Consider the following 57671-nt stretch of genomic DNA (forward strand, 5'->3'; position numbering starts at 1 on the left):
AACACCATCTACGCCGCCAAGCCCTCCGGCTGGGGCGACCTGTACGCGTACGTGTACACGGGTGACGGCGCCACCGCGGTGAACAACGCGGCTTGGCCCGGCGTGAAGATGACCGCCACGACCGCCACGGATGGTTGCCATCAGTCCAACGCGTACAAGTACGTGGTACCGACCAACCTGGCCAAGGACGCGAAGGTGATCTTCAACGACGGCGGATCCCAGCAGCTGCCGGGGTCTCGCGAACCGGGCATCACCTACAACGGCGGCATCGTCAAGTGGGACGGCGCTACTGCCGCTCTGCCCGCACTTGACTGCCCGACTGATGTCCCGGTGACGTCGGTGTCGGTCTCCGGCTCCGGCGTGAGCGGCGGGAAGCTGAGCCTGAAGAAGGGCGCGTCCGCGCAGCTGTCGGCGACGGTGAGCCCGTCGAACGCGACGGACAGGACCGTGGCGTGGTCCAGCTCGAACGCGGCCGTGGCGAGCGTGGACAAGTCCGGCAAGGTCACCGGCGTGAAGGCCGGCACCGCGAAGGTCACCGCGAAGGCGGGCGGCAGGACCGCGGTCGTCGAGGTCACGGTCGAGGACGTGCCGTCCCCGGCCCGGCCGATGACGGTGTACTACAAGGCCCCGTCCTCGTGGAAGAGCGTGAAGGCGAACTACAGGGTGTTCTCGAGCCCGCAGCAGGCCGCGTCCGGCGCGAAGCTGGAGCAGTACTGCGACGGCTGGTGGAGGCTCACGATCGCCGACACGAAGGGCGCGAAGGTCAAGGTCGCGTTCACGGACGGCAGGTCGTGGGACGACAACTCCGGCAAGTACTACTACGCGTCCGGCTCCGTGATGGCGGTGTCCGGCGGCGAGGTGTCCTCGTCCGCCCCGTCCTGCCAGTCGTCGGAGAAGCAGCCGATGACGGTGTGGTACAAGGCCCCGTCCTCGTGGTCCACGGTGAAGGCGAACTGGCGCGTGTACTCCAGCCCGCAGCAGTCCGGCTCGAAGGCCCAGCTGACGCGGGCGTGCGACGGCTGGTGGAGGCTCACGATCGCCGACACGAAGGGCGCGAAGGTCAAGGTCGCGTTCACGGACGGCAGGTCGTGGGACGACAACGGCGGCAAGTACTACTACGCGACCGGGTCGAGCATGGCCGTGGCCGGCGGACAATTCATCGGCGGCATCATGCCGAACTGCGCGGTGACTTCCAAGAAGTAGATGCTACGCAGTCTGCAAGGGCCTGACTCCTCATGTGAAGAGTTGGGCCCTTGCCCATATCAACAACCAAACACTATAACCAAGGAAGAGAATGAAACAATCAGCGACGCTTGCTCATCTCAGCAAGAAGGCCGTAGCCTTTGCCGCAGCCGCGACGACGCTGCTCGCCGGGCTCACGCTGGGCACGGCGGTCACGCCGGAAGCCCAAGCCTCCACTGCGACACGAGACAGCTATTCCGATACCGTAGGCAATCCGACCTTCGAAGCCGCGCGTAAGAAGTACGGTCTGCCCAAGGACATGAAGGACGGCGCCACCCTGCATGCCTTCGAATGGTCGTTCAAGACCATCATGGAGAACATTCCGGATATCGCCAAGGCCGGCTACACCTCCATCCAGACCGAGCCGATCGTCAAGATCAAGGACAACCGCAAGCTCGGCACCGGTAACTGGTATCTCAACTGGTACTACGTGTACCAGCCCACCGACATGTCCATCGGCAACTATGTGGTCGGTTCGGAAGACGAGTTCAAGGAAATGTGCAAGATGGCCCACCAGTATGGTCTGCGCATCATCGTCGATTCCGTGTCCAACCACTTCACGTCCGATTTCGACGTGATCGCCAAGAAGTGGCAGAACAAGAGCTACTTCCATGAAGACAAGCAGATCTCCGATTACAACAACCGTGAGGATTGCACCCAGCACAAGCTTTCCGGCCTGTGGGATCTGAACACCCAGGACGACACCGTCACCCAGGGCATGGCCGACCTGCTCAAGCAGACCGTGGCCGATGGCGCCGATGGCTTCCGTTATGATGCGGCCAAGCACATCGAACTCTCCGATGAGGTGTTTGGCGGCAAGCAATCCCATTATTGGGACACCATTTTGAAGAACGGCGCCCAGTACCAGTACGGCGAAGTGCTTGAGGACGCCAACGTCCGCGAAGCCGACTATGCAAACCTGTTCAACAGCAGCTCTGTTGGCGGAGGCGGCATCACCGATTCCAGCTACGGCCATGAAGTGCGCAACGCCGTGCAGTTCAAGAACCTCGGCGCAAGTCACTTCACTTCCCATAGCAAGGTGACCGAAGATAAGTCCGTGAATTGGGTCGAATCGCACGATAACTTCGCCAATGGCGAAGCCAATATCCCACAGGAACTGTCTGATGAGTGGATCAAGTACGGCTGGGCCGGCGTGACCGCACAGAAGAACGGCATGAGCCTGTTCTTCGACCGTCCGTACAAGGACGGTGGCACCTACGGCACCGGCGGTAAGGGCACTTATGCCGACGGCAGCGGTCCGTTCACCGAGAATTCCAAGCTCGGCGACGCCGGCTCCGACCTGTGGAAGGATCCGGAGGTCGTTGCGGTGAATCACTTCCGCAACGCCATGGTGGGCGAAGCCTCCAACGTCTCCAACTGCGGTGACGACAACTGCCTGATGGTGGAACGCTATGCCGGTTCCTCCGCACAGGACGGTATGGTCGTGGCCAACGCGAACGGCGCGGAGAAGAACCTTGCCGGGCAGTCCACCAAGCTCGCCAACGGCACCTACACCGATGAGGTCACCGGCTCCACCATCACCGTGTCCGGCGGCAAAGTCGCTTCCGGCTCCGTGAAGGCGAAGTCCATCGCCGCATTCTCCAACAAGACCCGTTCCGGCAAGGTCTCCACCGCCGAGGCATACCCGAACAAGGGCACCATTCCTGGAGAATCCAAGCTGATTACGCTGCGTTCCTACCAAGCCTCCGACACCACCTACACCACGTCCGATGGGCAGTCCGGCTCCTACAAGGACGGCGACACCATCAAGATCGGTGCCAAGGCCAAGTCCGACGAAGTAGTGACGGTCACAGTGAAGGGCACCGGCGCTGACGGCGAAGCCATCAAGCACACGTATTCCTACACCAAGTACGGCGACCCGACCTATGATCCGAACGACGGCACCGAAAGCCCGTGTGACAAGGATTGCCAAGCATGGTTCAAGAAGAACAAACTGGATCCGGACTGCTACATCAACTCCAAGGAACCTTGCCATTGGAGGAATATCAATGTCACCGGAGTCAAGGTTTCCGGAGCGACATCCATGGATCTCTCCACCACACAGAGCGTCCAGCTGGCTGCCGATGTGACTACTGATCCAGCAGGCAAGCGCACCAACGTGACTTGGAGCTCTTCCGACACTTCTGTCGCCACAGTCGATTCCACTGGCAAGGTCACAGGTCTCAAGGCCGGAACCGTGAAGATCACCGCCAAGGCGGGCGATAAGAGCGATACCATCACGTTGACGCTGACTGGCGTCGCACCTGTGGCGAAGAACGTCATCTACGCTACGAAGCCCTCCGGCTGGAGCAAGATGTACGCGTACGTCTACACCGGCGACGGTGCAAGCGCGAAGAACAACGCGGCTTGGCCCGGCGTGGCCATGACGGCTATCTCTGGCACCGATACCTGTGGTCAGAGCGGCTACAAGTATGAGATCCCCGAAGGTTTTACCTCGAACGCGAAGGTGATCTTCACCGATGGCGGATCCAACCAGTATCCGGGAGCGCAGCAGGCTGGCATCACCTACAACGGCGGCACGGTGCGCTGGGACGGCAGTTCGTCCTCTTTGGCATCGGTTACCTGTGAATCGGCCAACATTCCGGTGACGTCGGTGTCGGTCTCCGGCTCCGGCGTGAGCGGCGGGAAGCTGAGCCTGAAGAAGGGCGCGTCCGCGCAGCTGTCGGCGACGGTGAGCCCGAGCAACGCGACGGACAGGACCGTGGCGTGGTCCAGCTCGAACGCGGCCGTGGCGAGCGTGGACAAGTCCGGCAAGGTCACCGGCGTGAAGGCCGGCACCGCGAAGGTCACCGCGAAGGCGGGCGGCAGGACCGCGGTCGTCGAGGTCACGGTCGAGGACGTGCCGTCCCCGGCCCGGCCGATGACGGTGTACTACAAGGCCCCGTCCTCGTGGAAGAGCGTGAAGGCGAACTACAGGGTGTTCTCGAGCCCGCAGCAGGCCGCGTCCGGCGCGAAGCTGGAGCAGTACTGCGACGGCTGGTGGAGGCTCACGATCGCCGACACGAAGGGCGCGAAGGTCAAGGTCGCGTTCACGGACGGCAGGTCGTGGGACGACAACTCCGGCAAGTACTACTACGCGTCCGGCTCCGTGATGGCGGTGTCCGGCGGCGAGGTGTCCTCGTCCGCCCCGTCCTGCCAGTCGTCGGAGAAGCAGCCGATGACGGTGTGGTACAAGGCCCCGTCCTCGTGGTCCACGGTGAAGGCGAACTGGCGCGTGTACTCCAGCCCGCAGCAGTCCGGCTCGAAGGCCCAGCTGACGCGGGCGTGCGACGGCTGGTGGAGGCTCACGATCGCCGACACGAAGGGCGCGAAGGTCAAGGTCGCGTTCACGGACGGCAGGTCGTGGGACGACAACGGCGGCAAGTACTACTACGCGACCGGGTCGAGCATGGCCGTGGCCGGCGGACAATTCATCGGCGACGTGATTCCCAACTGCGCTGTCGAAAATTAATGAATCAATGAATTGCGGGCGAGACTTCAGCGTGTAAAGGCTGGAATCTCGCCCGTTTTTTTAATTACCCATTATGCGCTATGAGCTATTTGCCATAACATAATTTGTCTTATTGGTAGAAAATGGTGTTAAATAAACATGAAAAAAGTTTTTTACATATTGTAATGAGAATTGTTTGTTGAACGCCTTTGGCTGAAAAACGCAATTTTCAAAAGAAAAGGAAAGCTATGGCACTGCTTCAAGGATTTGAAGAGATCAATATGTCCGTTCCGACCGGGAAAGCGGTAATGACGGTCACCGATTCCGTTGTCCGGTTCAACAAGGCGACGGCCGCAGATCTGGGTTACCCCGCTTACGTCAAGATTCTCATCAACGACAAGACCCGTCAGATCGCGTTGCAGGCGTGCAATGCGAAAAGCTCCAATGCGGTGAAGTTCAGCAAGCCGGAAGGCAAGCAGTCCACTTCCGTGAACATCAAAGAAGCCGCAGTGCTTGAGGCTCTGCACAAGTATTTCGAACTTCCGCAGGCTCCGGAAGGTGAAGTCGCCTACAAGTCCGTCTCCGGCACAGTTCACGCCGAAGAAAAGGTCATTGTTTTCAACATCGACGCTGCGATCTCCGGCACCATGAAGAAGCGCGGCCGTAAGAAGAACGCCTGATTGTTCCGACAGCAATGCCCTCAAGCCCTATTGGTTTGAGGGCATTGTTACACTTTGAGCGAGGAAGACAGGGAAGGAACGCTGTGGCTGAAGAGAACGAAAAACAGGAAACCGAACAGAACGATTCGGTCGGCAGGTCTTCAGGCATTACATTTGCGGATCTGTTCGCAATCATTCGCAAGCATATCGTCACGGCTGTGATCTGCTTTGTGGCTGTGGTCGCTGTTGCCGGAGGCTATGCTTTTCTTGCCTCTCCCCAGTACTCTGCTACAGCTCAGATAATCGCCACATATAATTCCTCGCAGGACAGCGGGAATGCCGGCGATATCAACCAGCAGAATACTGGCGGTACCTATGTATCAAATCAGATCAAGTCCTACCCGACCCTGGCTACTACGGAAACGGTGTTGAAGCCGGTCATTGCGAAGCTGAATCTCGATATGTCCGTAAAAGAATTGGGAAGTCGACTATCTGTAACGAATCCCTCGAATACGGCATTTGTGAATATTACAGCGACTGCCGGTGCCGCGGATCAGTCAGCAACTATAGCCAATGCGGTGGCGGATTCGTTGAGTGACATCGTTGAGCATGATCTGTATGCCAAAGGCGTCGCCTCCCCCATTACATTGACGGTGGTGCAGCGGGCCGTCGTGCCGCAGGAGCCCAGCGCTCCCAATAAAAAGCTGTGCATTGCGGCAGGCTTGGTTCTCGGTTTGATTATCGGTATCTTTGCCGCCTTGGTGAAGGATCTCTTGAGCACCAAGGTCGAGGAGACCTCCGATGTGCGAAGCATTGTCCATGCTTCGGCGCTGGGATCCATTCCTAAGAATGATGTTTTGGAGGGTACGCGCCCAATCATCATCGCTGAGCCCAATGGCCCTATAACCGAGGAATACCGTCGCATTCGGTCGAATATCAAATTCCTGCAGGTCAACCAGGAGGAGGGAAGGGGCCAGCTGCTGGTCATCTCCTCCACTTCCGCCAGCGAAGGCAAGACCACTACAGCCGTCAATACCGCGGCGGTCCTGGCGGAGAATGGTGCGAGGGTGCTGCTTATCGATGCCGATTTGCGTCATCCCTCCGTGGCTCACCACTTGGGCATTGAAGGCAATGTCGGCCTGGCGCACGTGCTGTCCGGACAGATGACCCCGGTGGATGTGGTGCAGAACTATTGGAAACCCAACCTGCACATCCTCCCGGCGGGCAAGCGCCCGGCCAACGCCAGCCTGCTGCTGAATTCCGACATGATGAAGATGCTGGTCGATCAGGCGCTGCTGCAATACGACTATGTGATTATCGACACCGCGCCGCTCACCGTTTCCAACGATGCCGTCGTGTTCGGCAGCTGGACCAACGGCGTGATTCTCGTCACCGCACGTGGCATCTGCAGGAAGAAGAGCCTAGACGAGATCGCCGAATCGCTGCGTACGGCCAAGGTGCCGGTGCTGGGCTTTGTATTCAACTTCGCCAATCCGAAGAAGGAACATAAGGGCGCGTACTACTACTATTACGACGACAGTCCTCGCCGCAGCTCCAGACGCGGCAGGAAGCACTGAACCTGATATCGCAGGCAAATGTAGCGGGGTGGCATCCATCGCAAGGTGGGTGCCACTTTGTTATATGCGAACGGCGGTGATGTTCTCATGCCGACAACAAATATTGCGGTATGTGAACAGAAACGATATGGGTTGGGTATGCTTCCTCGTATTCGACTAAAGTAACTTGTAAAGCGTGCCTGGTGGCAAAATGAGAAAAGAGCGTAAGGCGAGTACATGGACGAGCAGAAATTCACGGGAGAGCCCCTGAATCTCAGTTTTCCGGCGGTACAGAAGCAGCAGAAGACGAACGGACAGGATAAGCATGTTGCATCGCCTGCCGTATCGGGCGATATAGTCGATACTTCCTGGGATTTCCAGCCACTCACATTCCCGAGTTTCGCCGATGAGATCGATCAGAAGGGGCCGCGTCACGCGGCACCGAAGCGCGGTGTGCGGGGATCGAAGAGCAGCAATGAAGAACCTGCCGACGAATCATCCTCAACACAGGACGACGCAACCGGCAGCGTGCCGGGGCAGGCGGTGCCCAATGCGGTGTTCCTGCCGTCCGTGCCATCTGAAACAGTGCAGCATGATGAACGTAATGGACGCAATGGTCAGGTGTCCGGCAACGACGCACAGCAGACCGCTGTATTGACTTCCCGTCAGTCCCTTGTCGGCGCGGATGCTGGTCAGACGGCGAAGAAAACCTCTGCTGCAGCGGCCGGTACAGATTCGGACGAGAAAACTTCGCGCCGTTCCCGTCAATCCTCCAAGTCTTCCAAGTCAGGCAATTCCCATGGCAGCAAGGGCAAGGGCCGTACGGTCGCCGTCGTGCTGATTGCCATCGTGGTGGTGATCGCGATAGTGGCAGGTGCTGTCGTATTGTGGCGTGCCGGCCAGTCCTCGCGTCACGAAGCGGCGGTGAGCGATTGTGTCAAGGCCGCCGAGCAGTACAACAGTGCGAAGAAAGACCTGGACAAAGCCCTGGCCAGTGCCAAGAACCTGCAGTCCGTCAGCGAATCGCAGGTCGGCGACAGCAAGACAATCAAACAGCTGAAGCAGCAGCTGGATCTTGCCAAGCAGTTCTCCTCGGCACCGAGTTGTGCCGCGAAACAGTCCACGTCGGTGTTGCAGACCAATGCGAAGGCGATGAACGAACAGATCGGCGACATGACCGACAGCACCAAGTCGCTGCGCAAAGCCGTGAACGCGGTATCGTCCAGCAAGGCGGTCAAGGATCTGCAGACGCTGAAGGATACGGTCGCCGCCGCCCAGAAGCTGATGGATAGCAGCCAGGGCATGGTGAGCGACGAATCCACCCGTACCGCGTTGCAAAAGGCGATCGACGCCGCGAACGCATTGATCTCGAAAAACAGCTCCGATGATGCCGCCATCACCGACGCCATCTCCGCGCTGAACTCCGCAAGCGACGAGGTGAATGATTCCATGAGCTCCGCGACATCGCAAAGCCAGAGCAATAACGGTTACGATACGGATTCCTCGACGTCCGGCACCTACGGCTACAACACCTACGGGTATGGCTACGGGAACGGCACGTACGACAATAGCCAGTACCAGTACTACAACGACAATACCGGCGGCCAGCAATCCGGAACGCAGTCGGGCCAGCAAGGCGCCGGAACCACCGGAGGCGATACTTCCGGTTCCGATACCAAGACTGACGGCGGCAAGGGGACTGGCAGCTCCCAGGGCGGCAGCCAGAATGACAATGGTAACGGCAACGGAAACAGCTCTGGCAGCAGCACTGGAACAAACTCAAGCAACACCGGAACTGGTACCACCGGCGGCCAGAGCAGTGGCAAGAACCAGTAAACGCGGCTGAACTCGCCAGTAGCGCGAAGCACAAAACAACAAACGTGTGCCCTGCGGCATCGGATATCACCGATGCCGCAGGGCACACGCAATATAGAGGAGAGATAGGGGATTAGGGCCAAGCAGCCGGCAGGCTCAGCGCTTACCGCCATAGAGATCGCGGTCGATCACCTCGGCGAACACGCGGTTCACCGCCGGGCGCACGATCTTCAGACTCGGCGTCAGGCACTTGTTCTCCTGCGTGAACTGCGTATCGAGCACCACGAACTTACGCACCGATTCGGCGCGGGACACCGTGGCGTTCGCCGTATCCACATACTTCTGGATCTCGTCATGCACCGCGGCGTTCAGCGCCACACGATCCAACGGCGTATCGGCGGACAGATTATGCTTCGGCAGCCACTGCGCCAGCGCATCCGGATCAAGCGTGATCAACGCGCCGATGAACGGCCTCTGATCGCCTACCACCACGGCATGCTCCACGATCGGGCACTTGCTGATCTCCTCCTCCAGCGGGATGGGGGAGACGTTCTTGCCGCCCGCGGTAATGATGATGTCCTTCTTGCGCCCCGTGATGGCGATACGGCCGGCATCGTCGATGCTTGCCAGGTCGCCGGTGCGCAGCCAGCCGTCCTCGGTGAACACCTCGGCCGTCTTCTCCGGCAGATTATGGTAGCCACGGAACACGTTCGGGCCCTTGACCTGCAATTCGCCGTCTTCGCTGATACGCACGGAGGAACCGGGGGCGGGCTGACCGACCGTACCGATCACATTGTCGTCGACACGGGTGGCGGCGAACGGTGCCGCGGTTTCGGTCATGCCATAGCCCTGGATCATCGGCAGACCGATGCCGTTGTAGAAATGCGCCAGATCAAGGGAGAGCGGAGCGCCGCCGCACGCCACATAGCGAATATTCGGGCCAAGGGCGCTACGCACGGTGTGATACACCAGCGCCTCGTACTTGGCATGTTCCGCGATCTCGCCGAGGGTATGCGATTCGCCGGCCTGCTCCTTGCGGCTCCACACGCGTGCGGCCTCGGCCGCCTTGAGGAACAGCCGGCCCTTGAAACCCATGCCCGCCTTGTGCGAGGCAGCGTTGTATACCTTCTCGAACACGCGCGGCACGCCCAGCAGATAGGTCGGGCCGAAGCTACGCAGATCCGGCAGCAGCGACTTCGTATCCGGCAGATAGCCGACCACGCCGTCATCGGAAGCGATCGAAGCGTACTGGATGAAGCGGGCGAAGCAGTGCGCCAATGGCAGGAACAGCAGCAGGCGCGGGTGGTCATCGAGAATCATCTCATGCAGGGCCTGGCTGGCGGCGAGGGTGATGCTTACGAAATTGCGGTGCGTGAGCTCGACACCCTTCGGCAAGCCGGTGGAACCGGATGTGTACACGATGGTCGCCAAATCATCGATATGCACCGAAGCGGCCCGTTCGGCAAGCTCCTCGTCGGAGACCGCCACGCCAAGACCCTCCAACGCACCCAAGGCGTTGCCGTCGATCATGAGGATCTGCTTCAACGCCGGGCAGTTGTCCTTGACGGAATCGAGGCGGTCGTAGCGCTCGCGGTTGTCGGCGATGGCGAGCTTGACCGCGGAATCGTTCATGATGCGCTGGGCCTGGGATGCGGAGTCGGTGTCGTAGATCGGCACGCTTACCGCGCCCACGGCGGCCAGGGCGAAGTCGAGGATGCCCCATTCGAGACGGGTCGCGGAGAAGATCGTCACCGCGTCGCCCTTGGCGATGCCGAGCGCGATCAGGCCCTTCGCCGCGGAGATGACGGATGCATGGAATTCGCCGGTGGTGATGTTCTGCCAGCGGCCGGGACCGAGCTTCTTTGCCGCGATCACCGTGTCTTCGCCGGTACGTTCGATGCGCTGTGTGAGCAGCGAGTAGATGGTCTGGTTGTCGTCCAGTTCGATTGATGCGCCGGGCGTGGTGTATTCGGAGAGCATAGCTGTCTGCACTTTCTTTGTGTCCGTGGCGGTTGTGCCGCACTTCCTTCCAAGGTTACGCTTGCGTAGGTTGCCGTGCATTGTGGGGCGCTCCAAAAACCTGGCGGGTGTTTTGTGCGGTACGGAATGGACGGGTGCGCAACCGATGGATGGTGCTGCTTGGTCTGATTGGTGGGAGCGCGTAACACAACGGTGCCTTTGCACATTACAATGTGGTCGTAATGCGTGCTGGGAGGCTTGTTTCCCCTAGCATGAGGAAGGACAGCCATTTCAGGAAATCGAAGGGAACGATTGTGGCCGAGAACCGTAACGAACTGAACAAGAACCTTGCCCAGATGCTCAAGGGTGGCGTGATCATGGATGTCACGACCCCGGAGCAGGCACATATCGCCGAAGATGCCGGTGCCTGCGCGGTCATGGCGCTGGAGCGCATCCCCGCCGACATCCGTGCCGCCGGCGGCGTGAGCCGTATGAGCGACCCGGCGATGATCCGCGGCATCCAGGAAGCCGTGTCCATCCCGGTGATGGCCAAGGTCCGCATCGGCCATATCGCCGAAGCCCGCATCCTGCAGGCCATTGACATCGATTACATCGACGAGTCCGAGGTGCTGAGCCCGGCCGACGACGTGTACCACATCGACAAGAACCAGTTCGACGTGCCGTTCGTGTGCGGTGCCAAGAACCTGGGCGAGGCCTTGCGTCGTATCGCCGAAGGCGCCGCGATGATCCGTACCAAGGGCGAGCCGGGCACCGGTGATGTGATCCAGGCCGTGCGTCACATGCGTACCATGAACAAGCAGATCCACGAGCTCGTCTCCCTGCGCGACGACGAGGTGTACGAGGCCGCCAAGCAGCTGGCCGTTCCGTACGATCTGGCCAAGTACGTGCACGACAATGGCCGTCTGCCCGTCGTGAACTTCGCCGCCGGTGGCGTGGCCACCCCGGCCGATGCCGCCCTGATGATGGAACTCGGCGCCGAAGGCGTGTTCGTCGGCTCCGGCATCTTCAAGTCCGGCGATCCGGCTAAGCGCGCAGCCGCCATCGTCAAGGCGACCGCCAACTGGCAGGACGCCGATCTGCTGGCCGAGCTCTCCGCCAACCTGGGCGAGGCCATGGTCGGCATCAACGAGGACGAAATCGAAACCATCATGGCCGCTCGCGGCGAATGATCCATCGTCCATAGTCATTCTTGCGAGGACGGGCAGCGGAGACGCTGCCCGCTCGCGTACGCAAGCGATATTAGGGAAACGCATATGGTCGTAGCTGTTGAATATATCTCCAAAGAAGAATCCGAAGACGTGGAATCCGTCAAGCATGGCGTGACCGGCATTCTGGCGGTGCAAGGCGCATTCGCCGAGCACGCCGCCATGCTCGACAAGCTCGGTGCGCCGTGGAAGCTGCTGCGTGCGGCAGAAGACTTCGACGAGTCCATCGATCGCGTGATTCTGCCCGGCGGCGAAAGCACCACGCAGGGCAAGCTGCTGCACTCCGCCGGCCTGTTCGAACCGATCGCCAGGCACATCGCCGCGGGCAAGCCGACGTTCGGCACCTGCGCGGGCATGATTCTGCTGGCGAAGAAGCTCGACAACGACAGCAATGTCTACTTCGGTGCGCTCGACGCCGTGGTGCGTCGCAACGCGTACGGCCGTCAGCTGGGTTCCTTCGCGGCCACCGCTGACTTCGGCGACATCAAGGACTTCCCGCTGGTGTTCATCCGTGGGCCGTTCGTGGTGTCCGTCGGCGATAAGGCGACCGTCGAGACCGAGGTCGACGGCAATGTGGTCGGTCTGCGTCAGGGCAAGATCCTCGCCACCGCGTTCCATCCGGAACTCACCGATGACACCCGCATCCACGAGCTGTTCCTGAGCTTGTAAGATGCTTGTGAATCCGACAGCGGATTGTTGCTCGTGACGCCCGTCTTCATTACAGTGAAGACGGGCGTTAGCATTTCCATGCCGAAACGGCCGCGGCTGCCGCTATGGCCGTCGATATGACAGAAATGGGTAGATATGTTCGATAAGCGGTTGTTCCGACTGGTCCCGGGGGTCACCAGGCTCATCGTCGGCAAGGTCATCTGCCAGTGGCTTGGCCTGTTGGCCGACATTGTATTCATGGTCACGGCCGTGGCGTTGTTCGGCGATGTACTTGCACCGTGGTTGCAGGGCACCGACAATCCGCCGTTCGCATGGATCCTGACTTCCTGCGTCGTCGTGCGCTATCTTGCCACGGTCACTGCGGCGCATCTGGGCACCGAGGCGGCGGAACGCGTCAAACTCGCCCTGCGAAGCAAGTTGTACCGGAAGATGCTTGCGCTCGGTCCCTCGTATTCCACGCGCGTGAACACGTCGGACATCGTGCAGTCCGCCGGCGAGGGAGTGGAACAAATACAGAGCTTTTTCGAATTGTTCGTGCCACAGGTGTTCTATGCGGTGCTGGCGCCGATCACGCTGTTCACGGTGGTCGCGCCGCTGAACATGCCCACTGCGTTGACGCTGCTGGTGTGTGCGCCGCTGATCGTGCTGATCGTAGGCCTGGTGGCGATGAGCGCATCCCGTGCGTTCAAACAGTATTGGGGCCGGTACACCGATATGGGCGCGGCGTTCCTTGACGATCTTCAGGGCCTTGAGACGTTGAAGGCCTTCGATGCCGATGGCCGTGCGGCCCGCGATTTGGACGAGAAGGCCGAGCGGTTCCGCGTGATGACCATGAAGGTGCTGCAGATCCAGCTGCGGTCGCTCTCCGCCATGGATCTGGTGGCGTACGGCGGTACCGCCGCGGGCATCGGCGTGGCGCTTTGGCAGTTCGCCACGACCAAGACGCTGAGCGTGGCCTCGGTGGTGCTCATCGTGCTGCTGTCCGCCGACTTCTTCATCCCGCTGCGGCAGCTGGGATCGTACTTCCATGTGGCCATGAACGGCATGACGTCGAGCAAGCGCATCTTCGTATTGCTCGATGCCCCGGAGTCCAAGCGCGGCGAGGGCACGTTGGCCGGTGTAGGCAAGTCCATCGTCGCCATCGCCTTCGATTCCGTAAGCTACGCCTATGAGTCCGGCAAGCGTCACAAGCCCGCACTCGACGACGCGTCCTTCTATGCGGCCCCGGGCCAGCTCACCGCCATCGTCGGCGTATCGGGCTCCGGCAAGTCCACTGCCGCGGCATTGCTGGCCGGCATGCGTTCCGGGTATGCCGGGTCGATTATCGTCAACGGCACCGAACTTTCCGGCCTTTCGCCGGAAACATTGTCGCGAACGGTCACGTTGGTGGGCGCCCACAGCCACCTGTTCGCGGGCACCCTGCGCGAGAACATGCTGCTGGCCAATCCGAAGGCCAGCGAGAAGGCGATGTGGAACGCGCTGATCGAGGCGCGCGTCGCCGGGTTCGTCCACAGCCAGCCGGGTGAGCTCGACATGGTGATCGAACCGGATGCGGCGAATCTTTCGGGCGGCCAGCGCCAGCGCATCGCCATCGCACGCGCATTGCTGCACGACAGCCCGGTATACGTGTTTGATGAGGCGACCAGCAGCGTGGATGTGGAAAGCGAGAACCTGATTCTGCAGACCATCCATGATCTGGCCCATCGCAAGCATCGTACGGTGATCATGATCACGCATCGCATGGCGAACGCGGAACGTGCCGACCATGTGGTGGTGCTCGATCATGGTCATGTGGTGGAAACCGGCTCGCATGTCGGACTGATGGCTACCGGTGGCGCCTATGCGAAGCTGTATGACGCGCAGCGCGAGGTGGAGCGGTTCGCGGATGTGAGTTCGGGGACGGACGATTCCGCCTTCGCGTTCTCCGATTTCACCGATGCCGGTTCTGGAGCGCGCTCTTCGAACGGTTCGCAGACGAAGGGGAAGAACGGCGATTCGCCGCATTACTCCACCTTCCAGGTCGTGTCCCGTCTACTGGGCGAGGCGAAGCCTCTTGCCGGGCTGATGACGGCCGCATCCGTGGCCGGAACGGTCGGGCATCTTGCGGCGATGTTCCTACCGGTGTTCGGTGTGGCCGCATTGTTCGCTCTGGCCGGCAAACCGGTGTGGGGCATGCCGGTGGCGTTGGCGGTGACGCTGATGGCGGTATGCGCGGTGACACGCGGCGTGCTCAGGTATGTCGAACAGTACCTCAATCACAACGTCGCCTTCCGACTGCTGGCGCTGTTCCGTTCCAAGGCGTTCGCCGCCCTGCGCCGCTTGGCTCCGGCGAAGCTCGCCGGGCATGGCAAGGGCGACCTCATCGCCATGCTCACCACGGATGTGGAACTGCTGGAGATCTTCTTTGCGCACACCATCTCGCCGGTGGTGATCGCGGTGGTCACCACGGTGGTCGCGGTGGTGGTCGCCCTGACGCTGAGCCCCTGGATGGCATTGCTGCTGTTTGCGGCGCATCTGGTCATCGGCGTCATCGTACCGAAGGTCTTCTCCGTGAGCGTGCGTGGGCTTGGTCCGGGCATCCGCGGGCAGGCGAGCGAGCTTGACAACGTGATGATGGACGATATGCGCGGTCTCGGCGAGATCATCCGCTTCGGCCGTGGCGAAGACCGCGCCGAACGCATCGAGAAGCGCACCAGGAGCCTATGGCGCGAACATGCGAAGCTCAGCAGGCGCAATGCGTTGTTCTCCGGCATCGGCGGCATGCTGGTCATGCTGTTCACCCTGGGCGGGGCAGGTGTGGCCTTGGCCATGATCGCCCAAGGTGGTTCCATCGGTTCGTTGATGACAGCATTCGTGCTTATTGCCAGCTCTTTCGGCCCCACGCTGGCACTCGCCGCATTGCCGGCGAACCTCAGTCAGACCTTCGCCTCCGCACGCCGCCTGTTCTCGTTGATGGACGAGACGCCGGCCGTGAAGGAGGAAGGCCATGCCAGGCCGCGGTACAAGGGCATGGCGATGGATCACGTCACGTTCTCGTACTCGCCCGACGCCGCGCCGGTGCTCAACGACTTCTCGCTTACCGTGCCCAAGCATGGCATTCTCGGTGTGCAGGGGCCATCCGGCAGGGGCAAGTCGACGACGATCAAGCTGCTCATGCGCTATTGGGACCCGCAGTCCGGCGAGGTGCGTCTGTCCAATCAGCCGCTGCCGAAGATCGACGCACATCATCGCCGCCGGGTGCAGACGTTGATGGGGCAGGAGACACATCTGTTCGACGGCACGATTCGGGACAACCTGATGCTGGCTATTGCCGATGCCGGAACGTTGACCGATGCGGCCAACGGTGCGGAGGAACGGGCGAAGCGGTCGAAGCAAGACGGTGCTCTTGAGGAACGCTTGCGTGAGGCGTGCCGCAAGGCCTCCGCGCTTGAGCTCATCGAATCGCTGCCCGAAGGCTTCGATACGCCGGTGGGGGAGTTGGGCGACAGGCTTTCCGAAGGCGAACGCCAGCGTATCGGCCTGGCGCGGGTGTTCCTGCGCGACGCTGATCTGGTGCTGTTCGACGAGCCCACCAGCCGGCTCGATGCCTTGAATGAGGCGATCATCCTCTGCTCCATCGACGCGCTGGTGCATGGGGATGAGCATGATCGCAAGCATTCCGGTCACGGCTCCGGGCGTGGTTCCGGGCATAATTCCGGCCATGGCGGCAGGGCCGTGGTGCTGGTGTCCCATCGCGCCTCCGCCATGCGGATCGCCGATCAGGTGATCAGTCTGTAGCCGAATGGACTGTACGGGCGATGCATTGTGTGTCGCCCGTAACCACTATGAACGCCGACCCGATTGGTACGGGTCGGCGCTTTTGCGTTAAGAGGTGTGTGCGGTCATCATCGTTTGACAGCAGGTGGTACAACCGTGTACCATAGCACTTGATACACAGTTGTACCACTTGGACGCAATGAGATTGCAAAGGAACGGACTCATGGCACATCGCAGAACATTCCGCTGGCCGTCGCTGCTGACCGAATCAGGTCGTGGCATTGCATTCGGCGGTGACTACAACCCCGACCAGTGGTCGGAAGACGTGTGGGACGACGACATCCGGCTGATGAAACAGGCCGGCGTCAACACCGTCGCCCTCGCCATCTTCAGCTGGGACCGCATCCAGCCGGAAGAACACCGCTGGGAATTCGGCTGGCTCGACCGCATCATCGACAAGCTCGGCAAGGCCGGCATCGCCGTCGATCTGGCCTCCGCCACCGCCACCGCGCCGCTGTGGCTGTACGAGCAGCACCCCGAGGTCCTGCCGCACGACAAATTCGGTCACCCCGTCAACGCCGGCTCACGCCAGTCGTGGAGCCCCACCAGCCCGGTATTCAAGGAATATGCGCTCACGCTGTGCCGCAAACTGGCCGAACGCTACGGCGAGAACCCCTACGTCACCGCATGGCATATGGGCAACGAATACGGTTGGAACAACCGCTACGACTACTGCGACAACGCGCTGCACGCCTTCCGCGCATGGTGCGAGCGCAAGTACGGCACCATCGACGCCCTCAACGCCGCCTGGGGCACCACGTTCTGGGGGCAGGAGATGAACGGCTTCGACGAAGTGCTCATCCCGCGCTTCATGGGTGCCGACTCCATGGTGAACCCCGGTCAGAAGCTCGACTTCGAACGGTTCGGCAACGATATGCTGCTCGACTTCTACAAGGCCGAACGCGACGCCATCGCCGAGATTTGCCCCAGCAAGCCGTTCACCACGAACTTCATGGTCTCCACCGACCAGTGCTGCATGGATTACGCCGACTGGGCCGGTGAGGTCGATTTCGTGTCCAACGATCACTATTTCCACGAGGGCGAATCGCATATCGACGAGCTGTTCTGCTCCGATGCGCTGATGGACTCCCTGGCATTGGGCAAGCCGTGGTATGTGATGGAGCATTCCACGTCGGCCGTGCAGTGGAAGGACCTCAATGTGCGCAAGCGCAAGGGCGAGACCGTGCGCGATTCCGTGGCGCATGTGGCCATGGGCGCGGACGCCATCAACTTCTTCCAGTGGCGCGCCTCCGCATTCGGCGCCGAGTCCTTCCATTCCGCGATGGTGCCCCATGCCGGCGAGAACACGAAGCTGTACCGCAACGTGTGCGAGCTGGGTGCCGCGCTCAGGACGCTTGGCGATGCCGGTGTGCAGGGCACCGAGCTGGTGGCCGCCGATACGGCGATCCTGTTCAGCGCCGAATCCGAGTGGGCCACACGCAGCGAGACGCTGCCGAGCAAGAAGCTCAACCATTGGCACGACGTGCGCGACTGGTACCGTGCGTTCCTCGACGCCGGAACACGTGCCGACATCGTGCCGCTGAAATACGACTGGAGCGGCTACACGACGGTGGTGTTGCCCACCGTGCTCATGCTGAGCGCCGACGACACCGCGCGTCTGGAACGTTTCGTGCGCGACGGCGGCACCGTGGTGGTCGGCTATGCGACCGGTCTGATCGATGAGAACTTCCACACCTGGCTGGGCGGCTACCCGGGTGCCGGTGACGGCGTGCTGCGCGGCATGCTGGGCATTCGCGGCGAGGAATTCAACATTCTCGGTGCCGAGGCTGCGGGCGAGCCCAGTGAGATCCGCCTGTCCAACGGCATGGTCACGCGCCTGTGGCAGAACGACATCGACGTGGACGGCACCGACGTGGAGGTGCTGGCCACCTACGCCGGCGAACAGGCCGACGAATGGGAGCTGGACGGCACCGCCGCGATCACGCGCAACCCGTACGGCAAGGGCACGGCCTATTTCGTCGGCTGCGATCTGAACGTCGCCGATATCGCCGCGTTCATCGGTAGCCAGCTGATTGACGGTTCTGCGGCAACTGGTGACGGCCCCAGCTACGATCCGGTCACGACACTGCACACCGAGCGCGCCAATGCCGAAGCGGTCTTCGATTTCTATCTGCCGCGCGGCAAGCACGAGACCACCGTGACCGGCGTCGACGGCGAGGTCGTATACCGTTTCCAGTGCGACGAGGGCGCGGAGCCGGAAAGCTACGTCATCCACCGCAACGGCGTGCTCGTGGTGAAACGATACAATCGGCAGTAGCGAGCCGGGCGGCACAGGCCCGGCGCACCCGGTGGCCCGAACGAGGCCAATGACATGGAGGCGGTATTGAGCGAGATGGAATCCGGCAGAAAGCGCGTCACGTTGCGTGATGTGGCGCAGGAGGCCGGCGTCTCGCTCAAAACCGCCTCCAACGTCATCAACGACGCCGGGCGCATGTCCAACGAAACCAGGGCGCGCGTGCAGGAGGTCATCCGCCGGCTCGGGTACCGCGTCAACGTGTCGGCGCGAAACCTGAACCGCAACAGCACCGGTGTCATCACACTCGCGGTGCCGATGCTCACGCCGCCGTATCTCGCGGAACTCGCCAACCGGGTCATCGAACAGGCCAGAACGGACGGCTATCTGGTGTACGTCGTCACCTACGGAGGGGAGAACGCCCGGGGCGCGCGCGAGCTGCTGCGTGATTTCAACACCACGGTGTCCGACGGGTTGATTCTGTCGATGTCGGAGGACGAGGACCTGACGGCTCGTGATCTGAGCGTGGACTACCCGCTGGTCACGGTCGGTGCACGTGACGTGCGGGGCGTATGCGACCACGTGGCCTGCGACGATGTGCAAGCCTCGCGTACGGCCGCCTCCTACCTCTTCGAACGCGGCGCACGGCGACTGGCCGTGGTTGGCAGCCGTGGAACATACGACGAACAGGCCGCGCTCACCGCCACCGACGGCAATGCCGGTCTGCGACTGCGCGGCGTGATCGAAGCCTGCCATGAGCATGGCGCGCAACTTGACCCGGAACTGGTGGTCGACGGCGGCGATTGGGCCATCGGCTGCGGATACAAGGCCGTGCAGCAGCTGCTTGATGCGGGCAGGGAATTCGACGGCGTGGTGGCGTTCAACGATCAGCTGGCCATCGGCGTGCTGTCGGCATTGGCCGCGAACGGCATCAGCGTGCCCGGCCAGGTGCAGGTAATCGGATTCGACAACATCGAGGAGGCGGCGTATCTGCAACCGCCGCTGACCACCATGGACCCCCGATTCGACGTGATCGTGCCGAAGGTCGGCGAGCGCATGCTGATGCGCATCGCCGGACGTGAGGTCGCCCCGGAACATATCAGCATCCCCTCGCGCGTGATCGCCCGCGCCACCACGCGTTGAACGCGGTTCGGTCTGCGCATCCTCCCGGCTGTGGCATAGACTGCACTGCAGAGCCGCATATCAGGAAAGCCGGCGGAACGAGACGGTCGCGTATGAGCGGAAGCGCGGGCCCGGTGCCAGCCGGGCCGTTCCATACCGAAATGAAGGAGCAACGATGACGAACCAGCATCCCAATCCCAACGAAGTCCCCGACATCACGTTGAGCGACGGCAACGCCATCCCGCAGATCGGCCTTGGCGTACTGCGCATCGACGATGACGGCGTGACCCCGGTGGTTGAAAGCGCGTTGGAGGCGGGCTACCGTCATATCGACGGTGCCGCTGGCTACAACAACGAGGGCGGTGTGGGCCGTGCGCTCGCCGCCGCAGGATACACCACCGGCGAGAAGCGCCGGAGCCTGTGGGTCACCACCAAGCTGCGTGATTCCGAACAGGGGTATGATTCCGCGCGCAAGGCGTTCGACCGTCAGCTTGGCCTGCTGCAGCTGGATTATGTGGACATGTACATGCTGCATTGGCCGACCCCGTTCGACTGGCGCAGCGGCGAGACATGGAAGGCGTTCGACGAATTCCGTGCCGAAGGCCGTGTGAAGACGCTCGGCGTGTGCAACTTCCTGCCGGAACATCTGGAGCGTCTGCACAAGGAGACCGGCGAATACCCGGCCGTGAACCAGATCGAGCTGCACCCCACGTGGCAGCAGCGCGAGGTGGTCGCCTACTGCAAGGAGCATGGCATCGCCGTCGAGGCGTATTCGCCCATGGCCCGTGGCGCCGATCTCAACGCCGGCAACGGCACCATCGAACGCATCGCCGCCGCGCACGGCGTCTCTCCGGCACAGGTGATCCTGCGCTGGCATATCGAGAACGGCACGATCATCATCCCCAAGTCCGTGCACGTTGAACGTCAGAAGGAGAACCTCGATCTGTTCGGCTTCGCCCTCACCGCCGACGAGCATGCCGCGATCGACGCCCTGGATGGCCCGACCCGTGCCGGCCACGATCCGATGACCTTCACCTACGCCTGATCGCCCGATACTTCCGCACGCCCGATGCGCCTGATGCGCGTGATATGCCCGATATGCCGGACATATCGGGCGCACAACCGGATTTGCAAAGGATGCCATGAGCCGACGTTCGCGTTTTCCACGCCGCCTGATCGACACCTCCGCCAGCTGGTTCCGTACGCTGGTGATGCTTCTTGCCGCCATCATCATCGGCAGCTGCGCCGCGATCCTGCTGACCAAGCTCAGCCCGCAGGTGGCCGAGATCACCGGCGAGCATACGGCCAGCGGTCCGGCGGCGGATGCGCTGGATGCGCTGAAGGTCGATGATGGCGCGAAACCTGCTGGCTACGACCGCGACCTGTTCGGCTTCCGCAAAACCGACGCGAACAACGACGGCTGCGATGTGCGCGAGGACATCCTCGCCCGCGACCTGACGGACGTGACGTACAAATACCGCGGGTCGTGCATCGTGGCTGGCGGCGTGCTGCACGACCCCTACACCGGCAAGACCATCCGATTCACCCGTGGCGTGAGGACCAGCTCGGCCGTGCAGATCGACCATGTGGTGGCATTGGAGAACGCATGGCGTTCCGGTGCCTTTGCATGGGATGCCAGCAAACGGTACGCGTTCGCGAACGACCCCTACAATCTGCTCGCCGTGGACGGTCCCGCCAACCAGGCGAAAGGCTCCGCCTCGGCCGCCTACTGGCTGCCTACCAACAGCGCCTACCGCTGCGAGTACGTGGCGCGGCAGATCGGTGTGAAGGCGAAATACTCGCTCAGTGTCACCTCCAACGAGAAAACCGCCATGCAGGCCGTACTGCACACCTGCCCGGCGCAGGAGATCCCGCAGTCCTGAAATAGCCGGGCGAACGTTCGAATCCGCTTTCCGCACAGGTAACATGACCGCTAACATGGCCGCGCTATACCGTAACCGGTTATGAAGAGAGGGCGGTATGGAACGAGAGAGCGAATATCCGCAAGACAATGCCATAACGGGTGATGGCACAGCGGACGGTATAACGAAAACAGTGGAAACGCAGACGGATCGCACGGGCGACGCATCCGAAGGAACGCAGGGCGGCGGAAAGCACCATGGGCATGCGCTCGCCGGCATTCTCGGCCCGGCGTTCGTGGCTGCGGTGGCCTACGTCGACCCAGGCAATGTGGCGGCGAACATCACCTCCGGCGCACGCTACGGCTACCTGCTGGTGTGGGTGCTGGTGGTGGCCAATGTCATGAGCGTGTTCATCCAATACCAGTCGGCCAAACTTGGCGTGGTCACCGGCAAATCCCTGCCCGAGCTGCTGGGCGAGCGCATGAGCGACGCCGGGCGTTTCATGTTCTTCATGCAGGCCGAGGTGATCGCCATCGCCACCGATCTGGCCGAGCTCATCGGCGGTGCTATCGCGCTGAACCTGCTGTTCGGCCTGCCGCTGTTCGTCGGCGGCCTGATCATCGGCGCGGTCTCGACGGTGCTGCTGATGTTCGAAGGCGGCAGCACGCAGCGCCTGTTCGAGAAGATCGTGATCGCGCTGCTGCTGGTGATCACGTTCGGATTCATTGCCGGCCTGTTCATCGATCCTCCGAATCCGGTCGATGTCGCGAAAGGACTGGTGCCGCGGTTCACCAACCGTGATTCGGTGATGATGGCCACCTCCATGCTGGGCGCGACGGTCATGCCGCACGCGATCTACCTGCACTCCACGCTGGTGAACGACCATTATGCGGGCGGTCAGAAGAAGCCGTCCGTCCCGCGCCTGCTGCACGGCGCGAAAATCGATGTGGCGTGGGCGCTGCTGCTGGCAGGCACGGTGAACTTGTGCCTGCTGATCCTTGCGGCGAACTCCCTGTACGGCATGAAGGGCACCGATTCGATCGACGGCGCGCAGCACGCCATCGTCAGCGTGCTCGGGCCGGGCATCGGCACCATCTTCTCCATTGGTCTGCTGGCCTCCTCGCTCAGCTCCACATCCGTGGGCACCTATGCCGGTTCCGAGATCATGCACGGCCTGCTGCGCATCAAGGCGCCGATGTGGGCGTGCCGCGTGGTCACGCTGGTGCCCGGACTGGTGGTGCTGTGGTTCGCGCCGAATCCCACCGAGGCGCTGGTGATCGGGCAGGTGATCCTGTCCATCGGCATTCCGTTCGCCATCATTCCGCTGATGCGCTACACGCATAGTTCCTCGCTGATGGGGCGGTGGGTCGACGGGCCGGTCTGCCACGCGTTCTTCCTGCTGATCGTCGTGCTGGTCATCGCATTGAACGCCTTGCTGGTCGTGCTGGAGCTGTGCGGCCAGGTGTGACGCCGGTCGGAAGTTGGCTGGCATTCGGATGACGGACGGGTACCGTGGCAGGTTGCGCCGGGGAGCATTCGCCATCGGCGGATGACCGTCAGCTCGGGGTTCGGCTATTCTTTGTGTGAGCGAAGATTTCGAGGAGGCATGTGATGCAGCAGCAGGATGGGACGTCGTTGGCGTTGAGCGCCGGCGGCGTGGCCAAGCCATTGAATCGGCCGGAGGAGATGCGTGCGATCCGGCAGGCCATGGACGAGGGCAAGAACCCGTTGACGGCCACCGACGTGCCGCGCTGGGAGGATCAGGTCGGTGTCAGCAGGATCGTGAACCGCCGTGTGCTGGAATTCGAGGTGCTGCCCACGCCGGCCCAAGTGCTGTCCGACCAGCCGCTAAGCGAGCAGGCGCAGGAGCTCGTCGCCCGTTCACGCGACGAGATCAGGGCATGCCTGTACGGCCAGGACGACCGCCTACTGGTCATCGTCGGCCCGTGTTCGGTGCACGACCCGAAGGCCGCACTGGATTACGCCCGTCGTCTTGCCGCACTGAAGAACGAACTGGACGATCATCTGCTGATCGTCATGCGCGTGTACTTCGAGAAGCCGCGCACCACCGTCGGTTGGAAGGGCCTGATCAACGACCCGGACATCGACGGCAGCTGCAACATTCGCAAGGGGCTGCTGCTTGCACGCCGCACGTTGCTGGACGTGCTGGGCGAGGGTCTCGCCTGTGCCACCGAGTTCCTGGAGCCGACCAGCCCGCAGTACATCTCCGACGCGGTCAGCTGGGGTGCCATCGGCGCACGCAACACCGAAAGCCAGGTGCACAGGCAGCTCGCATCCGGCCTGTCCATGCCGATCGGCTTCAAGAACGCCACCGACGGTTCCGTCAAGGCCCCGACCGACTCCTGCTTCGCCTCCGCCCAACAGCACACGTTCTTCGGCATCGACCATCTTGGCCGCGCGGCCGTGGTCAAGACGCTCGGCAACCCCGACTGCCATGTGGTGCTGCGCGGGTCGAGCAGCGGGCCGAACTACGATGCGGCGTCGATCGCGCAGACCATGAGCACCATCCGCGCCGAAATGCCCGCCGATTCCGCAGCGGCGCACGGTGTGATCGTGGACTGCTCGCACGGCAACTCCGGCAAGGACGAGCACAGGCAGGCCGAGGTCGTGCGCAACATCGCCTCGCGCATCGCTGCGGGGGAACAGGGCATCACCGGCATCATGATGGAAAGCTTCATCGAAGGCGGCAACCAGCCGGCCGCCCCGCTCGACCAGTTGGTGTATGGCAAGTCGATCACCGACCGTTGCCTGAGCTGGAAAGACACCGAACAGCTGCTGCGCGAACTCGCACAGGCAGTAGCCACACGCCGTTGGAACTGACGGCGGCGCACAAACACGATACGAAAGGAACACCCATGACCCGAACCATCGCCATCATCGGCGCACTGAACGAGGAAGTCGCGCACATCGCCGAAACACTTGGCAACCCCACGCACACCAAGGAGGCAAGCCTTGACGTGACCTACGGCACGCTCACCACCAACGCCGGCGAGGAACTCGGCGTCGCGGCCACCGTGGGCGGCATGGGACTCGTCGCGGCGGCGGCCACCGCCCAGCATCTCATCGACGTCTACCACCCCGAAGCCATCATCTTCTCCGGCATCGCGGGCAACCTCAACAAGAAGCTGCACATCAACGATGTGGTGCTCGGCGGAACCCTGCGCTACCTCGACACCGACATGCGCCTCGTGGGCCAGTGGAAGCCCGGCACCGAAGAGAAGCCCATCGAGGAATTCCACAGCGACGCCCACCTACTGGACATCGCGGGCGAGGCGCTGAGCGACGCCGGCATCACGCACATCACCGGCATCATCGCCTCCGGCAACTACTTCGTGGACGATCCGGCCAAGGTCGAAGAGGTCATCAGTGCCACCGGTGCCGATGCGGTGGAGATGGAAGGCACCGCGGTGGCTCAGGTCGCCGCACGCAACGACGTCCCCTCGCTGGTGATCCGCGCGCTGTCCGACAACGCCGACACCGACTACGAGGAGTTCAAGGGCTTCGACATCAGCGAATACGCGAACACCGCCGCCGGGATCGCCGTGGACATCCTCAAGCGTCTGTAGGTGAACAATAGCTGAACTTCAGGCGTATTACGCATGATCGCCGCCATCGCTTCGCTACTGTGGTAAAGCGAAGATGCCCTTTGGGCAAACCCCGATAGTCGAAAAGGCAACAAGCAGCGAATGCAATGGTGGCAGATTCTCCTGATGATCGCGGCGGTGGCGGCAGCCGCCCTCGCCGCGTATTGGGCAGGCAAGGAACGCGGCGAGCGCATCGCCGGCGAAGAACATGACGGCGGCAGGAAGACCGTAGGCGGCGAATCGCTGCTCGGCTCCGGCGAGTCGAAGCGGAGCGTCGAAGAGGCGTTCATGCGCGCGTTGCCCCAGGCCGTGGCGCTGACGGACGGCAACGGTGCCATCCGGTATGCGCGTGACGACATCGAACAGTACGGCTGCGTGGCGTCCGGTCATATCCGCAACGACGATATGCTCGACATGCTCGCCCAGGTGGAGCATGACGGGGTGAGCCGTGAACGCGAGCTTGAGGTGACTCGCCCGGCTGCCGATCTTGAACGTGGATCTTCGGGCAGGGGAGTGCGGGCCGGCCAGGCCGCGCCCTCGCGCGAACGGTATCTGAGCGTGCGGGTGAGCGGCATAGGCGATGGCCTGTTCGCGCTGTTCATCACGGATGTGAGCGAACGCAGGCATTTCGAGGAGATGCGCCGCGAGTTCATGACGAATGTGGCGCATGAGCTGAAAACGCCTGCGGGCGCGATCTCGCTGCTGGCCGAGACCATTTCCGACGCGTCCGACGATCCTGACGCGGTGCGGTATTTCTCCGGTCGTGTGAGCAAGGAATCCGCGCGACTGACCGAATTGGTGCAGAAACTCATCGACCTGCAGAAGATGCAGGATGCCGGGCATGGCCTTCAGCCGAAACGGCTGTCCGCATTGGCCGTGGCCCGCGCCGCGATCGACGCGAATCGCGTGCAGGCCGACCGGCGTCACATCGACCTGGTGCTGGCGTACGGCGGCACGCAGCTGGGGCTGGAACCGGCTGGCGACGACCCCGACGTGTGGATCGAATGCGACGAGAACGCGATCGTCACCGCGGTGAAGAACCTGGTGGAGAACGCCATCCACTATTCGCCCGAACACACCACGGTTCGTGTGGTGGTGAGCGAGGATGCGGGCAACGTGCACATCCGCGTGATCGACCAGGGCATCGGCATTCCGGAAGCATCCATCGGCCATATCTTCGAACGCTTCTACCGCGTCGACCCGGCACGCTCCCGCCAGACGGGCGGCACCGGCCTGGGCCTTGCCATCACCAAGCACTGCGTGGAGGACTGCGGCGGCACGATTTCCGTATGGTCGCACGAATCCGAGGGGTCCACGTTCACCATCGAACTGCCGTGCGCCGGCGATGCTGGCAGTGTAGCTAACGCCAGCAGCGCCAACGATGCGGACAGCACCAACGATGCGGACAACACCGGCGATGCCGCAACCGGCCAGACGGCATAGCGGAACAGATGACCGGCAGAGAAGCTTGAATACAGAGAAATGAGGAAACAGCATGACACGCATACTGATCGTGGAAGATGAGGAGTCCTACCGGGAACCGCTGGTGTACCAGCTCACCCGCGAAGGCTACGAGGTCTCCGCCGCGGCCACCGGCGAGGAAGGGCTCGAACTGTTCACCCACGGCGGCATCGACCTGGTGCTGCTCGACCTGATGCTCCCCGGCATCGACGGAACCGCGCTGTGCCGCCGCATCCGCGAGCAGAGCCGCGTGCCGATCATCATGCTGACCGCGAAAAGCACGGAGATTGACAAGGTGGTCGGTCTGGAGATCGGCGCCGACGACTATGTGACCAAGCCGTACTCCTTCCGCGAACTGCTGGCACGCATCCGCGCCGTCATGCGCCGCAACCAGAACGCCCAACAGCAGGGCGTGGCGGGCGACGACGACGTGCCGCTGGTCTGTGGCGACATCGTGATGCACGTGGGTCAGCATCAGGTCACCGTGCGCGGCGAATCGGTATTCTTCCCGCTGAAGGAATTCGAACTGCTCGAATACCTGATGCAGAACAAGGGACGCGTGCTCACCCGCCACCAGCTCATCGACCGCATCTGGGGCGCGGATTACGTGGGAGACACCAAGACGCTCGACGTGCACGTCAAGCGCGTGCGCGCCAAGATCGAGGAAGTGCCGAGCCACCCGAAATACCTGAGCACCGTGCGCGGACTGGGCTACAAGATCGACGAACCCTCCGACTGACGGTCGCTTGCGGCCCGACTGCCGACTGATAGGCCTGTCGGTTGCTCGATAGCCCAGTCGCAAATGACGGGAACTGTTCATCTTCCGTTCACCTATTTTGGTTCGGGGCACCCGCCGGATTCCCTAGGCTTGTAAGTGTCCTAAGCGACGGGCGGCCACGGCCCCCGTCCAGACAGATGACATGAGGAATAAGAAGATAATGAACAAGAATCTCATCGTTCGTTCACTGGCCGCCGTCTCCGGCCTGGCCATGCTGGCCTCCCTCGCCGCCTGCGGCGACAACACCGCGGCCACCACTGATTCGACTTCCACCAAGAACTCCAGCACGCAGATCTCCGGCGACTACGCCGGCGCAGGCGCCTCCTCCCAGCAGGCCGCCGTCGAAGCCTGGATCGCCGGATTCAAGAACACCAACCCGGACGCCAAGATCGCCTACAATCCCTCCGGCTCCGGCGCCGGCGTGACCACCTTCCTGCAGGGTGCCACCGCATGGGCAGGCTCCGACAAGGCGCTCGCCGACGACGAGGTCGAGCAGTCCAAGAACGTGTGCGCCAAGGGCACCGCCTTCGACGTGCCGGTGTACGTCTCCCCGATCGCGGTCGTGTTCAACCTCAAGGGCGTGTCCGACCAGGGCAAGCACGTCAACATGGATGCCTCCACCATCGCCAAGATCTTCGACGGCAAGATCACCAAGTGGAACGACGACGCCATCAAGTCCCAGAACCCGAAGCTCGACCTGCCCGACACCGACATCACCGTCGTGCACCGTTCCGATAAGTCCGGCACCACCCAGAACTTCGTGAGCTACTTCAAGGATGTGGCCCCGAACGACTGGACCTACGACCTGTCCGAGAACTGGCCGAACGAGGTCGGCCAGGGCGCCAAGGGCACCTCCGGCGTGATCAACACCGTCAAGCAGGCCGACGGCACCATCGGCTACGCCGACTTTTCCCAGATCGGCGAGCTGGGCACCGTGGCCGTCAAGGTCGGCTCCAAGTACACCGAGATCTCCGCCGACGCCGGTTCCAAGGTCATCGAGGATTCCAAGATCGCCGACGTCAAGGGCGACCACCGCGTCGTGGTGAACATCAACCACAAGACCGAGGCCGACGGCGCCTACCCGATCGTGCTGGTCTCCTACGACATCGTCTGCCCGGCATACAAGGACACCAAGACCGCCGAGTTCGCCAAGTCCTGGCTGAGCTACGTCACCAGCGACGAAGGCCAGAAGACCGCCCAGCAGGCCGCCGGCACCGCGCCGCTGCCGAGCACGCTGACCGCCAAGATCGCCGAATCCATCAAGGCGATCTCCACCAAGTGACAAGTCGCTGACTTGCCGTTCCGAGCGAAGTCGGAGCCCCCGATTCCCATGTAGGATGAGAGGAATCCGACTTCGCTCAAACTGCTGAGTACACCAAATACGTTCCGAAATACGTTCCAAGGAGAACTTGTGAGTTCGCAAGACAACACGGCCGAACGCCATGGCAGCGGCAAAACCGCCGACAAGGTATTCAAAGGCGTCGCCTATGGCTGTGGCATCCTCATTCTGGTGGTGCTTGCCGCCGTCGCCCTGTTCCTGCTGTTCCGCGCATGGCCGCTGATCGGCGGCGACCAGAAGGCCAACAGCGCCACGATTTCCAGCTTCACCGGCGGCAAGGCCACCAACTTCTGGCAGTACGTCGGGCCGCTGCTGTTCGGCACCGTGCTGGTTTCGGCCCTCGCACTGCTGATTTCCTTCTTCGTCTCGGTGGGCATCGCGCTGTTCATCTCGCACTACGCGCCGAAGAAGCTCGCCACCGTGCTGAGCTACGTGGTCGATCTGCTGGCCGCCATCCCGTCCGTCATCTACGGCCTGTGGGGTGGCCTGGTGCTCGTCCCGGCCATCTACCCGTTCTGGAACTGGCTGTCGAAGACGTTCGGCTGGATCCCGATCTTCGCCGGCCCGGCCGCCAACCCCTCCCGTACCGTCGCCACCGTGTCCGTGGTGCTCGCGGTCATGATCCTGCCGATCATCACCTCCATGTCGCGCGACATCTTCCTGCAGACCCCGCGCCTGCAGGAAGAGGCGGCTCTGGCGCTCGGCGCGACCAGATGGGAGATGGTCAAGCTCGCCGTGCTGCCGTTCGGCAAGTCCGGCGTCGTGTCCGCCTCCATGCTCGGCCTGGGTCGCGCACTCGGCGAGACCATGGCCGTGCTGATGATCCTGTCCCCGGGTCTCAACTATTCGTTCAAACTGCTGCAGGCCTCCCAGAACCAGACCATCGCGGCCAACATCGCGGCGCAGTACCCGGAAGCGAATTCGCTGGGCGTCTCCGCGCTGATCGGCACCGGCCTGGTCCTGTTCCTCATTACCTTCGTGGTGAACTTCACCGCACGTAAGATCACCGAGAAAGCGAGCGCATGATGTCCGCAACCGAAGAATCCCCCATGAACGGCGCGCCCGTCATCGACTTCGACAAGTTCAAACCCACCCGTTCCTTCATCGCGGCCCGCAAGCGCAAGGACGCGGCCATGCGCATGCTGATCTCGCTGGCGTTCATCGTCGCGCTCGTGCCGTTGATCTCCGTGCTGTGGACCACCATCGCCAACGGCGTCAAGAGGCTCAACCTCAACTTCCTGAGCTATAACATGACAGGCGTGGTCGGCGGCAACCCGACGCCCTCCGGCGGCTACGGCGGCGTGCAGCACGCCATCATCGGCACGCTGGAGATCACGCTCGGTGCCATGGTCATCTCCATCCCGATCGGCCTGATGTGCGCCGTGTACCTGGTCGAGTACTCCAACCGCGGCAAGCTGTCGCGCGCCATCACCCTGCTGGTGGACGTGATGAGCGGCATCCCGTCCATCGTGGCCGGCCTGTTCGCCTTCTCGATGTTCACCATCCTGCTCGGCCCCGGCACCATCAACGGCTTCGAAGGCTCCGTGGCGCTGTCGCTGCTCATGTTGCCCACCGTGGTCAAGTCCAGTGAGGAAATGCTCAAGATCGTGCCGAACGATCTGCGCGAGGCCTCGTATGCGCTGGGTGTGACCAAGCAGCGCACCATCACCAAGATCGTGCTGCGCACCGCACTGCCGGGCATCGTGTCCGGCTGCATTCTGGCCATCGCGCGAGTGATCGGCGAGACCGCGCCGCTGCTCATGACCGCCGGCTACATCGCCTCCACCAACGTGAACCTGTTCTCCGGCCAGATGACCACCCTGCCGGTGTACGTCTACCAGGAATACTCCAAGCTGAACGCCAACTGCCCGGTCGGCGCGGACGCCTCCTGCGTGACCACCATCCCGATGGAACGCGCCTGGGCCGCGGCTCTCGTGCTCATCGTGCTCGTGCTCATCCTCAACCTCATCGGACGTCTGGTGGCGAAGCTGTTCGCCGTCAAGACCGAACGCTGATCCGTGCAGTCGTAACCAACCAATTCATAAGGAAAATCACATGGGACAACGTATTGATGTCAACCATCTGAACATCTACTACGGCAACTTCCTGGCCGTGGAGGATGTGAACCTCAACATCGAGGCGAACAAGGTCACCGCATTCATCGGACCTTCCGGCTGCGGCAAGTCCACGGTGCTGCGCACGCTCGACCGCATGCACGAGATCATCCCCGGCGCGCACTGCGAGGGCGAGGTGCTGCTGGAAGGCAAGAACCTGTATGCCAAGGACGTAGACCCGGTGGCCGTGCGCCGCGACGTGGGCATGGTGTTCCAGCGTCCGAACCCGTTCCCGACCATGTCTATCCGCGAGAACGTGCTCGCCGGCGTGAAGCTCAACAACCGCAAGATCGCGAAGTCCGATGCGGACGATCTGGTCGAGTGGGCGCTGCGTGGCGCGAACCTGTGGAACGAGGTCAAGGATCGTCTGGATAATCCGGGCGTCGGCCTGTCCGGCGGCCAGCAGCAGAGGCTGTGCATCGCGCGCGCCGTGGCCGTGCATCCGCAGGTGCTGCTCATGGACGAGCCGTGCTCCGCGCTCGACCCGATCTCGACGCTGGCCGTGGAGGATCTGATCAACGAGCTGAAGAACGACTACACCATCGTGATCGTGACGCATAACATGCAGCAGGCCGCGCGTATCGCCGACTACACGGGCTTCTTCAACCTGAAGGCCGTGGGGCAGCCGGGCCACCTGGAGTACTTCACCGACACCACCACCATGTTCAATAATCCTCAGAACGAAGAGGCCGAGCGCTACGTGTCCGGCCGCTTCGGCTGATCGATGAGGTCGATCCGCCAAAACGCAGCGGCAATTCGGTGGACTGTCGCAAGTCGGCTTCAGCCGATTGGAAACCAGTGCTTCGCGTAGTGGCTCCGTAATTACACGCTTTGGCTGATCTGCGGAATCGGTTCGCTCCCGCAATCCGAGGAATCCGCTCGCTGGGCCATGCTCGGCGGGCGGATTCTCCCATTGGCTGGATATTTTGGACGTCTGAGAGACTTCCTAGCGTCCGTTTTCCTCCAGTGCCTGGGTGTTTTTGGCGTGTGACTGGCTTGCCAGAGGTCGTTTTCTCCCACTGTCTGGATGTTTTGGTCGTCTGATTGGCTTCCTAGCGTCCGTTTTTCCCATTGGCTGGATGTTTTGGGCGTCTGGGATCCCTTTCGGCGTCTGTTTTTATCCAGCCGGTGGAATATTTGGTCGTGTGAGCGACCTATCAGGGGTTATTCTTCCCATTGGCTGGATGTTTTTGATCTCTGAATGTCCGGAAGACGCCCTTTTCCCGCTGACTGGATGTTTTTGGCGTGTGAATTCCCTCTCAGCGTCCGTTTTCTTCCAGCGACTGGATATTCTTGAGTCTAAGTGGCTTGTCAGGGGTTGTTCTTCCCATTGTCTGGATGTTTTTGGCGTGTGGAGTCCCGCTTAGCGTCCGTTTTCATCCAGTTGGTGGGTGATTCAGTCGTGCAGGTGCCCCGTCAGGGGTTATTTTTCCCATTGGCTGGAGGTTTTTGGTGTCTGGGATCCCCCTCAGCGTCTGTTTTTATCCAGTCGGTGGGTGTTTTTGGCGTGTTAGTGGTCTGTCAGGGGTTGTTTTTCCCAGTGTCTGGATGATTTGGTCGTGTGAGCGACTGGGCAAGGGCATTTTTATCCAGTCAGTGGGTGTTTTTGGGCGTGTCAGTGGGGGATTTGGGCGTGTGAGTGGTGTGGCAGAGGGTACTTTTTTTATGCGGAACCGTCTCGTATGCTGATGCCGCCGTTGCTGATGCCACTGTCGCTGCCGCTGCCGACGCCGAGGACACCCCGAAGCATATGTATGCCAGGTTGGGATTCCGGGTCGTGGATGAGACGTATGAGTATGTCTGCGCCGATCTGGCTGGTCTTACGTTGGATTAGAGCGACGTTCCGCCAAGTCCTCTGCAGCCCCTCAACAGCCTTCCACGACGTTTCCGCAAAGCCTTCAACAGGCCTTCCACAAAGTCTTCCGCAGGTCTTCTGCAATACTCTCGCAGCCCATGCAATTCCGATGACCCATGGCGGTGCTAGGGTAAGCGCGTTCGGAACTTACGTTCCACGGCGAGTCGCGATTCTCGCCGGAGCGCGTGCGGAACGTGCGCGTTCCTATCAACCCAAGACAACAAGACAGAGAAGAGATAATGGAAAAGTTTTTCCATCTGAAGGAGAACGGCACCACCGCGTCCACTGAAGTCATGGCCGGCCTGACCACGTTCTTCGCCATGTCCTATATCATCATAGTCAACCCGCAGATCCTGTCGCAGACGGGTATGCCGTGGGGCGGCGTGTTCCTGGCCACCATCATCGCGGCCATCATCGGCACCCTCGTGATGGGCCTGTTCGCCAACGTACCGTACGCCCAGGCCGCCGGCATGGGCCTCAACGCGTTCTTCACCTACACCGTCTGCTTCGGTCTCGGATTCTCCTGGCAGCAGACCCTGTGCATGGTGTTCCTGTGCGGTCTGATCAACATCATCATCACCGTCACCAAGATCCGCAAGATGATCATCAAGGCCATTCCTGAGCTGCTGCAGAACGCCATCGGCGGCGGCATCGGTCTGTTCGTGGCCTATGTCGGCTTCTTGAACGTCGGCTTCTTCACCTTCACCACCAAGGACGCCAAGGCTGCCGGCAAGGGGCTTGCCACGGCCGCGACCCCGGGCCTGGCCGTCATGAACAATCCGACTATCTGGCTGTTCATCATCGGCCTGATCCTCGCCATCGTCTTCACCGTGCTCAAGGTGCGTGGCGGCATGCTGCTGTCCATCATCATCACCGCCATCATCGGCATTCCGATGGGCCAGACCACCATGGCCAACTCCGTGTCCATCGCCGACACCTTCGCCCAGCTGCCGCAGACCTTCGGTGTGATCTTCACCAAGGACGGCTTCCCGGCGCTGTTCTCCGATGTGTCCAAGCTGCCGATCATCCTGCTGACCATCTTCGCGTTCTCGATGTCCGACACCTTCGACACCATCGGCACTTTCATCGGTACCGGCCGCCGCACCGGCATCTTCTCCGAGGAGGATGAGAAGGCTCTGGAGAATGGCTCCGGCTTCTCCTCCAAGATGGATAAGGCCCTGTTCGCCGATTCCATCGCCACCTCCATCGGCGCTATCTGCGGTACTTCGAACACCACCACGTATGTGGAGTCCTCCGCGGGCATCGCCGCTGGCGGCCGCACCGGCCTGACCTCCGTGGTCGTGGCGATCTGCTTCGCGCTGTCCGCGTTCCTGTCCCCGATCATCTCCGCCGTGCCGTCCGCCGCGACCGCCGGCGTGCTGGTCGTGGTCGGCTGCATGATGGCCTCCTCGCTCAAGGAAATCGAGTGGGGCGACATCTCCGAGGCTATCCCGGCGTTCTTCGCCTCCGTGTTCATGGCGTTCAGCTACTCCATCTCCTACGGCATCGCCGGCGGTTTCATCACCTACTGCATCATCAAGACTTGCAAGAAGCAGGCCAAGGATGTCCATCCGGTGATCTGGGTCGTGGCGATCCTGTTCATTCTGGACTTCGTGGTGACTGCGATTCTGTAGTCCTGCGGGTCGTAGGGGCTTCTGATATGGCGAAGCGCTCGATTCCTCCAGTGGGGGAGTCGGGCGCTTCGCCATAGTTGGGTGTGACGGTTGGACGGTGCGACGGGTGCTGACTGGATTTTCAGCTGGTATGCCCGATGGCGCTGACGATGGCGCTCATCCAGTCCAGCAGGCTGTCGTATGAGCTGGGCATCTGTTCGCTGATTTCGAGGATCGGCACGTTGGCTTTCTTTGCGGCGGCGGTGATTTGCTGGGTTGTTTCGTTGGCTTCTTGCGGGTTGAAAATAAGCATGGAGATGCGTTTGTTCTTCAGTGCGTTGGTGAACTGCGTGATGTCGCCGGGTGTGGGCTCGCTTTCGTTCGCTGCGGCCTGCGCATACCCGGTGGGTGTGCGGTCGACCATGCCCAGGTCGTCGGCGAGATAGTGCGCCACGGATTCGGTTGCGCCGTAGGTCATGCCGTTGGTCGCTTCCTTGTTTTTGTCGATGCGTTCTTCGAGCTCATGCTCTTTGGCCTGCCATGCCTTATTGAGTTTGGCGAATTCGCTGGCTTTGGCCGGCATTGCCTCGCGATAGGCGGCGGTGATCGCGTCGGCGGTTTTGGTGCGGACGTTGGCAGAGAACCATACGTGCGGGTTGTCGCCGTCCTTCTTGCCGCCCGCTTCGGCGGCATTCACCACGGTCGCCTTGCCGTTTGCCGCGCCTTTTACGGCCCATGAGTCGTAGTCGGCACCGTTGACGATGGCGACTGTGGCCTTGTGCAGTCGGTTCACGTCTGCGGTGGTCGGCTCGTAGTCGTGCGCCTCCACGTTGGTGGAATGGATGATGCTGCTTACCTCCACCAGGTCGCCGCCAAGCTCTTTGGCGAGCGTGCCCCACTGGTTGATGGATGCCACCACGGTGATGGTGTTCTGCGTCTTGCCGTTTGCGTTGCCGTCTGTGCTGTTCGCGCTTCCGCATGCGGTGCCTGTCAGCAGCAATGCCGCGCAGGCTGCGGCTGCGGCGAGGGTTTTCTGTAGATGGTTCAATGGCTCTCCTTAGTTCTGGTGGGCGCTTCATCGTGTGATTGCATGCGAGGCGCATAGGTGCTGTGTGCTGTAACAGGGTCACCATATCATAAATGAGAACCGTTATCAATAAATGGGTGTTGAGAGTGTGCGCCATGCTTGCCGGTTGGGTCTGCGTCCTAGAGTGAGTGCCGTCAACATACGGCAACGCGATACAGCGGGGAGAGAAAGGAATACATATGGCCAAGCCGTTGGTCGAGGTCAACATCACTTCGTGGAGAAAGAACCGCGTCCCCGCGGGCAGCGAGCACGGGCGTGTGCTGGTGATGCCGGGCACGGGCTACAACTGCGACCGCCCGCTGCTGTACTGGGCGGCCCAGGCGCTGGCGGAAAGCGGATGGCGCGTGGACCGTATGAACGTGCGCAACGCCTCCGACGACCTGTCGGTGGTCACCCCGGTGATCAACGGCGCGATCGACGGTTGGGTGGAGCGCGTACGCAAGGAGGACAAGTCCGGCAGGCTGATGCTGATCGGCAAGTCCCTGACCACGCTGACCTATCCGCATGTGGCGCGTGCGCATCAGCTGCCGTTCGTGCTGCTCACCCCGGTGATCAACCCCGCGGACTTCGACCCGACCGATCAGATCATCCCCGTACAGGACGAGAGCGGGGAAGTGGCGTACCCCGGCCCGGCGCCGCTGGTCTGCGCCGGTACGGCCGATCCCTTCTACGATCGTGCCAAGGCGTACAAGCTCACGTCTCACGTGCATGAATATCCGGATGCCAATCATTCCATCGAGGTGCCCGGCCATTGGCGCCGCTCCCTCGACTACCTCAAGGAAGTCACCGCATCCGTCGAGCAGTACGCCGCCACGCTGTGATGAGTTGTGACGGGCTGTGACGATGCCGCACGTTGACTGCGTTGTCGCGGCGTATCGCGATTACCTTGCGACACGCCGCGGCGGTCGAAGTCGTGGGCGGTGCGTACTGTTGCAATCCGTAAACCACAGACCGTTGGTTGAGGTGCGCGCGAGTGCACTTCCGAAGTTTGGTTCGCCAAGCCAGCGCAGGTTGAGAGATGTAAGCCCATTTGCGGGTTGCCGGAAACGGTTTTATGTTGCTCTGCCTGTGCGCAGGGCTTTTTTTATTGCCCGGTAAGGCGTACGAACCTCAAGTCAACGGCCGACTTAGGAAGGAACGCCATGAAGAGGCCCGAAAAGGAAGCGGTGGTCGCTCAGCTGACGGACGAGTTCCGTTCTGCTGATGCTATCTACCTGACCGAGTACCGCGGGCTTACCGTTCCGCAGATCTCCGATCTGCGCGAAAAGCTAGGCCGCGATACTTCCTACACTGTGGCAAAGAACACGCTGGCACGCATCGCCGCCAAGGAAGCGGGCATCGAGGGTCTCGACGAGATTCTCGCCGGCCCGACCGCCATCACCTTCGTGCATGGTGACTTCATTGAGGCTGCCAAGGTCATCCGTGACTTCGCCAAGGACAACAAGGCCCTCGTCATCAAGGGCGGTTTCGCAGACGGAACCGTGTACGATGCCGAAGGTGCCAAGCAGCTGGCAGATCTCAAGTCTCGCCCGCAGCTGCTCGCGGAATTCGCCGGCGACATCAAGGCTACGATGTCCAAGGCCGCGTACCTGTTCAACGCTCTGCCGACCAAGGCCGTGCGTACGATCGATGCGCTGCGCGAGAAGCAGGAAAAGGCTGCCTGATTCACCTGCGGCTTGCCGCATGAATCGATAATTGCAAAGAAAACAAATTTTTAGGTGACGGTCACCTCTTCAATTCAGCCCGTCACCAAGATTGAAAGGAAGCCATTATGGCTAAGTACACCAACGATGAGCTGCTCGAAGCTTTCGGTGAGATGACCCTGGTTGAGCTCTCCGAGTTCGTCAAGGCCTTCGAAGAGAAGTTCGACGTCGAGGCTGCTGCCCCGGTCGCCGCTGTTGCCGCTGCTGCTCCGGGCGCTGCTCCGGCTGCTGAGGAGAAGGACGAGTTCGACGTCATCCTCTCCGCCGTTGGCGACAAGAAGATCCAGGTCATCAAGGCCGTCCGCGCCATCACCTCCCTGGGTCTGGCCGAGGCCAAGGCTCTGGTCGACGGCGCTCCGAAGCCGGTTCTGGAAGGCGCCAAGAAGGAAGACGCCGAGAAGGCCAAGTCTCAGCTGGAAGAAGCTGGCGCTACCGTCGAGCTCAAGTGATTCTCGCGGCTTAAAGCCGCTTGTCACAGCTTTCCGCGAAACCCCGTACCTGGTTCCAGGTGGCGGGGTTTCGCCGTTAATGGGAGAAAGTTGTTAATTCCTGAGCGGGAATCCCCCAAAAGGGATTGCTGCATGACACAATAGGAATAGTGTCTAATCGTGAAAAAGGAGGCTATGCGGTGAGTGCTGAAATGGCGTGCCACTGGCAGGTAACGGTCAACGGTGACCAACAGATCACTGTTCATCCTGGTGAGAACGTTGAGATTGGACGTAAGCCCCTGCGACCGCTGCCCGATGACGGTACGAGGCGTATGGAGGTGGAGGATTCCACCAAATCCATGTCGAAGCGCCACGCGCAGTTCTCCGTACGCGGTGACGGCCAGGCCATCCTGCACGATCTCAATTCGACCAACGGCACCTACATCATCCGCGACAACGGCGAACTGATGCGCCTGCCGGAAGACGACGACTATATACTTCCCTACTCGCCGATGCGCGTGCAGTTCGGCGATGTGCCGGCCGATTTCGAACGCGTGGATGCTTCGGAGCCTGATCAGAGCGCGCCCGTGGCGAACCTGTTCGACTACTCGACGCCCATGGTCACGCATCAGGAACCCGATGCGGCGGATATGTCCGTCGATCAGATTCTTGACCTGCGTGCCGGCGAGCCGACGACCATGTTCCAGTCCCAGCGTCCGAAGACACGGAACAAGCCGGTGCTGAATGGCGGTGCGAATGAAGCCGCGGCCCAGCCCGTGCAGCTTGTTCAGCCGGTTCAGCAGCCCACTCAGCCTGCACAGCCCGCACAACCCATCCAGCCAGCGCAGTTCGCGGATCAGCCTGCCCAGCAGGAACATGTCGAGCAGCCGGTGGTGCAGCCGATGCTCGATCGGCAGCCTTGGCAGAACGAACAGGGCGAATCCTCCGAGCAATCCGCGGAAGTGATGCCGACGCCGCAGCCATCCATGCAGCCGGTTCAGCGTCTGGCGCAATCCGCCGAGGAATCCTCCGAGCAGGCTCGACTGATGTTCCCCAGCGATGACGATGAGCAGGGCCAGCCGCGCAATCTGTTCGCCGGTGTGGGCGAGAATGCAGCGGATGTGCGCGAGCCCCGCGAATCCGGTATGTCGGAGCAAGAACAGAGCATCGAACCGGATATCGTGGAACCTGCGAACGGCCAGCAGCCGCAGCAGGCCACCGTGCAGGCCGAGCCGCTGTTCGCGCAGCCGGAAGCGAACAATGCCCCGACCGTCAACCCGACCGTCAACCCGACCGTCAATCCGGCTGCCGATCAGGCATTCATGCGGCCGCAAGCGGAGCCGGAACCGGAGACCGCGGTGTTCCGTGAAGCCCGTTCCGTGGTGTTCACCCCGCTTGCCCAGAGCGATGGCACCCCGCAGAACAATGGCTACCAGCCTTCCATGAATTATGCCGAGCCCGCCGGGGGATTCACGCCGGCCTTCGAACCGGGGTCCGTGTTCGACAAGGTGTCCCGCGGCGAGTTCAACAAGCCGCCGGAGCCCATCATCGAAGTCGACGGACTTACCTCCGAGGACGCACGGCGCACGCCGGATATGACCAAGCAGTTCGAAATGGCGCGTCACACCGAGCTGCTGCCGTTCCTCGCCATGAACCCGTCCCTGTACGACGACCTGTACGCATGGCTTGCGGCACAGGGCAACAGGGATATCGACGAGGCCTTGGCCAACAATCCCGGCTATCAGGATTATCGTAAAGCAGTAGGAAAGTGATCGGATACATGAGTACGCAATCCATGCTTGACCAATTCCAGAAATGGCATGACGACTACCGTTCCTCGCTGGCACCGTCCCCGTTGGAGGACATCAACCAGCTCAGCGCGCAGCTCGACATGACGCACGCGCACCCCTCCGGCGTGGCGCAGCTGTTCGCGGCCGGCCATGTGACCTTGGAATCGATGTTCCGCGATAACGGCATGCTGCGTGCGGCGGAACGCCGGCTGGGGCGCGTGCTGGAAAGCCAGGCCTCCAAGAAGCGCGTCAGCGGTGTGGCCGAACTGTCCCTGATCGTCGGTGTGGCGACGTGGAAAGGCAACGCGCTGCCGGTGCTGCTGTACCCGGTCGACGTGACGCGCAGCGAACAGTTGGGACACTCCTCGCTGAGGTTCACCGGCAAGGTGACGATCAATTCGGCGCTGGTTTCAAGGCTGCATGCCGCCGGCGTGTTCATCGACGAGGACAGGCTGCTCGACAGCTCCAACTACCGTTCCGGCTCCCCGGAGACGTCGGCCATCTTCACCGCCATCTCCAACGAGGCCAAGACGCGCATCGACGACTTCTCCATCGAACGCCGCATCATTCTCGGCTGCTTCATGGAGCCCGCCGCGCTGATTCTTGCGGAGACGCAGCGCATCATCGACAGGCTCGGCAATGGCCCGAGCGGCAACGTGCTGCTCGACGCCCTTGCCGGCGACGAATCCTCCCGGGCCACCCTGGGCAAGGCGTCCATCCCCGAATACAGCCCGTTCGATGCCGACCCGCATTCCGAATACGAGGTGGGCGATGTCGACAACACCGTGCGATACGCCGCACAGCTCGCCGCCGCCGGCCATAGCATCGTCGTCGACTCCGCTTCGGGCAACGACACCGCCGAACGTGCGGCCGCCATCGCCTCCCGTTGCGTGATGAGCGGGCGTTCCGTGCTGTACGTGCCCGGCGTGGCGGAACAGAAGCGTCATTTCCTCCAGTCCATGCATGCCAACGAAATGACCGGCATGGTGCTGGACATCGCCGACGAGGATTCCAACACCAGCATCGACCGTCAGCTCATCGCCGCAGTCGGCTTCCAAGCCGGCGTTGCCAGCCAGCATTTCGACCAGCTGTCCGACGAGCTGGTCGGCGTGCGCTCCCGTTTGACGCGGTACTTGGGCGATCTGCACGGCGTCAACGAGAAGTGGGGCGTTTCCGCCTACCAGACCATTCAGAACCTGGCGTCGATCTCCACATACCCCACCCATCCGAGCACGCATGTGCGCCTTTCCGAGGCGTCCGCGCGTCAGATCGGCGGGCATCTGGACGATTGGGCGGTCAAGCTCAAGCGTGCCGGCGAGCTCGGCGAATACACGCTCGGGCCTGACGACACCGCCTGGTACAAGGCGTCGATCACCACCGAGGAGGACGCGGTGAACGCGTACCAGCGTGTGGTCGATCTGATGCAGAAGGTGTTCCCCGCAGTGCGCGAGCATGTCAGCATCACCGCGCAGACCTGCGGGTTCCCCGTGCCGACCACCGCCCGCGAATGGGCGCGCCAGATCACTGTGCTCAAGAATCTCAGGCGTGTGCTCGACGTGTTCCAGCCCGAGATCTTCGAACGCGACATCGACGCGATGATCGAGGCGACCAAGTCCAAGGAGCAGCGCAAGAGCGAAGGCACCACCATGGGCTTCTGGGAGCGCCGCCGCCACGTGCGCGAGGCGAAGTCCCTGCTGCGCGTGGGTGCGCAGGTCGAGAACCTGCACGACGCCCTCATCGTGGTGAAGAAGCAGGGCGAGCAGTGGCACGCCCTCGTCCCGCACGGCGGATGGCCCGTGCTGCCGCAGCGTCTCGATCAGATGATCTCCATCCAGGAGACCATGTCCGAGGACATCACCGCCCTTGACGCCGTATTGAGCACCACCCCGCGTGGCGGCGAGCTTGAGGCGCAGGACTTCAACGATGTCGAATCCCGATTGAGGGGGTTGTACGACGATCATCTGGCGCTCGACACCCTGCCGGAGCGCTGCCGTTTGGAGAACGAGTTCCAGGCTGCTGGCCTGAACGATCTGGTGACCGATCTGACCAATCGTCAGGTGGGCAACGATGCGGTCGGTGCCGAACTGCAGCTCGCCTGGTGGACCACCGTCTTCGAGGACATCGTGCATTCCTCGCCGATCATCTCCAACCAGGACGGTTCCGCGCTGGTCTCCGTCACCGAACGGTTCGAACAGGTCGATGTGGAGCATGTGCGCTCCATCGGGCCGATGGTCGCCCAGGAATCCATGCGGCGTCTGTGCGACCTGCTGTTCTCACGTACGCAGGAGGCCAATATGCTGCACACGCAGCTGACCAGCCAGACCAAGGTGACGCTGGACAGCCTGCGCCGCGAGCATACGGAGATTCTCGCCGCGTCGAAGCCGATTCTTATGGCCACGCCCGACACGCTCGCGTCTTTGACCGAGCCCGCCGTGCTTGCGGATGTCGCCATCGTCGACGCCTGCGCGCATATCCCGGCCATTCAGCTGCTCAGCATCGTCTCGCGCGTCAAGCAGATCGTGATCATCGCGCATCGCAACACGGTCACCTGCGAAAGCTTGAAGCAGCTGATCGACGTGCTGCCGCAGATCGAGGTCAAGTCCCGTCCGGTGCATCGTTCGCTTGCCCTGGCCGCCTTCCTCGAATCCGAGGGGTACGGCGAGGTGCATTACGACGCCTGCACCGAAGCCGTGCGTGGGCATGTGGCGTACCACGGTCTCGACGCCATCGGCACGCCGGTGTTCAACACCGGTCTGGTGGAGTCCAGCCAGCAGGAGATCAACGAGGTCGTGCGGATTATCACCGAGCGCGCGGCCAGTTTCGCCGTGGTGCCGACCACATACATGCTGACCGTGGTGACGCTGACCGATTCGTTCCGCGTGCGTCTGGGCGCGGAGCTCAAGGCCCTTGCCTCCAAGGACAAGGCCATGGGATCGTTCCTGCGCCATGTCCGACTGATCGGCATCCACGAGGTCGCCGGTGCGCAGGCCACGGATGTGATTCTGTCGCTGTGCTATGCGAAGACCGCGCACGGCCGTCTGCTGCAGCAGTTCGGCGCACTGGAGGAGCCCGGTGGTCGCGGCATGCTGCTCGACGCGCTTGCCCTGGCCGATCGCCACGTCGATATCGTCAGCGCGTTCAGCTCCGCCGACATGGACGACGAGCGCATCCACCAGCCGGGTGTGAAGCTGCTCAAGACGATGCTTGCTTGGGCCGAACAGCTCGACGGCGAGGATATCCGCCCGACCGAGTCCGAGTATGGTCGCAACGTGCTGCTCAACGATCTGGCCGATCGCATCCGCAACCGTGGGCTGAATGTCGCTGTGAACTACGGCTTCAACCGCGGCATCACCATCCCGATGGTGGTGGGGCTGAAGGACAAGCCGTTCGCTTTGGCGGTGCTCACCGATGACGCGAACTTCATGTCGATCCAGTCCACGCGCGAACGTCATCGCATGCTGTCCGCCGATCTGATGACGTTGGGCTGGTCCGTCGCCTCCGTGTGGAGTGTCGGCGCGTTCGTCAATCCCGAGAAGGAAGTCGATCGTCTGGTGTCGCAGCTAGCCGACCTGTATAGGGGTATGGAATGAGTGGCGAGAACGGCGTGAACAGCGCAAACGACGTGCAGGCCTACAGCGCGACCCGTCGCACACCGCGCAAGCACAAGCGCGTGGTGCGTCAGGGCACCGAGCTGTTCGATGCCGATGGCGTCAAGCTCGAACCGTCCGACATGATGACCGAGCGGCAGCGCGAGGCGGATGACGACAAGCGCATCCTCACCGAGCTTCCGCCGCATTGGGCGCAGTTCAGCGAACGTGGTCACTGAAAGCGGCTGCTGAGTAGGGAGGGTGAACCTCCCGAGAGCAATCGATGTCATATGTTGAGGCCCCGCACAGAACTTCTGTGCGAGGCCTCAACATATTGTTATGCGGCTAGGGCGTTGTGGCCAGGCGTTTCAGTGCTTCCGCTGCGACGCCGGTCTGTTCACCACTGCCAGCAGAGCGATGGCCGCCACGGCGAGCCCGATCGCCAGCAGGATCGGTACCGCGGCACCGGTTCGTGTCAGCGTCGAAGCCTTGGCGTTGGTACCGGTCGCGGTAGTCGCCGTGTTGGCGTTGTGCGTACCGTTCCCGCCCTTGCCAGGTGTCGACGGCTTGGACGGGTCGCTGGGCGTGACGGGGGAGGGGGACGGAGCGGTGTCGAGGACGCGTGTGGCGCTGTAGTCCAGCGTCGAGGGCTGGTCGTCTGTTATGTGGGAGGTGATTGCCACATACACCCAACGTCCGTTCATCCATCCGGTGGACTGTTGTTGCACAGAGCTGCCAGTGGATTGCGTCACCGATGTGAAATCGGGACTGATCAGCGTGGTGGTGATACGCGAGAAAGTTGAACCGTCGGCGCTGATTTGACGGTCGACGAACGCTATGTAGCCGTTCGGTGCCACATCAAGACCGAATTGCTTGGTGTGGTCCGTGTCATATATGTGCGGGGCATCGATCTGCTTGCGGGCGTTCTGAGTGCCTTTGGCATCGAAGCGGATGAGGAAGTAGCGTGGTTCGCCGTTTTCTGGTTCCATTGACAGCACATAGCTTGCGGATTGCGTTGCGGTGATGGCCATGATATTGACCGTATCCGGCACGAAGAACGAGCGTGTGGGTGCTACCAGAGTGTAGGTCCATGCTGGCGTGGTTCCTTGCGCCGCATCGGCCAGCGCCAGCAGCTTCGCTTCGAGCGCGTCACCTGCAACCAGCAGCAGCGATCTGCCGGCTTTGCCGGTCACCGGGTCCGTGGCGTAGTCCTTTCCGGTTCCGGTAAGCGGCATGATGGCCGGCGTGCCGTCCTGGGTCTCGAACAATTCGGCCGTGCCTTTCGAATCGGAGACGCGCACCGTGCCGTCCTGTCGCGGTGTGAGCAGCCTGACTGTGGAGCCGGTGTAGTCGTAGCTTGTCACATAGAGCACGCTGTTGCCGACGCGCAGCACCGTGTTCCCCGACTGTGAGCCGGTGTACTGCGCCGTCGGCTTGCCGGTGGCCGTATCGATCCAGTAGGTTGTGGCCTTCTCATTGTCTGATGTGCCGAACGTCACTTCAAGGGTGCCGTCACGAAGACTGGCATGGCGGATGACGTCGTATGAATTCAGCGCGTTCCCTAGATCGATGGTCTGGATGTTCGGCTCATTGGTGTAGTCGTTGCCGAATGTGGCGAATCCCAGCGTTGTGCCATCGGCGAACACCATATGCTGCTTGCCCTGGTCGTCGGTGAATATGCTCTGGTTGGCTTTGACGAGCCAGGATTGATCGCCTCGCCATTGATAGGTGCCTCGACTCAGAGGCTCTTCAGGCCCGGGTTTCACCGGTACGCTGATGGCCTGTGACGGTACCGGCTGTCCATCCCTGATTCCCGTGTAGAACGTTCCTTCGGGGAATTCGAAGGAACAGGTGGAGTGCGGCGTGATCGTTCCATTGGCAAGCGAGTAATCGAGGGTGATGGTATCGCCGCCCACGCTGATCATGGCGGAGTACCTGACCCCATCCACCGTTATGTATGCACGGCTAGCGGGATTGACCGGTGTAACCTTCGTGCTGGTTTTGAGCTGGTAGGTGTCGTTGTTGAGCACGCCTCGGGACATGACGGTATCCGTGATGGCGAAGTCGTCCGGATTGACCCGGCCGGCGTCGTTATAGGAGATGCCGACCGTGGCACCGAGCGCGTTCACCGCGGTCACGGCGATGTCGATGCCGGTGAATCCTACGCTTGCCGCTTCGCGGAAGTTCGTCGATGGCGTGGTGGATCCGTTGATGTGGTCGCCCTGCATCAGGTTGGGATTGCCGTTGTGCCCCGGCGCCTGCTTCATATTCACCAGCTCGATGAGTGCGTTGTGCGGCTCGTCGGAGCCACGATTGAAATGAGTGAAAGCATTCGACTCATTGAGCTCCGCCTGAATGCGGTACAGACGAAGGGCCGGTTGCTGCAGCTCGGATTGGTTGCCTACCGGATCGTCGTATTGCAGCATGTAGTAGGACGAGAACTTGCCGTTTGTCCCCAACAGCGCCGAGTCGGCGGAGATCACCACGATGCCGCCCTGTTGCCGCATGTCGTCGTAATCCAGTGAGGTGACGGCCTGGCTAAGCGACGGCTTATGCTCCTGTGTACCACCGCGCTGCACCGTAACGCCTTGCTTGCCCACCACGATGCGGGTCACGTGGTCGTCGTCCAGCCACCCCAGCAGCCATTTCGAGAAGCCGCATTGGTCGGTGACATTGTTGTTCATCATGTCGCTGGTGCCCATACTGCCGTAGGGGTGGGAGGCTTTGGGGTCGCTGTAGTAATCCACGAGGCCGAGCGCATGCCCTGTCTCATGGATGATCGTCTGTGCTCCGTCAACGGTATTCGACGGTGTATGCAGAAACGTCACGTTGCACACTTCCTTGCCGTCGTATACTCGGCCTTGGTCGGAATTGAACTCATGGCTCCACCATTGGCTGTTCCAGCCGGTGCCCGGCCCCGCGAAATGCAGGTACACCGCATCGATGCGTCCGTCGTTGTTCCCGTCGAACTGGCTGAAGTCGACGGTGGCGTCAAGCGCCTTCATCGCTTCGTCCAACAACTCCTGCTCGGTGGCGTATTCGCTGCGGTTGCGGGTGGCATGGTAGTCGAACGCCTGGCCGGTGAAACTGAGCTTGCCGTACGAGGACCGCTGATAGTAGGAATTCAGGCTCTCGTAGGGGTGGAACTTCTGATTCGAGCCGTCGATCAGTGATTGCAGCGCTTCAAGCGTATCGTCCTTCGCGAAGCTCATATCCGGAAAGTCGACGCGGAGCGCGATCACCTTGGCCTGACCGGTGCGTCCCAGACCGAAGCGTTGATTGAGTCCAATAGGTTCCGGGGCTTTTTCGTTGGGATCGTCCGGGCTGAGCGAGGTGTTGATCGGCGCGTCGGTGTGCTGGGACGCATCCGCTTGGCCGGTCTGCTGCGTAGCGGTTTGCGAGGTCTGCTGCGTTGTGCCCTGGACTTGCGTCGTATTCTGCGTTTGCGCCGCCGCACCTTGTAGTTCCTCATTGGCTTGCGCAGTTGCACTCGCCGCCACGCATCCGCTTATTGCGAGCACGAATGCCGTGGCCATGCCTATCATCCGCTTCAGCTTGGCATATCGTCTGTTCGGTCTGTTCGACCCGGTTGGTTCTGCCTCCATTGCAGCCTCTTTCTTCTCCCATATGTATGCGCCATGGAATCGTCTCATGATTGCACGGCTTAAGCCTTTAAGGGCATGTGCCCATGCTATCCCATGCCGTTACGGGTGAATCGCCGGCTCACTAACGGTGTACCGCGACGATCGGCCCTGATTCGCCGGCCTTCATCACACGAATGGCCGATTCCGGGTTCAAGGCTACGGTCAGCTGATCACGTTCATCCCCGCTGCCGCCTTGCTTTGCTTTCGTGGCCATGATGGTGGCGTGGTCGGCCAGCGTGCAGGCCGCTGCCTGATTGCCATCTCCGTTCTCTCGGTCCTGTGTTTCCTGCGCATCCGGTTTGCAGCCCACAGCCGAGACCAGCGATACCGCATCTCCCGGTATCAGCCCGTTGATGCTGTTCGCCACGGCGATGTCGAGCACGGTGTCGCCTGCCTTGACCGTGGGGGCGCTGCCGATGCTGCCGGCATACAACGGCTGACCGGCCTCGATGGGGTGCTGCGCAACGGAACCCACCGCCTTGCCTATGGTATGGAGCGCATTGCCGGTGATGGATGAGGCGGGAACCTTCGTCATAACGACATCGTCATGCCGAATGGTCGCCCCGCGCGCAATGGATGAGGTCGCGGTCACAATGGTGTCCGTGCCGGTGATGGCATCCAAAGTATAGAGAAAACCGAACAGCGCCAGACATAGCGACAGCGCGGTGCCGCCGCGGGCAAGCCGTTCGCGGCGGCGTCTGGCCGCAAGCGTCGGAGCGGTAAGAGAAGACCATGGCGGTGCATTGGTATGGTTCATACCGCCATGGTCGTGGAGGCGGGATATGTGCGCAAGCCATAACCGGTCCTGTGGATAACACCCCGCCGAATGTTCACAGGTCGCGCACGTTTGCGTGTGCAGGTTGCCATGTACCCGTTCCCGCCGTCACAGGCAATGCAACCGAAGCCAACCGAAGTCAGCTCTTATCGGTGCGGTAGAAGCCGGAACCCTTGAACTCGATCGGGACCGCGGAATACACCTTACGCACCTGCTCCTCGTTGCATTCGGGGCAGATGGTGATCGGATCGTCGCTGAAGGACTGGTACTTGGTGAAGTCGTAGCCGCAGTTCTTGCAGCAGTAATGATAGGTAGGCATGCGTTCCTCCTGGATAGACGTCTTACTCGGGTCGCAACCGTTCATATCCTAGTCGGCACGCTGACACGGTTACGCTTGTGGATAAGCGATGGCCGAGTACCCACAAGGCGTGTACGTGGCGGTGACGGGAACATCGTGCGGCTCGTGGGGGAGAGCGCTGTGGCCTACTTCCCACGGCCAGCACACGGTCACTACCGGAGTCCCCGGAACGCAATGCGCAAGCGCCCGGTCGTACCAGCCGCCGCCTCGTCCCAGTCGCACCCCGTGGGCATCGACCAGCAGCGCGGGAAGCAGCACGAGGTCGGCGTGGGCCAGCGCGCTCGCCGGCAGCGTATCGCCGGTCGGTTCCTGCGGCCGGTGCGTGCCGTGATCCTCGACCGCGGTGCCGGAATATTCGCCCCAACCGACGTCGAGCCCCCTGCCGAGCCGGGGCAGCAGCAGGCGGTACCCCCGTTCGGCCAGTGCGCGCAGCATCGGCCGTGTCTCGATTTCCGATCCCATGGAAAGATAGGCCGCCACAGTGTGGTGCAGTGCGGGCAGCGGCAGTGCGTCGATGCCGCACGCCAGCGCCTCACCGGCTTGCCACCGGTCGGATACGCTGGTGGTTTTGCGCCGTCTGATGGCGTTTCGGCGCAGGATCTGCTTTGCCTCGTTCGGTTCCATGCCTGCCAGCATAGCGTTGCCGGTTCGTCTGACGGTCGCAGTGCGCCATGCCCGTCCGATTCGATGGCACAATGGGAAGCGTGTTGTTGTTTCAGGCTTTGCGTGACGCCTTGGGAGTGGCGTCGCCGAATGCCATCCATACGCCTTTGGCGTTGCATGCCCCGGTGGGTGGCGTGCCGATTTCCCTGCGCACCATGGATATGGACGACGCCGACGAGTGGAACGCCGTTCGCTGGCAGAATTCCGAATGGCTCAAGCCTTGGGCCGCCGGCGATCCCATGCATGGGCCGGGCATGACCTTCGCCCAGTGGGTGCGTCAGCAGCGGCGCAACGAGGCGCAGGGCACCGGCGTGGTGTTCATGATCGAGTACCGCAAGCGTATGATCGGGCAGATCTCCATCGGCGCGATCACCTATGGCGCGATGCGCAGCGGTGTGGTCGGCTATTGGGTGGCGCGCGAATACGCCGGTCATGGCATTGCCCCCATGGCGCTCGCCATGCTGGCGGATTGGGCCATCGGCAGTCCGGACGGCCCGCAGTTGCATCGTCTGGAGATCGCGATTCTTCCCGAGAACGAGCGTTCCCTGGGTGTGGTGCGCAAGCTTGGTGCCCGCGACGAGGGTGAGAAGGCCAATTACATGTATGTCGATGGCCGTTGGCGCACGCATCGCGTCTTCAGTCTGCTTGCCGAAGATGTGGAGGATGGGTTCGAATCTCGTCTCATATCCCGACACGCCCACGAGGAAACTCGAATATTGTGACGCCGTTCACCTATTCTTGAAAGTTATGGGATACGATTCGCTGAGCACGGTCATCGTGGCGGTAATCGTAATTCTTGGAATCGCGGTCTGGCTGCCCTTACGAACGTCCAACAGCATGAAGCAAGTGCTGGAACATCGTGCGGACAAGTTTTCGGCTTCGTTGCATCTTGTGGATGAGCACAGCGGAACACGGTTCAGCGATGGCCAGACACATATGGAAGGGGTTGGGATGCAGCCGAACACGAAGCAGCCGGGTATGCCTACGGCAGAACGCGTTGCTCAGGTACGCAGCCTTCGTCGGGCGGCGATCAAGCGCCGCCGCATCATCGTCGCCACGTTGGCGCTGATTACGGTGGTGGTGTTGGTCTGCGCGTTCTCGCTGCGGTTCAGCCCGTTGTATGCGCTGATTCCCGCCGCGTTGCTGGTTGTGGTGCTGGCGTGCGGTGTGCACGCGGCCAAGCAGGCCCGTGAATGGGAGCATGAATTGTCGTTGGCCCGCAAGCGTGTGGCGGGCAATAAGGCCGTGGCGCAGGCCCAAAAAAAAGCGCGTGAGGAGCAGGCGGCGCAGCATGCCCGTCAGCAGGCGCAAGAACAAGCGCAAGCCGTAGCCGCCGCCGCAGCGGCTGCCGCGGAGCCGCCCACCGACGAGATGACGCAGCGTGAGATCCGCCAGGTACTGCGTAAGGCGCAGATCGAACAGCGCAAGGCATTGGATGAGCATGCCGCTCAGCAGGCCAAGGAACAGGCTCGTGAACAGGGTAAGGAACCGGCCAAGGCCGAAGTGGCCGTGGTGGAGCGTCCGTTGCCCGAGCCGCGTTCGGAATCAGAGACGGTGCGTGAGGCCGGTGCGCAGGATCTGATTTCCTTCTCGCTGGGCAGACCGCGTGTGGATGCCGCTGCCGCCGAGTCGGCGCAGGACGATCCGCGCAGCCTTGAAATCAAGTCCACCCGTCAGGTGTCCAAGGCGGAGCCGGTCGATACGGCCGAGCGCGAGGCATTGGCGGCACAGGCGAAGATGGAGACCGAGCCTGCCAGGCAGCAAGGAGAAGCCGCCGATGCGCAAGCCGTGAAGAACGGCGAGACCAGCGACGTCGATTCCTTCCATAAGGCCGAGGAGGAGGCTCAGGTGGCGGTTCCCGCTGCGACATCCGATTCCCTGGGAAGCAATCTTGAGGAGATTCTTGCGCGTCGCGTCGCGCAGTGATCGGGCGATTTCTCTCACAGCGTTAGCACTCGAGTTGGCAGAGTGCTAAAAATCGCGCTACGATATGGCTTAGTGCTTGAAACCACTCAGGTGATCGTCAGCCTCTTGGGTCCGTTTCCTGGCGCAGATACACTGAACAACTATCGAATACGAGGTGACCCACAGTGTCGATTAAGCTCACACCGTTGGAAGACAAGATTATCGTCAAGCAGGCTGAGGCCGAGACCCAGACCGCTTCCGGTCTGTTCATTCCTGATAACGCCAAGGAGAAGCCGCAGCAGGGCGAGGTCCTGGCTGTTGGCCCGGGCCGTCGCAACGATGCCGGCGAGCGTATCCCGGTCGACGTCAAGGTCGGCGACAAGGTGCTGTACTCCAAGTACGGCGGCACCGAGGTGCACTACCAGGGCGAGGACTACCTGATCGTCGCCGCCCGCGATATCCTGGCCATTCTCGGCTGAGATTCCTATCGTTTCGGAAAACCCCGCGTTTTTTCGCGGGGTTTTTCTGTTGTCTGAGCCGGTCAACCCCGTCTGAAGACCCCGTCAGGCCGCATATTTCCTTGCGACACGCCGAAAAGGGGTGTCGAGTTGCGAAAGTCTTCCAGACATGGCATATTATTCGAGTTGCCTGTTGAGGTTCAGCCAAGACAGGGAGCAGAGACCTGGCGGATTTCCCAAGCGGTCAAAGGGAGCTGACTGTAAATCAGCCGCTTCGTGCTTCAGTGGTTCGAATCCACTATCCGCCACGCCCCGATAGCTCAGTGGTAGAGCACTTCCTTGGTAAGGAAGAGGTCGTGAGTCCAATTCTCACTCGGGGCTCTCTGGCGGGGTAGCTCAGCTGGCTAGAGCGTACGACTCATAATCGTAAGGTCAAGAGTTCGAGCCTCTTCCTCGCTACAAATTGCGCCCGTTAACCGACGGGCGCTACTAATGACTACAGAGGTGAATGAACATGGCTAAGAGCGCCGACATCCGTCCCGGCATCACGCTGGCATGCACCGAGTGCAAGGAGCGCAACTACATTACGACCAAGAATCGTCGTAACACTCCTGATCGCCTTGAACTGAAGAAGTTCTGCGCTCGCTGCGGCAAGCAGACCGTGCACCGCGAGACCCGCTGAGCACCCAATGCTTTGAAGACCCGACCCAATCGGTCGGGTCTTTTTGTATGCTGTCAAGCATGACTTCATTTGCAGACATCACCACCATCGCCGTCGGCGGCGAGATCGATCGTTTTGTAGAACCCACCACCCGCGTCGGCGTCATCGAGGCCGTGGAGGAGGCCGACGCCAAGGGGCTGCCGCTGTTCGTGATCGGCGGGGGATCCAATGTGCTCGTCTCCGACGAACCGTTTCACGGCGTGGTGGTGCGTGACGCGCGCCGCGCCATCACCGTTCCGGACGAGGCCGCCCCCGTCGAAGGCGGCGACCGCACCGTACACGTGAACGCCGAAGCCGGGTGCAATTGGGACGACTTCGTCGACTTCTGCGTCGGACTCGGCCTTGAAGGCGTCGAGGGGCTGTCCGGCATTCCCGGCACCGTGGGCGCGTCCGTGGTGCAGAACATCGGCGCATACGGCCAGGAAGTCGGCACCAGCGTCGAATCGGTCGAGGTATGGGATAGGAAGGATAAGCAGACCAGAAACCTTACGGCAGCCGAAATGCGGTTCGGCTACCGCATGAGCGCGCTGAAGGCGAGCATGTACCAGGCTCCGGCGGTGCCGGCGGGCGAATTCTTCCCCACGCCGCGCTACGTGGTGCTGTCCGTCACCTTCGCGTTGACGCACAGCGATACCGGCACCGTCGGGTACGGCCAGCTCGCCAAGGCGCTGGGCGTCGAGGTCGGCGATCGCATGGCCACCAGGGATATCCGCAACGCCGTGCTGAAGGTGCGCGCCTCCAAGGGCATGCTGGAGGACGCGACGAGGTACGCCGCGCCGGCCATGCAAGGCACGAAGAAGGCCGAGCTTGTCGATGTCGCGCTGCAGGCGCAGCAGGGGCAGGCCGATCCCAACCGCCACAGCTGCGGCAGCTTCTTCATGAACCCGATCCTCACCGCACAGCAGGCGGCACTGCTGCCGCCGGACGCACCGCGGTTCGACGCGACGCTGCCAAACGGCAAGCCCGGCATCAAGACCTCCGCCGCCTGGCTCATCGACCACGCAGGCTTCCACAAGGGATTCAAGACCACGCAGAACGCGGAGGCCGGCCTGTCCACGCTGCACACGCTGGCACTGACCAATCGGGGGCAGGCCGGCGCCCACGACATCGAGACGCTGGCGAAAACCGTGCAGGACGGCGTGGAGCGTGCCTTCGGCGTTCGACTGGTGCCCGAACCCGTGGTGGTGGGCTTCTCGCTGCGGTAAACCGCATGGTGACCGCCTCGTAACGTCCGGTTTTATGGTGGTGATACAGTCGCTATCCGTTTGGAGCGGGGGAAGTACGCCGCGCATATGATCGGAAGAGAGGACACCGGTGAACATATTTCGAAAGAAATCCGTCGAGCAGACGCTCGCGGAGACAGCGGAGACGGGGCATAGCCTCAAGCGCGACCTGACCTGGTGGGATCTGGCCATCATGGGCGTGGCCGTGGCGGTGGGCGCCGGCATCTTCTCCATCGGCGCCCAGGCTGCTGCGTTCCACGCCGGCCCTGCGGTCATCCTCAGTTTCCTCATCGCCGGCATCGTATGCGGTGCGGCCGTCATGTGCTATGCGGAGTTCGCCTCGATGATCCCGGTGGCCGGTTCCGCCTACACCTTCACCTATACGACCGTCGGCGAGATCGTCGCCTGGATCATCGGCTGGGACCTCATCCTGGAGATGCTGATGGCCGGATCGGTCGTCTCGAAGTACTGGGGCGTCTACCTCAACGATTTCTTCCGACTCGTGGGCTGGAACATCAACACCAACGTCGCCATCGGCTCGTTCCACTTCGATTTCGCACCGATCATCATCGTCGCGTTCTTCACCGTACTGCTGGTATTCGGTACCAAGATCGGCGCCCGCGTCGACGGCGCGCTGACCATCCTCAAGATCGCAATCGTGCTGTTCGTGGTCATCGTCGGATTCTTCTATATCAAGGCCAGCAACTTCACCCCGTTCATCCCGCCGAGCGAACCGGCGGCGTCCGACTCCACCTCCGGCGTGAGCGCCGCGATGAACCAACCGCTCTGGCAGTGGGTCACCGGCATGACGCCGACCATCTACGGCGTGACCGGCATCCTGTCCGGCGCGGCGCTGGTGTTCTTCGCCTTCCTCGGCTTCGACGTTGTGGCTACCACCTCCGAAGAGGCCATCAACCCGCGCAAGAACGTGCCGCTGGGCATCGGCGTGGGCATGGGCATCATCATCGTGCTGTACACCCTCGTCGCCATCGTGACCACCGGCATGGTCTCCTATAAGGATCTTGCCAAGCAGGACAGCCCGTCGCTGGCCACCGCGTTCGAAATGGTCGGCGCCAACTGGGCCGCCAAGATCATCAGCTTCGGCATCGTGATCGGCCTGGCCACCGTGGTCATGGTGCTGCTGTTGGGCGTCACGCGCGTGGTGTTCGCCATGAGCCGAGACGGCCTGCTGCCGCGTGCGATGAGCCACACCGGCAAGAACGGCACCCCGGCCCGCCTGCAGATCGGCGTGGGCGTGGTCATGGCGCTCATCGCCGCCTGCTCCAACGTCGACGTGCTCGCCGATATGGTCAATATCGGCACGCTGTCGGCCTTCACGCTGGTCGCCATCTCCGTGCCGATCATGCGCAAGAAGCGCCCCGACCTCAAGCGCACGTTCAAGATGCCCGGCAACCCGTGGATCCCGATCCTCATCGCGCTGGCGAACCTGTGGCTCATGCTCAACCTGAGCGTGCTCACCTGGCTTCGATTCGTGGTGTGGCTCATCGTGGGCTTCTGCATCTACTTCGGCTACGGCTACCGGCATGCGCGCCTGGGCAACGGCGAACTCGCGGGCGCGGCGAAGAGCGGCGAGAGCGACGCGGCGGGGCTTGCCCAAGCCGAAGAGTAACCTAGTGAGAAGCGATTTTCCAAGGAGGTAACCATGCCATACGTTATCGCCCAGCCTTGCGTGGACGTCAAGGACAAGGCATGCGTGGACGAGTGCCCGGTCGACTGCATCTACGAGGGTTCCCGTTCGCTGTACATCAACCCGAACGAATGCGTCGACTGCGGCGCATGCGAGCCCGTGTGCCCCACCGAGGCCATCTTCTACGAGGATGACCTGCCTGACGAGTGGGCCTGGTACAAGGACGCGGCCGTAAGCTTCTTCGCCGAGGTCGGCGACCGTGGCGGTGCCGGCGGCGAAGCCATCGGCAAGGATCCCGAACAGGTCGCGGCCCTGCCGCCGCAGAACCAGTAACGGCACGCATATGACGCCTTTCCTTCGGGAAAGGCGTTCTGCTAGATACGGAAAGGAACGCCCATGGGCTTTCATGAATTCTCATCACCCTACGATTGGTCCCGCATCGCGGACTACAAAACCGTGGCCAAAGCCGTTCCCGGAGGCATGATCGACCTTTCCGTGGGTTCCCCGGTCGACCCTGTTCCGGCCAGCGTGCGACAGGCGCTCGCCGATGCATCGGACGCCTCCAATGCGCACGGCTATCCCGCCACCATAGGCAGCGCCGACCTGCGCGACGCCATCCATACGTGGTTCCGCACCATGCGCGGCGTGGATCTGGGGGCCGTGAACGCCGGCGTGGTGCCCACCGTCGGTTCCAAAGAGTCCGTGGCGCTGATGGCCAGCCTGCTGCATCTCGGCCCCGGCGACGTGGTCGTGCAGCCCAAGGTCAGCTATCCGACCTATGAGATCGGCACGCAGCTGGCGGGTGCCACCGTGCTGAAGGTCGATGATGTGGCGGATGTCGACTCCTGGGTGAACGTGCCGGGCGTGAAGGCCGTGTGGGTCAATTCCCCGAACAATCCTTCCGGCAAGGTGCTGGGGGCCGACTGGCTTGCGGAGATCGTGGCCGCGGCACGGCGCATCGGGGCGATGGTGCTTTCCGACGAATGCTATGCGCTGATGGACTGGCGTTCGGCGCGTGCCGAGGCGAGTGCGGAACAGCCGGATAATGCCGGATGCGCATCTGCACAGTCGTTGTCTGCCACGCCCTGCGCGCTGAGCCCTGCCGTGTGCGAAGGAACCGCCGACAACGTGCTCGTGCTGTACTCGCTGAGCAAGCAGAGCAACATGGCCGGCTACCGCACCGCGTTCATCGCCGGTGACTACCGCGTGGTACGCGCCATGAGCGACTACCGCAAACAGATCGGCCAGATCATCCCAGGTCCGGTGCAGGCGGCCATGGCGGCCGGATTGCGCGACGTGCAGGCCGTGCGCGCGCAGTGGGAACGCTACTTCACGCGCCTTTCGCGCTTGGTGCGTGCCCTGCGCGCATACGGCTATCAGGCGGATATGCCCGATGGCGCGCTGTACGTGTGGGTCAAGGCCCTGAATGGCGATTGCTGGGCCGACATGGCCGAGCTCGCCAAGCTGGGCATCGTGCCGAGCCCCGGCGAATTCTATGGCGCGAAGGACTATCTGCGCTTCTCCGCCACCGCCAGTGACAAGTCGATCGACACGGCGTGCGGGCGGCTTGCCTCGGCACCGCATGGGGCCGCCGGCAACGACTGATCCCATCGCGCGACCCGTCGGCGAATCGCCGAAGTCCGGTCGTAGTGTAAACTGAATTACGCCTCTACGCGGCGTTACGTCACCGAACTCCCCCAGGGCAGGAATGCAGCAAGGGTAAGTGGCCTCTGTCGGGTGCGTAGAGGTTTTTCTATATCCAAAGGCCTGTGCCGGGTGGGAACGAAGCCGTTCCCGTGCCACGGCGGCTGCTGTTCCTCTGATGCACTACTCTTAAAACCATGACCGACGAACACACTCCAATGCAGCCCATGCAGCCCATGATCCGAGACCCCAAGGCGCCTGTGAATCTGCTTGACGATTTCGAGGAGACCGGGATCGTCACGCCGAACAACCGGTTGTCGTTGGCCGACTTCGAGGATGAAGGCGGACTGGATGCCGAACCGGAGGAGCTGGATGCGATAGGCTATGTCGATCCGCTGAACGTTCGCCCACGTACCTCAAGCAGGGTGCTGTGCGCGGTGTTCGGAGTGCTGTTGCTGGCTCTGTCCGGCCTGGCGTGGTGGCTGGGCGTGTGCACGGAGAGCGGCCAGTCCTACGACGACATGGTGGAAAGCACGTTCGCGTCGATCGTTCCCGGTTGGGTGGCGGCTGTGCTGGGTGCCGGCACGCACCCCATGGTGCTGATCGTCTCGTTGGTCATCGTGACCGCCGCGGTGGCGGTTGCCGTGGCGCGCAGGCGATGGTGGTTGCTTGGTCAGATGGCGGTGTTCGCGGCGCTGTGCTTCTGCGCCTCGTTGCTCAAATACGTGCTTCCGCGCCCGTTCATCATCAAGACCGTAATCGACAACGCGCATAATTCCGCGCCGTCCGGTCATACCATCCTGGCCATGATGGCCGCGGCGATGCTGGTTGCCGCGGTGCCTCGCGCCTGGCGTTGGGTCGCGTCGCTCGTCGCCATGGCGTGGGGGCTGTTCGTCGGCCTGTCGGTGGTATGCGGCAAGTGGCATCGTCCGAGCGACGTGGTGATGTCCATGCTGATCGTGGGCGGACTCGCGCTGCTGATGCTTGCCTGCACACGCACCTCCGGCATGGATGCGCTGGGTACGCGCCGTTCCTCCGTCGGCGTGCAGATCATCTCCGCCGTGGCCATCACCGCCGGCCTGTTCGCCGCAGTGTTTGCCGGGTACGTGATCTGGCAGGTGATTCCCGGCCTGAGCATCAGCGCGGCATGGGCCAAAACCGACGCGGTGCATTCCTCCGTGCTGCTTATCGCAGGCATCGACGCCATGGTGTTCGGCCTGATTCTGGCGACGCGTCAGCTGACCGCCTCGCCGCTGAGCAAGATCGGCCTGGTGGGCGAGCCTCCGGCCCCGCCCCGCAGCCGTGGCTGACACGCTTGATAATCGGCACCGGGCGTGCGATATGAAACGGCTGACCACATGTCGTGAGTATTATGGCTCACGAAAGCACAGCAATAAGGAGAGGGAATGGCAGACGGCAGCAAGCTTGTGATCGTAGAGTCTCCTACCAAGGCGCGCAAGATCAGCGGATACCTGGGGGACGGCTATACCGTCATGGCGTCGGTGGGGCATATCCGTGACCTCGCGCAGCCCAGTCAGATACCTGCGGCCGACAAGGAACGGTATGGCAAGTTCGGCGTGGACGTCAACAACGGGTTCAAGCCGTACTACATCGTCGGAGCCGACAAGCGTAAGACCGTGG

44 protein-coding genes, 3 tRNA genes and 1 other RNA gene (1 of these 48 running past the window's edge) are annotated in these 57671 nt (G+C 62.0%); 42 read left to right on the forward strand and 6 right to left on the reverse strand.

Annotation, left to right across the window (positions count from 1 at the left end; translation table 11 throughout):
• The 5 genes from G1C98_RS01120 to G1C98_RS01140 form a co-directional block, all read left to right on the forward strand.
• Positions 1-1203: starch-binding protein (locus G1C98_RS01120; RefSeq protein ID WP_169078457.1), on the forward strand; the 1203-nt coding region annotated here is incomplete at its 5' end.
• Positions 1204-1294: 91 nt separating this feature from the next.
• Positions 1295-4714, forward strand: coding sequence for an Ig-like domain-containing protein (locus tag G1C98_RS01125; protein ID WP_169078459.1), 3420 nt, complete (start codon positions 1295-1297; stop codon positions 4712-4714).
• Positions 4715-4941: 227 nt separating this feature from the next.
• A complete protein-coding gene (locus G1C98_RS01130) occupies positions 4942-5373 on the forward strand; it encodes a hypothetical protein (protein WP_169078461.1) in 432 nt (143 codons plus the stop codon).
• A 146-nt stretch (positions 5374-5519) separates the two neighbouring features.
• Positions 5520-6929 (forward strand): tyrosine-protein kinase domain-containing protein, encoded by a 1410-nt coding sequence (locus G1C98_RS01135; RefSeq protein ID WP_335341273.1) that lies wholly within the window; start codon positions 5520-5522, stop codon positions 6927-6929.
• Between the two features lie 216 nt (positions 6930-7145).
• Positions 7146-8744 (forward strand): hypothetical protein, encoded by a 1599-nt coding sequence (locus G1C98_RS01140; RefSeq protein ID WP_169078465.1) that lies wholly within the window; start codon positions 7146-7148, stop codon positions 8742-8744.
• A gap of 135 nt (positions 8745-8879) precedes the next feature.
• On the opposite strand, the gene G1C98_RS01145 is transcribed toward G1C98_RS01140, so the two are convergent.
• Positions 8880-10703, reverse strand: a complete 1824-nt coding sequence (locus tag G1C98_RS01145) for an AMP-dependent synthetase/ligase (protein ID WP_169078698.1) — start codon at positions 10701-10703, stop codon at positions 8880-8882.
• A gap of 293 nt (positions 10704-10996) precedes the next feature.
• On the opposite strand from G1C98_RS01145, the gene pdxS reads away from it, so the two are divergent.
• From pdxS to G1C98_RS01230, 17 genes are all read left to right on the forward strand, one after another.
• On the forward strand, positions 10997-11872 hold the full coding sequence (gene pdxS / locus G1C98_RS01150) for a pyridoxal 5'-phosphate synthase lyase subunit PdxS (RefSeq protein ID WP_033508909.1): 876 nt from the start codon (positions 10997-10999) through the stop codon (positions 11870-11872).
• Between the two features lie 84 nt (positions 11873-11956).
• Positions 11957-12577 (forward strand): pyridoxal 5'-phosphate synthase glutaminase subunit PdxT, encoded by a 621-nt coding sequence (gene pdxT, locus G1C98_RS01155; protein WP_169078467.1) that lies wholly within the window; start codon positions 11957-11959, stop codon positions 12575-12577.
• 135 nt (positions 12578-12712) lie between these two features.
• Positions 12713-16354, forward strand: a complete 3642-nt coding sequence (locus tag G1C98_RS01160) for a thiol reductant ABC exporter subunit CydD/CydC (protein WP_169078469.1) — start codon at positions 12713-12715, stop codon at positions 16352-16354.
• A 202-nt stretch (positions 16355-16556) separates the two neighbouring features.
• Entirely contained in the window at positions 16557-18671 is a 2115-nt protein-coding gene (locus G1C98_RS01165; protein ID WP_169078471.1) for a beta-galactosidase, read from the forward strand.
• A gap of 66 nt (positions 18672-18737) precedes the next feature.
• Entirely contained in the window at positions 18738-19790 is a 1053-nt protein-coding gene (locus G1C98_RS01170; RefSeq protein WP_169078473.1) for a LacI family DNA-binding transcriptional regulator, read from the forward strand.
• Between the two features lie 154 nt (positions 19791-19944).
• Positions 19945-20814 (forward strand): aldo/keto reductase, encoded by an 870-nt coding sequence (locus G1C98_RS01175; protein WP_169078475.1) that lies wholly within the window; start codon positions 19945-19947, stop codon positions 20812-20814.
• Positions 20815-20911: 97 nt separating this feature from the next.
• Positions 20912-21652: an HNH endonuclease family protein gene (locus tag G1C98_RS01180; RefSeq protein ID WP_169078477.1), complete on the forward strand. Its 741-nt coding sequence runs from the start codon at positions 20912-20914 to the stop codon at positions 21650-21652.
• A gap of 97 nt (positions 21653-21749) precedes the next feature.
• Positions 21750-23099: an Nramp family divalent metal transporter gene (locus G1C98_RS01185; RefSeq protein WP_240944872.1), complete on the forward strand. Its 1350-nt coding sequence runs from the start codon at positions 21750-21752 to the stop codon at positions 23097-23099.
• Positions 23100-23242: 143 nt separating this feature from the next.
• The gene (locus G1C98_RS01190; protein WP_169078479.1) at positions 23243-24472 is read left to right on the forward strand and encodes a 3-deoxy-7-phosphoheptulonate synthase; all 1230 of its coding nucleotides are present in this window, start codon (positions 23243-23245) and stop codon (positions 24470-24472) included.
• Between the two features lie 35 nt (positions 24473-24507).
• On the forward strand, positions 24508-25218 hold the full coding sequence (mtnN, locus tag G1C98_RS01195; protein ID WP_169078481.1) for a 5'-methylthioadenosine/S-adenosylhomocysteine nucleosidase: 711 nt from the start codon (positions 24508-24510) through the stop codon (positions 25216-25218).
• A 120-nt stretch (positions 25219-25338) separates the two neighbouring features.
• Entirely contained in the window at positions 25339-26679 is a 1341-nt protein-coding gene (locus G1C98_RS01200; RefSeq protein WP_169078483.1) for a sensor histidine kinase, read from the forward strand.
• Between the two features lie 52 nt (positions 26680-26731).
• Complete coding sequence (locus G1C98_RS01205) at positions 26732-27436, forward strand: response regulator transcription factor (protein ID WP_169078485.1); 705 nt, start codon at positions 26732-26734, stop codon at positions 27434-27436.
• Between the two features lie 199 nt (positions 27437-27635).
• The gene (pstS, locus tag G1C98_RS01210; protein WP_169078487.1) at positions 27636-28757 is read left to right on the forward strand and encodes a phosphate ABC transporter substrate-binding protein PstS; all 1122 of its coding nucleotides are present in this window, start codon (positions 27636-27638) and stop codon (positions 28755-28757) included.
• A gap of 129 nt (positions 28758-28886) precedes the next feature.
• The gene (gene pstC / locus G1C98_RS01215; RefSeq protein WP_169078489.1) at positions 28887-29840 is read left to right on the forward strand and encodes a phosphate ABC transporter permease subunit PstC; all 954 of its coding nucleotides are present in this window, start codon (positions 28887-28889) and stop codon (positions 29838-29840) included.
• On the forward strand, positions 29837-30829 hold the full coding sequence (gene pstA, locus G1C98_RS01220; protein ID WP_169078491.1) for a phosphate ABC transporter permease PstA: 993 nt from the start codon (positions 29837-29839) through the stop codon (positions 30827-30829). The genes pstC and pstA overlap by 4 nt, the downstream gene beginning before the upstream one ends.
• 40 nt (positions 30830-30869) lie before the next feature.
• Entirely contained in the window at positions 30870-31649 is a 780-nt protein-coding gene (gene pstB, locus G1C98_RS01225; RefSeq protein WP_169078493.1) for a phosphate ABC transporter ATP-binding protein PstB, read from the forward strand.
• A gap of 1373 nt (positions 31650-33022) precedes the next feature.
• Positions 33023-34417, forward strand: a complete 1395-nt coding sequence (locus G1C98_RS01230) for an NCS2 family permease (RefSeq protein ID WP_169078495.1) — start codon at positions 33023-33025, stop codon at positions 34415-34417.
• Between the two features lie 121 nt (positions 34418-34538).
• On the opposite strand, the gene G1C98_RS01235 is transcribed toward G1C98_RS01230, so the two are convergent.
• Positions 34539-35444: a metal ABC transporter solute-binding protein, Zn/Mn family gene (locus tag G1C98_RS01235; protein WP_169078497.1), complete on the reverse strand. Its 906-nt coding sequence runs from the start codon at positions 35442-35444 to the stop codon at positions 34539-34541.
• Positions 35445-35662: 218 nt separating this feature from the next.
• Between G1C98_RS01235 and G1C98_RS01240 the strand changes: the two genes are divergently transcribed.
• From G1C98_RS01240 to G1C98_RS01265, 6 genes are all read left to right on the forward strand, one after another.
• Positions 35663-36304 (forward strand): hypothetical protein, encoded by a 642-nt coding sequence (locus tag G1C98_RS01240; protein ID WP_169078499.1) that lies wholly within the window; start codon positions 35663-35665, stop codon positions 36302-36304.
• Between the two features lie 321 nt (positions 36305-36625).
• The gene (rplJ, locus tag G1C98_RS01245; protein ID WP_169078501.1) at positions 36626-37147 is read left to right on the forward strand and encodes a 50S ribosomal protein L10; all 522 of its coding nucleotides are present in this window, start codon (positions 36626-36628) and stop codon (positions 37145-37147) included.
• Positions 37148-37254: 107 nt separating this feature from the next.
• Positions 37255-37635: a 50S ribosomal protein L7/L12 gene (gene rplL, locus G1C98_RS01250; RefSeq protein WP_169078503.1), complete on the forward strand. Its 381-nt coding sequence runs from the start codon at positions 37255-37257 to the stop codon at positions 37633-37635.
• A gap of 179 nt (positions 37636-37814) precedes the next feature.
• Complete coding sequence (locus G1C98_RS01255; RefSeq protein WP_169078505.1) at positions 37815-39386, forward strand: FHA domain-containing protein; 1572 nt, start codon at positions 37815-37817, stop codon at positions 39384-39386.
• Between the two features lie 8 nt (positions 39387-39394).
• The gene (locus G1C98_RS01260) at positions 39395-42994 is read left to right on the forward strand and encodes a helicase (RefSeq protein ID WP_169078507.1); all 3600 of its coding nucleotides are present in this window, start codon (positions 39395-39397) and stop codon (positions 42992-42994) included.
• Positions 42995-43026: 32 nt separating this feature from the next.
• Complete coding sequence (locus tag G1C98_RS01265; protein WP_335341274.1) at positions 43027-43230, forward strand: hypothetical protein; 204 nt, start codon at positions 43027-43029, stop codon at positions 43228-43230.
• A gap of 129 nt (positions 43231-43359) precedes the next feature.
• On the opposite strand, the gene G1C98_RS01270 is transcribed toward G1C98_RS01265, so the two are convergent.
• The 4 genes from G1C98_RS01270 to G1C98_RS01285 form a co-directional block, all read right to left on the reverse strand.
• On the reverse strand, positions 43360-46596 hold the full coding sequence (locus G1C98_RS01270) for a metallopeptidase domain-containing protein (protein ID WP_169078511.1): 3237 nt from the start codon (positions 46594-46596) through the stop codon (positions 43360-43362).
• Between the two features lie 121 nt (positions 46597-46717).
• Positions 46718-47392: a flagella basal body P-ring formation protein FlgA gene (locus G1C98_RS01275; RefSeq protein WP_169078513.1), complete on the reverse strand. Its 675-nt coding sequence runs from the start codon at positions 47390-47392 to the stop codon at positions 46718-46720.
• A gap of 157 nt (positions 47393-47549) precedes the next feature.
• The gene (locus tag G1C98_RS01280; protein WP_169078515.1) at positions 47550-47729 is read right to left on the reverse strand and encodes an FmdB family zinc ribbon protein; all 180 of its coding nucleotides are present in this window, start codon (positions 47727-47729) and stop codon (positions 47550-47552) included.
• Positions 47730-47798: 69 nt separating this feature from the next.
• A complete protein-coding gene (locus G1C98_RS01285; RefSeq protein ID WP_169078517.1) occupies positions 47799-48392 on the reverse strand; it encodes a 5-formyltetrahydrofolate cyclo-ligase in 594 nt (197 codons plus the stop codon).
• 71 nt (positions 48393-48463) lie between these two features.
• Here G1C98_RS01285 and G1C98_RS01290 point away from each other — a divergent pair, with 71 nt between their 5' ends.
• The 14 genes from G1C98_RS01290 to topA form a co-directional block, all read left to right on the forward strand.
• A complete protein-coding gene (locus G1C98_RS01290; RefSeq protein WP_240944873.1) occupies positions 48464-49153 on the forward strand; it encodes a GNAT family N-acetyltransferase in 690 nt (229 codons plus the stop codon).
• 256 nt (positions 49154-49409) lie between these two features.
• Positions 49410-50357, forward strand: a complete 948-nt coding sequence (locus tag G1C98_RS01295) for a hypothetical protein (protein ID WP_169078521.1) — start codon at positions 49410-49412, stop codon at positions 50355-50357.
• A 164-nt stretch (positions 50358-50521) separates the two neighbouring features.
• Positions 50522-50815: a co-chaperone GroES gene (groES, locus tag G1C98_RS01300; RefSeq protein ID WP_169078523.1), complete on the forward strand. Its 294-nt coding sequence runs from the start codon at positions 50522-50524 to the stop codon at positions 50813-50815.
• A 205-nt stretch (positions 50816-51020) separates the two neighbouring features.
• A tRNA-Tyr gene (locus G1C98_RS01305) sits at positions 51021-51102 on the forward strand.
• A 1-nt stretch (position 51103) separates the two neighbouring features.
• A tRNA-Thr gene (locus G1C98_RS01310) sits at positions 51104-51175 on the forward strand.
• Between the two features lie 4 nt (positions 51176-51179).
• A tRNA-Met gene (locus tag G1C98_RS01315) sits at positions 51180-51253 on the forward strand.
• A 55-nt stretch (positions 51254-51308) separates the two neighbouring features.
• Positions 51309-51476, forward strand: a complete 168-nt coding sequence (rpmG, locus tag G1C98_RS01320; RefSeq protein WP_033508889.1) for a 50S ribosomal protein L33 — start codon at positions 51309-51311, stop codon at positions 51474-51476.
• Between the two features lie 59 nt (positions 51477-51535).
• Positions 51536-52720: a UDP-N-acetylmuramate dehydrogenase gene (locus G1C98_RS01325; protein WP_169078525.1), complete on the forward strand. Its 1185-nt coding sequence runs from the start codon at positions 51536-51538 to the stop codon at positions 52718-52720.
• Positions 52721-52829: 109 nt separating this feature from the next.
• A complete protein-coding gene (locus tag G1C98_RS01330; protein WP_169078527.1) occupies positions 52830-54368 on the forward strand; it encodes an APC family permease in 1539 nt (512 codons plus the stop codon).
• Between the two features lie 33 nt (positions 54369-54401).
• Positions 54402-54719 (forward strand): ferredoxin, encoded by a 318-nt coding sequence (fdxA, locus tag G1C98_RS01335; RefSeq protein ID WP_033508887.1) that lies wholly within the window; start codon positions 54402-54404, stop codon positions 54717-54719.
• Positions 54720-54782: 63 nt separating this feature from the next.
• A complete protein-coding gene (dapC, locus tag G1C98_RS01340; RefSeq protein WP_169078529.1) occupies positions 54783-55991 on the forward strand; it encodes a succinyldiaminopimelate transaminase in 1209 nt (402 codons plus the stop codon).
• 55 nt (positions 55992-56046) lie between these two features.
• Positions 56047-56143, forward strand: an RNA gene (gene ffs, locus G1C98_RS01345) — signal recognition particle sRNA small type.
• 84 nt (positions 56144-56227) lie between these two features.
• Complete coding sequence (locus G1C98_RS01350) at positions 56228-57340, forward strand: phosphatase PAP2 family protein (protein ID WP_169078531.1); 1113 nt, start codon at positions 56228-56230, stop codon at positions 57338-57340.
• Between the two features lie 96 nt (positions 57341-57436).
• Positions 57437-57671: the start of a type I DNA topoisomerase gene (gene topA / locus G1C98_RS01355; protein WP_169078533.1), read on the forward strand. 2759 nt of this gene lie beyond the right edge of the window; 235 of the gene's 2994 nt are visible here — the first part of the coding sequence; its start codon is at positions 57437-57439; its stop codon lies off the right edge, out of view.

The sequence above is a fragment of the Bifidobacterium erythrocebi genome, assembly GCF_012932675.1.
In the GTDB taxonomy this organism is placed as follows: Bacteria; Actinomycetota; Actinomycetes; order Actinomycetales; family Bifidobacteriaceae; genus Bifidobacterium; species Bifidobacterium erythrocebi.

What these genes read in the sequence shown, in the direction of transcription:
- G1C98_RS01240 (WP_169078499.1), top strand. Translation starts at nt 35,663, where the DNA reads ATGGCCAAGCCGTTGGTCGAGGTCAACATCACTTCGTGGAGAAAGAAC.
- G1C98_RS01205 (WP_169078485.1), top strand. Translation starts at nt 26,732, where the DNA reads ATGACACGCATACTGATCGTGGAAGATGAGGAGTCCTACCGGGAACCG.
- G1C98_RS01160 (WP_169078469.1), top strand. Translation starts at nt 12,713, where the DNA reads ATGTTCGATAAGCGGTTGTTCCGACTGGTCCCGGGGGTCACCAGGCTC.
- G1C98_RS01165 (WP_169078471.1), top strand. Translation starts at nt 16,557, where the DNA reads ATGGCACATCGCAGAACATTCCGCTGGCCGTCGCTGCTGACCGAATCA.
- fdxA (WP_033508887.1), top strand. Translation starts at nt 54,402, where the DNA reads ATGCCATACGTTATCGCCCAGCCTTGCGTGGACGTCAAGGACAAGGCA.
- pstA (WP_169078491.1), top strand. Translation starts at nt 29,837, where the DNA reads ATGATGTCCGCAACCGAAGAATCCCCCATGAACGGCGCGCCCGTCATC.
- G1C98_RS01325 (WP_169078525.1), top strand. Translation starts at nt 51,536, where the DNA reads ATGACTTCATTTGCAGACATCACCACCATCGCCGTCGGCGGCGAGATC.
- mtnN (WP_169078481.1), top strand. Translation starts at nt 24,508, where the DNA reads ATGACCCGAACCATCGCCATCATCGGCGCACTGAACGAGGAAGTCGCG.
- G1C98_RS01270 (WP_169078511.1), bottom strand. Translation starts at nt 46,596, where the DNA reads ATGGAGGCAGAACCAACCGGGTCGAACAGACCGAACAGACGATATGCC.
- G1C98_RS01125 (WP_169078459.1), top strand. Translation starts at nt 1,295, where the DNA reads ATGAAACAATCAGCGACGCTTGCTCATCTCAGCAAGAAGGCCGTAGCC.
- pstB (WP_169078493.1), top strand. Translation starts at nt 30,870, where the DNA reads ATGGGACAACGTATTGATGTCAACCATCTGAACATCTACTACGGCAAC.
- G1C98_RS01185 (WP_240944872.1), top strand. Translation starts at nt 21,750, where the DNA reads ATGGAACGAGAGAGCGAATATCCGCAAGACAATGCCATAACGGGTGAT.
- pdxT (WP_169078467.1), top strand. Translation starts at nt 11,957, where the DNA reads ATGGTCGTAGCTGTTGAATATATCTCCAAAGAAGAATCCGAAGACGTG.
- G1C98_RS01290 (WP_240944873.1), top strand. Translation starts at nt 48,464, where the DNA reads ATGGGAAGCGTGTTGTTGTTTCAGGCTTTGCGTGACGCCTTGGGAGTG.
- G1C98_RS01295 (WP_169078521.1), top strand. Translation starts at nt 49,410, where the DNA reads ATGCCTACGGCAGAACGCGTTGCTCAGGTACGCAGCCTTCGTCGGGCG.
- G1C98_RS01190 (WP_169078479.1), top strand. Translation starts at nt 23,243, where the DNA reads ATGCAGCAGCAGGATGGGACGTCGTTGGCGTTGAGCGCCGGCGGCGTG.
- G1C98_RS01140 (WP_169078465.1), top strand. Translation starts at nt 7,146, where the DNA reads ATGGACGAGCAGAAATTCACGGGAGAGCCCCTGAATCTCAGTTTTCCG.
- G1C98_RS01275 (WP_169078513.1), bottom strand. Translation starts at nt 47,392, where the DNA reads ATGAACCATACCAATGCACCGCCATGGTCTTCTCTTACCGCTCCGACG.
- G1C98_RS01130 (WP_169078461.1), top strand. Translation starts at nt 4,942, where the DNA reads ATGGCACTGCTTCAAGGATTTGAAGAGATCAATATGTCCGTTCCGACC.
- dapC (WP_169078529.1), top strand. Translation starts at nt 54,783, where the DNA reads ATGGGCTTTCATGAATTCTCATCACCCTACGATTGGTCCCGCATCGCG.
- G1C98_RS01200 (WP_169078483.1), top strand. Translation starts at nt 25,339, where the DNA reads ATGCAATGGTGGCAGATTCTCCTGATGATCGCGGCGGTGGCGGCAGCC.
- G1C98_RS01285 (WP_169078517.1), bottom strand. Translation starts at nt 48,392, where the DNA reads ATGGAACCGAACGAGGCAAAGCAGATCCTGCGCCGAAACGCCATCAGA.
- rplL (WP_169078503.1), top strand. Translation starts at nt 37,255, where the DNA reads ATGGCTAAGTACACCAACGATGAGCTGCTCGAAGCTTTCGGTGAGATG.
- G1C98_RS01230 (WP_169078495.1), top strand. Translation starts at nt 33,023, where the DNA reads ATGGAAAAGTTTTTCCATCTGAAGGAGAACGGCACCACCGCGTCCACT.
- G1C98_RS01350 (WP_169078531.1), top strand. Translation starts at nt 56,228, where the DNA reads ATGACCGACGAACACACTCCAATGCAGCCCATGCAGCCCATGATCCGA.
- pstS (WP_169078487.1), top strand. Translation starts at nt 27,636, where the DNA reads ATGAACAAGAATCTCATCGTTCGTTCACTGGCCGCCGTCTCCGGCCTG.
- rplJ (WP_169078501.1), top strand. Translation starts at nt 36,626, where the DNA reads ATGAAGAGGCCCGAAAAGGAAGCGGTGGTCGCTCAGCTGACGGACGAG.
- G1C98_RS01260 (WP_169078507.1), top strand. Translation starts at nt 39,395, where the DNA reads ATGAGTACGCAATCCATGCTTGACCAATTCCAGAAATGGCATGACGAC.
- rpmG (WP_033508889.1), top strand. Translation starts at nt 51,309, where the DNA reads ATGGCTAAGAGCGCCGACATCCGTCCCGGCATCACGCTGGCATGCACC.
- G1C98_RS01180 (WP_169078477.1), top strand. Translation starts at nt 20,912, where the DNA reads ATGAGCCGACGTTCGCGTTTTCCACGCCGCCTGATCGACACCTCCGCC.
- G1C98_RS01145 (WP_169078698.1), bottom strand. Translation starts at nt 10,703, where the DNA reads ATGCTCTCCGAATACACCACGCCCGGCGCATCAATCGAACTGGACGAC.
- G1C98_RS01175 (WP_169078475.1), top strand. Translation starts at nt 19,945, where the DNA reads ATGACGAACCAGCATCCCAATCCCAACGAAGTCCCCGACATCACGTTG.
- G1C98_RS01280 (WP_169078515.1), bottom strand. Translation starts at nt 47,729, where the DNA reads ATGCCTACCTATCATTACTGCTGCAAGAACTGCGGCTACGACTTCACC.